Source organism: Bradyrhizobium sp. USDA 241 (assembly GCF_049739505.1).
GTDB classification, from domain to species: domain Bacteria; phylum Pseudomonadota; class Alphaproteobacteria; order Rhizobiales; family Xanthobacteraceae; genus Bradyrhizobium; species Bradyrhizobium liaoningense.
This window is the reverse complement of record NZ_JBMGPZ010000002.1, coordinates 1641982-1683889: the sequence shown is the minus strand read 5'-3', so window position 1 is coordinate 1683889 and position 41908 is coordinate 1641982. Positions and strand designations below refer to the sequence as shown.

At 61.5% G+C, this 41908-nt stretch carries 31 protein-coding genes and 8 pseudogenes (1 of these 39 cut by a window edge); 25 read left to right on the top strand and 14 right to left on the bottom strand.

The annotated features are described in order from the left end of the window. Positions 1-15 precede the first annotated feature (15 nt). The 3 genes from tnpC (at position 16) to ABIF91_RS09300 (ending at position 2194) form a co-directional block, all read left to right on the top strand. On the top strand, positions 16-918 hold the full coding sequence (gene tnpC, locus ABIF91_RS09310; protein WP_424579098.1) for an IS66 family transposase: 903 nt from the start codon (positions 16-18) through the stop codon (positions 916-918). Then, entirely contained in the window at positions 915-1565 is a 651-nt protein-coding gene (locus tag ABIF91_RS09305) for a UPF0149 family protein (RefSeq protein WP_063712394.1), read from the top strand. The genes tnpC and ABIF91_RS09305 overlap by 4 nt, the downstream gene beginning before the upstream one ends. A gap of 74 nt (positions 1566-1639) precedes the next feature. Next, positions 1640-2194, top strand: a complete 555-nt coding sequence (locus tag ABIF91_RS09300; protein ID WP_424579069.1) for a hypothetical protein — start codon at positions 1640-1642, stop codon at positions 2192-2194. On the opposite strand, the gene istB (ABIF91_RS09295) is transcribed toward ABIF91_RS09300, so the two are convergent. Together istB (ABIF91_RS09295) and istA (ABIF91_RS09290) are read right to left on the bottom strand one after the other, a co-directional pair. Beyond that, positions 2148-2915, bottom strand: coding sequence for an IS21-like element IS1631 family helper ATPase IstB (istB, locus tag ABIF91_RS09295; RefSeq protein WP_038952109.1), 768 nt, complete (start codon positions 2913-2915; stop codon positions 2148-2150). The two genes, ABIF91_RS09300 and istB (ABIF91_RS09295), sit on opposite strands and share 47 nt — an antisense overlap. Before the next feature lie 4 nt (positions 2916-2919). Further along, positions 2920-4677: an IS21-like element IS1631 family transposase gene (gene istA, locus ABIF91_RS09290; protein WP_100214066.1), complete on the bottom strand. Its 1758-nt coding sequence runs from the start codon at positions 4675-4677 to the stop codon at positions 2920-2922. Positions 4678-4792: 115 nt separating this feature from the next. On the opposite strand from istA (ABIF91_RS09290), the gene ABIF91_RS09285 reads away from it, so the two are divergent. The 3 genes and pseudogenes from ABIF91_RS09285 to ABIF91_RS09275 form a co-directional block, all read left to right on the top strand. Next, positions 4793-5731 carry a Mu transposase domain-containing protein gene (locus tag ABIF91_RS09285; protein WP_424579068.1) on the top strand — a complete coding sequence of 313 codons (939 nt, stop codon included), beginning with the start codon at positions 4793-4795 and terminating at the stop codon, positions 5729-5731. Between the two features lie 14 nt (positions 5732-5745). Then, the gene (gene istB, locus ABIF91_RS09280; protein WP_038943657.1) at positions 5746-6498 is read left to right on the top strand and encodes an IS21-like element helper ATPase IstB; all 753 of its coding nucleotides are present in this window, start codon (positions 5746-5748) and stop codon (positions 6496-6498) included. 127 nt (positions 6499-6625) lie between these two features. Beyond that, positions 6626-7063: pseudogene (locus ABIF91_RS09275) on the top strand (transposase); the annotation flags it as partial. A gap of 146 nt (positions 7064-7209) precedes the next feature. On the opposite strand, the pseudogene ABIF91_RS09270 reads toward ABIF91_RS09275, so the two are convergent. Next, a pseudogene (locus ABIF91_RS09270) lies at positions 7210-7311 on the bottom strand (Dabb family protein); the annotation flags it as partial. 135 nt (positions 7312-7446) lie between these two features. Continuing rightward, entirely contained in the window at positions 7447-8082 is a 636-nt protein-coding gene (locus ABIF91_RS09265) for a GntR family transcriptional regulator (protein ID WP_028181999.1), read from the bottom strand. Between the two features lie 114 nt (positions 8083-8196). Between ABIF91_RS09265 and bioB the strand changes: the two genes are divergently transcribed. From bioB to ABIF91_RS09220, 9 genes and pseudogenes are all read left to right on the top strand, one after another. Then, on the top strand, positions 8197-9192 hold the full coding sequence (gene bioB, locus ABIF91_RS09260) for a biotin synthase BioB (RefSeq protein ID WP_424579067.1): 996 nt from the start codon (positions 8197-8199) through the stop codon (positions 9190-9192). A 49-nt stretch (positions 9193-9241) separates the two neighbouring features. After that, the gene (panD, locus tag ABIF91_RS09255; protein ID WP_028153343.1) at positions 9242-9595 is read left to right on the top strand and encodes an aspartate 1-decarboxylase; all 354 of its coding nucleotides are present in this window, start codon (positions 9242-9244) and stop codon (positions 9593-9595) included. Between the two features lie 76 nt (positions 9596-9671). Next, the gene (locus ABIF91_RS09250) at positions 9672-10826 is read left to right on the top strand and encodes an 8-amino-7-oxononanoate synthase (protein WP_035680777.1); all 1155 of its coding nucleotides are present in this window, start codon (positions 9672-9674) and stop codon (positions 10824-10826) included. Beyond that, on the top strand, positions 10823-11458 hold the full coding sequence (gene bioD, locus ABIF91_RS09245) for a dethiobiotin synthase (protein WP_011084893.1): 636 nt from the start codon (positions 10823-10825) through the stop codon (positions 11456-11458). The genes ABIF91_RS09250 and bioD overlap by 4 nt, the downstream gene beginning before the upstream one ends. Then, positions 11455-12720 (top strand): adenosylmethionine--8-amino-7-oxononanoate transaminase, encoded by a 1266-nt coding sequence (locus ABIF91_RS09240; RefSeq protein WP_011084894.1) that lies wholly within the window; start codon positions 11455-11457, stop codon positions 12718-12720. The genes bioD and ABIF91_RS09240 overlap by 4 nt, the downstream gene beginning before the upstream one ends. A gap of 668 nt (positions 12721-13388) precedes the next feature. Next, positions 13389-14657 (top strand): IS256 family transposase, encoded by a 1269-nt coding sequence (locus tag ABIF91_RS09235; protein ID WP_038952271.1) that lies wholly within the window; start codon positions 13389-13391, stop codon positions 14655-14657. 714 nt (positions 14658-15371) lie between these two features. Further along, complete coding sequence (gene panB / locus ABIF91_RS09230; protein WP_026312929.1) at positions 15372-16250, top strand: 3-methyl-2-oxobutanoate hydroxymethyltransferase; 879 nt, start codon at positions 15372-15374, stop codon at positions 16248-16250. Positions 16251-16253: 3 nt separating this feature from the next. Then, a pseudogene (gene panC, locus ABIF91_RS09225) lies at positions 16254-17104 on the top strand (pantoate--beta-alanine ligase). 12 nt (positions 17105-17116) lie between these two features. Then, positions 17117-17476 (top strand): hypothetical protein, encoded by a 360-nt coding sequence (locus ABIF91_RS09220; protein WP_011084898.1) that lies wholly within the window; start codon positions 17117-17119, stop codon positions 17474-17476. A 201-nt stretch (positions 17477-17677) separates the two neighbouring features. On the opposite strand, the gene ABIF91_RS09215 is transcribed toward ABIF91_RS09220, so the two are convergent. Together ABIF91_RS09215 and ABIF91_RS09210 are read right to left on the bottom strand one after the other, a co-directional pair. Then, complete coding sequence (locus tag ABIF91_RS09215) at positions 17678-18946, bottom strand: IS256 family transposase (RefSeq protein WP_038952271.1); 1269 nt, start codon at positions 18944-18946, stop codon at positions 17678-17680. A 429-nt stretch (positions 18947-19375) separates the two neighbouring features. Then, positions 19376-20719, bottom strand: a complete 1344-nt coding sequence (locus ABIF91_RS09210; RefSeq protein WP_208086440.1) for an IS1380-like element ISBdi2 family transposase — start codon at positions 20717-20719, stop codon at positions 19376-19378. An 803-nt stretch (positions 20720-21522) separates the two neighbouring features. Here ABIF91_RS09210 and ABIF91_RS09205 point away from each other — a divergent pair. After that, entirely contained in the window at positions 21523-21723 is a 201-nt protein-coding gene (locus ABIF91_RS09205) for a hypothetical protein (RefSeq protein ID WP_014497761.1), read from the top strand. 345 nt (positions 21724-22068) lie between these two features. Here the strand turns inward: ABIF91_RS09205 and ABIF91_RS09200 are convergent, their stop codons facing one another. Next, the gene (locus tag ABIF91_RS09200) at positions 22069-22272 is read right to left on the bottom strand and encodes a hypothetical protein (protein ID WP_014497760.1); all 204 of its coding nucleotides are present in this window, start codon (positions 22270-22272) and stop codon (positions 22069-22071) included. Between the two features lie 396 nt (positions 22273-22668). Between ABIF91_RS09200 and ABIF91_RS09195 the strand changes: the two genes are divergently transcribed. The 3 genes from ABIF91_RS09195 (at position 22669) to ABIF91_RS09185 (ending at position 24685) form a co-directional block, all read left to right on the top strand. Further along, the gene (locus tag ABIF91_RS09195) at positions 22669-22905 is read left to right on the top strand and encodes a hypothetical protein (protein ID WP_424579066.1); all 237 of its coding nucleotides are present in this window, start codon (positions 22669-22671) and stop codon (positions 22903-22905) included. Positions 22906-23099: 194 nt separating this feature from the next. Continuing rightward, positions 23100-24229 (top strand): IS3-like element ISRj2 family transposase gene (locus ABIF91_RS09190; RefSeq protein ID WP_129557670.1). Its coding sequence is split into 2 segments (ribosomal slippage): positions 23100-23352 and positions 23352-24229, totalling 1131 coding nucleotides; the frame shifts between segments, so codons are not numbered across the junction. A gap of 270 nt (positions 24230-24499) precedes the next feature. Continuing rightward, entirely contained in the window at positions 24500-24685 is a 186-nt protein-coding gene (locus ABIF91_RS09185; RefSeq protein WP_028181468.1) for a hypothetical protein, read from the top strand. A gap of 405 nt (positions 24686-25090) precedes the next feature. Here the strand turns inward: ABIF91_RS09185 and ABIF91_RS09180 are convergent, their stop codons facing one another. The 3 genes from ABIF91_RS09180 to ABIF91_RS09170 form a co-directional block, all read right to left on the bottom strand. Next, positions 25091-25339 carry a hypothetical protein gene (locus ABIF91_RS09180; RefSeq protein WP_028181469.1) on the bottom strand — a complete coding sequence of 83 codons (249 nt, stop codon included), beginning with the start codon at positions 25337-25339 and terminating at the stop codon, positions 25091-25093. Between the two features lie 11 nt (positions 25340-25350). Next, positions 25351-25563 carry a hypothetical protein gene (locus ABIF91_RS09175; protein WP_028181470.1) on the bottom strand — a complete coding sequence of 71 codons (213 nt, stop codon included), beginning with the start codon at positions 25561-25563 and terminating at the stop codon, positions 25351-25353. A 197-nt stretch (positions 25564-25760) separates the two neighbouring features. Then, positions 25761-27557, bottom strand: coding sequence for a recombinase family protein (locus ABIF91_RS09170; protein WP_011084515.1), 1797 nt, complete (start codon positions 27555-27557; stop codon positions 25761-25763). On the opposite strand from ABIF91_RS09170, the pseudogene ABIF91_RS09165 reads away from it, so the two are divergent. The 4 genes and pseudogenes from ABIF91_RS09165 to ABIF91_RS09150 all read left to right on the top strand — a co-directional run. Next, positions 27444-27795 (top strand): annotated as a pseudogene (locus tag ABIF91_RS09165) (DDE-type integrase/transposase/recombinase); the annotation flags it as partial. The gene ABIF91_RS09170 and the pseudogene ABIF91_RS09165 overlap by 114 nt on opposite strands. Positions 27796-27976: 181 nt before the next feature. Further along, complete coding sequence (locus ABIF91_RS09160) at positions 27977-30229, top strand: hypothetical protein (RefSeq protein ID WP_424579065.1); 2253 nt, start codon at positions 27977-27979, stop codon at positions 30227-30229. 318 nt (positions 30230-30547) lie between these two features. Further along, positions 30548-34936 (top strand): Ulp1 family isopeptidase, encoded by a 4389-nt coding sequence (locus ABIF91_RS09155; RefSeq protein ID WP_424579064.1) that lies wholly within the window; start codon positions 30548-30550, stop codon positions 34934-34936. Positions 34937-35501: 565 nt separating this feature from the next. Beyond that, positions 35502-35972, top strand: a complete 471-nt coding sequence (locus tag ABIF91_RS09150) for a hypothetical protein (protein WP_424579063.1) — start codon at positions 35502-35504, stop codon at positions 35970-35972. Positions 35973-36002: 30 nt separating this feature from the next. On the opposite strand, the gene istB (ABIF91_RS09145) is transcribed toward ABIF91_RS09150, so the two are convergent. Both istB (ABIF91_RS09145) and istA (ABIF91_RS09140) read right to left on the bottom strand, forming a co-directional pair. After that, positions 36003-36713, bottom strand: a complete 711-nt coding sequence (gene istB / locus ABIF91_RS09145; protein ID WP_424579062.1) for an IS21-like element ISFK1 family helper ATPase IstB — start codon at positions 36711-36713, stop codon at positions 36003-36005. 8 nt (positions 36714-36721) lie between these two features. Then, positions 36722-37843, bottom strand: a pseudogene (istA, locus tag ABIF91_RS09140) (IS21-like element ISFK1 family transposase); the annotation flags it as partial. 108 nt (positions 37844-37951) lie between these two features. Between istA (ABIF91_RS09140) and ABIF91_RS09135 the strand changes: the two are divergent. Beyond that, positions 37952-38131: pseudogene (locus tag ABIF91_RS09135) on the top strand (IS21 family transposase); the annotation flags it as partial. A gap of 28 nt (positions 38132-38159) precedes the next feature. Here the strand turns inward: ABIF91_RS09135 and ABIF91_RS09130 are convergent. Further along, entirely contained in the window at positions 38160-39428 is a 1269-nt protein-coding gene (locus ABIF91_RS09130; protein WP_038952271.1) for an IS256 family transposase, read from the bottom strand. An 87-nt stretch (positions 39429-39515) separates the two neighbouring features. On the opposite strand from ABIF91_RS09130, the pseudogene istA (ABIF91_RS09125) reads away from it, so the two are divergent. Then, positions 39516-40691: pseudogene (gene istA, locus ABIF91_RS09125) on the top strand (IS21-like element IS1631 family transposase); the annotation flags it as partial. Between the two features lie 146 nt (positions 40692-40837). Here the strand turns inward: istA (ABIF91_RS09125) and ABIF91_RS09120 are convergent. Continuing rightward, positions 40838-41908 (bottom strand): annotated as a pseudogene (locus tag ABIF91_RS09120) (IS3-like element ISRj2 family transposase); it runs 59 nt beyond the window's last position.

Sequence of the window (41908 nt, the reverse complement as noted above, 5' to 3'; positions counted from 1 at the left end):
GGGAGCGCGGCGTGACTGGTCAGGGGCCTCTACGATCTGCAACTGAAGACTATGCACGGCTTCGAGCGGCTGTTCTGCGACGAGACGCCGATGCCAGTGCTCGATCCGGGACGCGGCCGCACGAGGATCTGCCAGTTCTGGGCGCACGCGACGGACGATCGGGCGTGGAAGGGGCCGGCGCCGCCGGCGGTCGCCTACGTGTTCGCAGGTGGTCGCGGCAAAAAGGAGATCGTGGCGCAGTTAGCCGGCTTCGAAGGCGTGCTGCAAGTCGACGGCTATGCCGCCTACGCCTCGCTGGCGGGCGATGCGATGATGTCGGGCCAGATCCAGCTGGCGTATTGTCTCGTTCACGCGCGCCGCAACTTCGTGAGGGTGCACAAGACGACGAACTCACCCTTCGCCGCGGAGGTCATCGAGCGCATTGCGGCCGTCTACGCGATCGAGGAGAGGATCCGCGGTCTCGATGCTGGGGAACGCCGCGCGACGCGACAGGCCGAGACGAAGCCGCTGATGGAGGCGTTGAGGGCCCGTCTGATCGCGGTGAAGGACGGGATCTCCCGCCGCTCGACGCTCATCAAGGCGATCGACTACATGCTCGAACGCTGGCAGGGCCTGACGACGTTCCTGGATGACGGGCGGCTCGAGCCGGACACCAACACGGTCGAACGATCGATCAGGCCAATTGCGATCGGAAAAAAGAACTCGTTGTTCAGTGGTGACGAAGGCGGGGGCGAGACCTGGGCGATACTCGCTTCGCTTCTTAACACAGCGAAATTGAATGGCCTCGACCCCGAGGCGTATCTCGTCGACGTTCTCGATCGCATGGTGAGCGGCGCCACGAAGACCAACCAGCTTCACGAACTTCTGGCCTGGAACTGGAAGGCCGCACGCGAAGCCGAAAAGCGGGCCGTGGCATGACGAAGCCGAAGCAAGGGCGGGGAACGCGAAAAGCACGCAAGACGACGATGGCGGACTATGCCATGTCGTTCGAACGGCTCGGGCAATGGATCAGCAAGCGCGCCAGGTCGCCGACGCTTCGGCATCCGCGGGCGACGTCGCTCTCCATGCTCGATGGCGCGGTGGCCGCGGTCGTCGCCGGGCCGGTCTCGATGGCGTCCGAGGAATGGGTGTGCCCGCTCCTCGGCGTAGATCCCGACGCCTTCAATCACGACACCGAGGAGTTCTCGGCAATCGCCGCCACGCTGATGCGCCACAACGCTATCAGCGAGACGCTGTCGACGAGACCGGAGAGCTTCGAGCCGCTGTTCGTGCGATCACCGGACGGCGAAGTCGACCCGCAGCCCTGGTGCATGGGCTTCTACGCCGTCATGAAGCTTCGGCTTCTCGTCTGGTCGCGGCTTCTCCCCCCGAATGGAACCGAACACCTTATGCTGCGGCCGATCTTGGTCCATTGCATCGACGACGCCGGTCGACCCTTGCTACCCCCGGCCCGGCGCACGCTGGGAACGCAGCCCATCATCCAAAACGCCTGGCGCAACATTCCAGCAACCGTCGAGGCCCTCCGGCAGTTCTGGATGCCTATACGCTTCAAGCGCGGTGCGTAGGCCGTCCGCACCAAGTCCGTGGCTCCGTGGGCCTCTCGTACCGTTTACCCTCGACTGCCGGGCTGGCGTGGCCTTTGGCGGGCGATCTGACCGACGCCGTTCTTGAACAACGTCTGTTTGCCCATGCCGGCGTCAGGCGCGGCTTTCGCCGGCGCCGGGAGCCGGATTGGGCCTCGCTGGCCTGTGAGCTGAAGCGGCCTGGCGTCAATCTGATGGTGCTGTGGGAGGAGTACCGGGCGGTCCACCCGGAAGGTTATGGCTACAGCCGGTTCTGCGATTTATTCCGAGAATTCGACCGGCGGCTGTCTCCGACGATGCGGCAGGACCATCCGGCCGGCGACAAGGTCTTTGTCGATTACTCCGGCAAGAAGATCATGATCGTTGATCGCGAAACCGGGGTTGTACGCGATGCGGAGATCTTCGTCGCCGTGCTTGGCGCCTCGAATTACACCTACGCCGAGGCGACCTGGACGCAGACACTTCCGGACTGGATCGAGGCCCATGTCCCCCCGCGGGTCACTTCAAATTCCTCCGGGTGTGGTCAGTCAAATTCCTCCACCCGCGAGGCAGGACAAGGGACTGTTAGTTTGAGTTTGTTTCCCGGGCAAGAGCTTCAGCGGCTTCTTTGAGCCGATAGCTGCGTCCGTCGAACTCAAGCAGATGGCAATGATGCATAAGGCGATCGAGGATCGTCGTGCTCATAGTGTTGTCCCCAAGGTATGCCCCCCAATCCTGCACGACGCGATTGGAGGTGACGATGACGCTGCGGCGCAGTTTGTAACGCTGATGGATCAGGGTCTGCAGCAAAGTGCCGGCGTCGTCGGGGATGGCGCGTGCGAGGAATAGATCGTCCAGCACGAGGAGATCGCAGTCGATGATGGTTCGCAGCCGGACCTCGCGTTGTGCCGGAGAGTTCAGGGCGTAGCGGTGGAAGAAGTCGTCGGTCTCAAGATACTGGACCTTGTGGCTTTGCAGGATCGCCTGATAGGCAATCGCCTTGGCGATGTGCGACTTCCCGGTGCCAGGTTTGCCAACAAGCAGAGCGTTCTCGCCAGCGGCAATGAACGCCAGGGTGTGGAGCTGGAAGCAGGTCTGACGTGGCAGTTTGGGATTGAAGGACCAGTCGAACTCGGCGAGCGTCAGCTTTTCGTCGAGCCCGGATTGCTGGTATCGCCGCTCGATAAGACGGGACTGACGACGGTCCAGTTCATCCTGCAGGATAAGGGAGAAGGTCTCGAGGAAGGGCTGGTTGGCGCCCTGCGCCTGGAGCACGCGCGTCTGCAGCGTGTCGCGGACACCCGACAGGCGCAGCTGTCGTAGGCAACGCTCAATTTCCGGCATGGTCATCATGTGGCTAGGTCTCCAGTTTAAGGTGAGAAGGTGCAGCGGGAGCGCTCGTGGCGCCGGAGTTGGCCGGGGTTGCGCAGGCGACACGAGCGCGGATTGCCGTGGCGTGATCGTCGTGAGCCTCGGCCTGCCGACCATTGTCGTCGGCGTCGCGCCGCACAGCGCGGCTGAAGAGGTCGCCGTATTCCGCGGGGGTACGGATCAGCGGATGATCCTGGGTGAGCGGCGATGCCGGCTGTGGCGTCACTCCAACCTGCTCGATCGCCTGTTCGAACAACCGCTCGACGGTCGCACGCACGTGCTTGTAGCGGTAGATGCGGTTGTCGATGGCGTGCGCGCAGGCCTGCTCGACCAGCCGCGCCGGATACTTCCGGCCCAGCCCGACAATGCCCCACATCGCGCGCTGTCCGGGGCGCCCTTCGGTGTCGAACACCTGCTGGCACAAGGCCCTGGTCTGCGGTCCGATGCGCTCGGCGCTCGCCAGCAGCACGGCGGTTTGCCGCGACGGGTTGAACGGCCGTTCGCTGGTCGGCAGGACGACAGAACCGGGGTGCGCCATCCGGGAATGAACACGCAGCAGCGCACGGGTGTGGCGATCACGGATCTCGATCGTGGTGGTGTAGATGCGCACGACGACCTGGCTGCCGATCGGCGCGGGCCGCGCGGCGTAATAGCTGTTGTCGACGCGTACGGTGGTGTCGTCGCAGACAGTCCGGACGACTTCGGTGAAGATGCGGAAGGGAGCGACAGGCAGCGGCCGCAGGTGCGGCTTCTCTTCCTGGAACATCGCCTCGACCTGACGGCGCGTGCTGCCGTGGATGCGTTTGGAAGCCCAGTTCTCCTCCCAGTGCCTCAAGAACTCGTTTTGCGCCTCCAGCGTCTCGAAGCGCCGTCCGGCCAGCGCAGTGCCCTGGGTATGTTGAATCGCATTCTCGACGCATCCTTTCCGATTTGGATCGGCCACGCGCGCGGGATCGGCGACCACGGCGTAATGAGCCAGCATCGCGCTGTAAATCGGGTTGAGCTGGGGCTCGTACAAATCCGGCTTGAGGACGCCTTCCTTCAGGTTGTCGAGCACGACATAGCTGGGGACCCCGCCAAAATACCGGAACGCCTCTTCGTGGAGCTGCGCCCAGACTTGTTGGCTGGACTTCCAGACTACCCGCCGGAAGCTGCGCCGCGAGTAGCGTAGCGTCATCACGAACAGGCGGGGACGACGGTACCGCCCGCTCTTCGGATCAACCGTCGGCGCGCCCTCGCCATAGTCGACCTGAGCTTCCTCGCCGGGGAGGAACTCAAGACGATCAAACTGCTCAGGATCAGCGTGCCGCAACCGGCGCACAAACCGCTTGACACTCTGGTAGCTGGACGGAAAGCCAAATTGATCAACCAGGTCCTGGTAAATCGCCTGCGCGTTCCGCTTCAGCCGGACCTGTTCTTCGATCCACGTCCGATGCGCTTCGCAAGCCGAACGGGCCAGGCTGCTGGTGACCGTCGCTTCCGATGTCCCAAAAGCCGGTGGTCGGGGTGGAGGAATTTGGCCGTCCGCGCTCACCGAGCCGGTGGTCACTTCCCCGGGGGAATTTGCCTCCGCACCGGCCCGCAGCGCCTGATAACGCCGGATCGTCTTGCGATCGACACCCGTCAGCCGGTGAATCTCGCGCTGGCTGGTGTTGCGATCAAGTAATGTAAGTACGGTGCTTTGCAGATGTCGCTTCAAGACGTTCAACTCCCCGGCCCCTTGCTGGCTAAAGGGGTCGAACATAAACGTCCTGCCTGACCGGCTACTGCTGTTCAGCGGCGCTGACGGCGATCATCAGGTGGGGGAGTTTCAAGTGACCATACCCGGGGGATTTTGACCGACCCACGGGGATGTCCGGATGTTCCGGTTCTTTGGCGGGGTGCCGCGCCTCGTCGTCCCTGACAATCTGAAGTCCGGCGTGCACCGGGCTTCGTTCTACGACCCTGAAATCAATCGCAGCTACGGGATGATGGCGTCCCATTACGGCGTTGGCGTCCTTCCGGCACGGCCAAGAAAGCCGCGGGATAAGGCAAAAGTGGAGGCCGGGGTTCGGTTTGCCCAGACCTATATCCTCGGGCGGCTTCGTCGCCAGACCTTCTTCTCGTTGGCCGAGGCGAACGCAGCCATTGCCGCTGCGCTGGAGCGGATCAACGCGCACATCATGCGCCGGCTCGGTGTCAGTCGCCGTCAATTGTTCGAGACGGTCGAGATGTCGGTCCTGGCGTCGTTGCCGGACGCCGATTATCAGTTTGCGGAATGGCGCGTGGCCCGCGTCTCGCTCGATTATCATGTCGAGATCGACGGCTTCTTCTACTCAGTTCCACACGGCCTGATCCGGGAGCAGGTCGACGTCCGCGCCACCACCCGGACCATCGAGCTGTTCCATCGGGGTTCGCGTGTTGCGGCTCACCAGCGCCGCTACGGCGGCCGCCGGCACGGCACCGATCCCGACCACATGCCCAGCGCGCATCGGCGTTACGCCGAGTGGACTCCCGAGCGGTTCCGTCGCTGGGGACGATCGATCGGGCTAAACACTGAGGGTCTCGTCCTCGCCATTCTGGCCAATCGGCCTCATCCCGAACAAGGATTCCGGACCTGTCTGGGTGTGCTTCGGCTGTTCAAGGATCTCGATCCGGAACGCGCCGAGTTGATCGCGGCCCGCGCGGTTGCGGTCCGCGCGCTGACCTACAAGAGCATCGCCTCGATCATCGCCAACAAGCTCGACCGCAGCGCTCGCCCCACCGATGACGTCGTCGTCGACCATCCCAATCTGCGCGGCCCCGGCTACTTCCATTGAAAGGAAAATCCAGCATGCTGACCCATCCCACGCTCGACCTGCTGCAAAATCTCGGTCTCCACGGCATGGCCAAAGGCTTCAAGGAGCTTGATGCCCAGCCCGAAGCACGCAGCCTCGAACATGCCGAATGGCTGGCCCTGCTCCTGGAACAGGAGAAAACGCAGCGACAGCAAAAGCGGTTTGAGAGCAGAGCTCGCGCCGCCAAGCTACGTCATGCCGCTTGCGTCGAGGATGTCGACTACCGTGCCATCCGCGGGCTCGACCGCACGCTCTTTCTAAAACTCGCCGCCGGCGACTGGATCCGAGCGAGGCATAATCTCCTCGTCACTGGGCCATGCGGCGTCGGCAAGAGTTGGCTTGCTTGCGCCCTCGGCCACAAGGCCTGCCGGGACGACTTCGCCGTTGCCTACCATCGCGTCCCGCGTCTGTTCGCCGCTCTCGCACTGGGACGCGCCGACGGACGCTATACCAGGATGCTGCGGGCGATCGCACGACTTGATCTGCTGATCCTGGACGACTGGGGACCAGAACCTCTCGACGCCGACCAGCGCCGTGATTTGCTCGAAATCGTCGAGGATCGATACGAAGCCCGTTCGATCATCGTCACCAGCCAGCTGCCCGTCGATCGCTGGTACGAAATCATCGGAAACCCCACCATCGCCGACGCGATCCTCGATCGCCTCGTCCACAATGCCTACCGCATCGAACTCAAAGGAGAGAGCCTCAGGAAGCAGAAGCAACCCGCTCAAGATCAACCGGTCTCTTGACCTTCCCAGCCCTCGACGACATCATGAAATTGACCCATGCGAACGACGCCACGGGTGGCCGGCTTCAGATCGGAATACCCGGCCGGCTTCGAATTGGAATACATGGCCGGCTTCGTTGGAATCCACAGTCTATCTCGCGGCGGTCGTCGATGTGTTCAGCCGACGGGTCCTGGCCCATCGCGTCTCGATCACAATGGAGGCGGCCTTCTGCGTCGAAGCGGTCCAGGAGGCGTTGGCGAAGCACGGCAGGCCCGAGATTTTCAACACGGATCAGGGCAGCCAGTTCACCAGCCTCGAGTTCACCGATGTGCTGCTGGACGCGAAGATCGCCATCAGCATGGACGGCAAGGGCGCCTGGCGCGACAACGTGTTTGTCGAGCGGCTCTGGCGCACGGTCAAATACGAAGAAGTATATCTCCGCGCCTACGACAGCGTGTCCGAGGCGCGAGCGTCAATTGCCAAGTATCTGGCCTTCTACAATCAGGGACGCCCTCACTCGAGCCTTGACGGGCGCACGCCCGACGAGGCTTACTTCGGCACGCAAGCTATGGTGATGGCCGCATGACCGTCGCCGACGGTTTTGTCGTCGCTCTGGTCGGGCTACGCCCTCCCGACGCAACGACAAAACCGTAAAGCCCCGCGTTCAGCATAACCCGGCAGGAATCCACTTAAATCCAGCGGGGCGCTGTCCAAACAACCGGGGCCAGCTCTCCGGCGCGCATGCGGTATCGTGCTGAGAAGCGAAAGACCTTCGATGATCTGGTGGATATGCGCCTCGTCCTTGGCGCTGAAGAAAACGATGTGACGAATCATGGCCGTCCGTGGAGATGTCGCTGGCGGGTGCCATAACTATCTGGGAATAGATTCGGTTGCAATGAGGCTAGTCGCTTGCCGCATGATCGTCGCTTGCAACCGTCGGCGATCTGCAATGGAGCTTGCCAGATTTGCTCAGGACGCCGGAAGGGCAAGTCGCTCAATGGTTTGAATGTGCCGCGTGAGCAGGTTACAGGCGTGATCGACGTTGCGCGTTCGCAGGGCTTGCAGAATCAGGCGGTGATCTTGATTGGAGCGCGGTCGCCAGCCCACCGATCGCGCCATCGCGAACACCAATCGAGAATTGGCAAGCTGCAATCCATCGAGGCTCGCGAGCAGACGCGGCATTCCGCACGGCGCGACCAAGGCTTGGTGAAAGGCGCGGTTGGCCATCTCAAACTCCTCGATCGTCTTTGCATTGTCTCCTTCGATTAGGGCGAGCTCGATTTGAGCCAAATGAGCTGTTGTCAGTCTTGGCCCCGAATGGCGCAATGCCACCACCTCGAGCGCGGCGCGCATTTCGGCGATCTCCTTCACTGAATGGGTATCGAGCGGGGCAACCCGAACACCGCGACGCGGCACAGCGACAACAAGATGTTGTGCCTGCAGGTGCCGAAAGGCCTCGCGCACGGGGACGTGGCTGGAATTGAATTCTCGTGCAACGTGATCCTGACGGAGTGGTGCGCCTGGCGCTAAGGCGCCGCTGATAATGCGCTCAGCGATTGAGTCCGCGATGCGCGCGACCATCGTCATGTTGTCAGCAGTGATCATAGATTATCTACCGCAATAATCGGTGCATTTGCGAGGCAGCTCGATTAGCATCTCTTCGAGGGCGATGACTATAGATAATTTACGCGATTATCTACAATTGAGCGAGATTGGGTTATGGATGCTGCTGTGCAAGTCCAACGAAAGAAAGCTAGCAACGGGGCGCAGGTTCGTAATCATTGGAACGTCGAAGAGGCTAAGGCGCTCTACGACCTTCCTTTTGCCGACCTGATGCTTCAGGCGCAGCGCGCTCATCGCAAGAACTTCGATCCAAACTACGTCGAAACTGCGAGCCTGCTCAGCATCAAGACCGGCGGCTGTCCGGAGGACTGCGGCTACTGCTCGCAAAGCGCGCATTACGCGACCGGCCTGAAAGCGACCCGTCTGATGCGTTGCGCCGATGTGGTTGCGACCGCACAGCGCGCGAAGGATGCCGGCGCTACGCGCTTCTGCATGGCCGCGGCCTGGCGCACGCCAAAAGATCGCGATCTTGATTCCGTCTGCGACATGGTCAACGCGGTCAAAGGTCTCGGCATGGAAACGTGTGTCACGCTCGGCACGCTGACACCGAAGCATGCCGCGCGCCTCGCCGAGGCCGGCCTTGACTTCTACAATCACAACGTCGACACATCGCCCGAGTTTTACAGCAAGATCATCACCACCCGCAGCCTCCAGGACCGCATCGATACGCTGGCGCATGTGCGCGATGCCGGCATCAAGATCTGCTGCGGCGGGATTATCGGCATGGGCGAGCGCGTCGAGGACCGCCTAGGTATGCTCGTGTTGCTCGCCAATCTTCCCAACTATCCCGAAAGCGTGCCGATCAACCTGTGGAACAAGATTGAGGGCGTACCGGTGGAAGACACCGCGGAGCCTCCCGATCCGATCGCGCTGGTCCGGCTGCTGGCGACCGCGCGGGTCATGATGCCGAGGAGTGTGGTTCGCTTGTCCGCCGGGCGGCAATACATGACCGATGAATTGCAGGCGCTTTGCTTCTTGGCCGGCGCAAATTCAATCTTCGTCGGCGACGTGCTCTTGACCACCAATAACCCGAAAGTTGATCGCGACGCGGATCTGCTGGCCCGGCTCGGCATCACGTCCGGGCTCGCCTGACGGAAGCAGCGCGCCCAATATGTTGCCCCTACACCAGCCTAGGTGAGAAATGCAGATAACTTTGATGAAGGGCAAAATCCATCGCGCCTCAGTGACCGAAGCTGATCTGCACTATGAAGGCTCGATCTCGATAGATCGTACGCTCCTGGAGGCAGCAGGAATGGTGATCAACGAGCGCGTCGAAATCTACAATGTAGAAACAGGGACGCGCTTTGCCACCTACGTGATCGAGGCGCCGCCGATGTCTGGTACGATAAGCCTGAACGGTGCGGCTGCCCGACTGGTGATGCCCGGAGACAAGATCATTATCGTTGCATATGCCTCATTCGATGAGGCCGAAGCAAAGAAGTTCAAGCCACGCGTTGTGCGTGTGGACCGAGATAATCGCATCCTGGCAAGTTGAACCTAACGGGCCATCCTTCCTTCTTAAACGGCCAACGCATCTTTTGCGTGATTTGATGCGATCCTCGGAGTGATGAATGCGGTCGATCCAGACAGCTAGACTTAGTCCCTACGTCGCAGCGTTGAATGCCTTGAACGAAGATAAACGGCTGCGCTGCCTCAAGCCGCGCGTGGGGATCGATTTCGCATCGAACGACTATCTGGCGCTCGGGAACGCCTCGCGCATCAAAAAGGCGATGGTCGCCGCGCTCGAGGCGGGCACTCCGGTTGGAGCCGGCGGGTCGCGGCTTCTGCGCGGCAATTGCGAGGAGCATGAACGGCTCGAAACAGAAGCGGCTCAGTTCTTTGGCGCGGAGGCAGCGCTTTTCTTTGGAGGCGGCTACATCGCAAATTTTGCCCTCCTGACAACGCTCCCGCAGCGCGGCGATCTGCTCGTTCTCGATTCGCTCGTGCACGCCAGTATTCACGAGGGGGCGCGGGCCGGTCGCGCAGAGTGTCGAATTCACGCGCACAATGATCCCCAGTCAGTCGAAGACGCAATTCGCGCCTGGCGAAACAAAGGTGGAGCGGGCCGCGTGTGGATTGTGGCCGAAAGTCTCTACAGTATGGATGGCGACTTCGCTCCACTCGAAGAGCTAGTGGCAATCGCCGATCGCCAAGACGCGTTTCTGATCGTGGACGAGGCACATGCCACAGGCGCTTACGGGCATCAAGGACGAGGGCTCACGGCCCCTTATGACAAGCGCGAAAATCTCATCGTCGTTCATACCTGCGGCAAAGCGCTCGGTGCGGCGGGTGCACTTGTTACGGCCTCCGGCATCTTGCGCGATTTCATGGTCAACCGCTGCCGTCCGTTTATTTTTGCCACCGCCCCATCACCATTGATGGCCGTTGCCGTTCGAGAGGCACTCCTCACCCTGCAGAAAGAGCCGGAGCCGCAGCAACGGCTGGCCAAACTCGTTGCGTTCGCGCATCGGCAGATCACCTCGCTTGGTTTGCGCACACCATCGACCTCTCAGATCGTGCCCTACATCGTAGGTGACAATGCTCATGCAATGCGACTTGCCTCTGCTCTGCAGGCGCGCGGCTTCGATATCCGCGGAATTCGGCCGCCAACCGTCCCTGCAGGCACCGCCCGCTTGCGAATTTCGTTGACACTCAATGTTGGCGAAGCGGACGTGCGCGCGATGCTCGATGCGCTGGTTGAGGTGACGAGGGGCTCGTTTCGATGAATAAACGGATCGTCGTGACTGGTACGGACACCGGGGTCGGCAAAACGGTATTCTCCGCAGGGCTCGCCGGGCTTCTCGGCGCGAATTACTGGAAGCCGGTCCAGGCTGGACTCGAACAAGAGATCGACTCCGAGTGCATCCGCCGCCTCGGTGGCCTCTCGTCCGATCGGATTGTCCCGGAGCTCTATCGACTTCGGACGCCCGCGTCGCCCCATCACTCAGCGGAGATCGACGGCGTTCGCATAGATACAGAGACGCTTGGACTGCCGGACAGCGGCGAGCGGCGACTCGTGATCGAAGGCGCCGGCGGACTCATGGTGCCGCTGACAGCGCGCACGCTTTACATCGACATCTTCGAGCGCTGGCAGCTTCCCGTCGTGCTTTGCGCAAGGACGGGACTGGGCACAATCAATCACTCCCTGCTCTCCATAGAGGCTCTGCGGAAGCGTCAGATTCGAATCCTTGGGATTGCGTTCATTGGCGAAAGAAACGCCGAAACTGAAAGCGCGGTTTGCGAGATCGGGAGAGTGCGTTGGTTGGGACGGCTCCCGTGGCTTGTTCCCCTCACAAACGATAGGCTGCAGGCCGCTTTCAAAGACTCCTTTGTTAGCAGCGATTTCCTGAACCTATGAAGACAGCTAAGAGGTCGCCGATCTGGCATCCGTTCACGCAGCATGCTCTACAGCGGGACATGACGAAGGTGGTCCGGGGAGAAGGGGCCTATCTCTACACCGAAGATGGCCGACGCCTTATCGATGCAATCTCCTCCTGGTGGGTCGTGACCCACGGCCATTGCCATCCATGCATCGTGAACGCGATCCGAGAACAGGCAGGCAAGCTCAACCAGGTCATCTTCGCCGGATACACTCACGACCCGGCTGAGCAGGTTGCGACGGAACTATTGAAGGTCACCTCCCCAGCGCTCGAACATGTGTTCTTCTCCGATAGCGGGTCCACCAGCGTCGAAGTCGCGCTGAAAATGGCGCTCGGCTACTGGCGCAATACCGGAAGAGAGCGAACCAAAATTGTGGTGATGCAGCACTCGTACCATGGCGACACGATCGGGGCGATGTCGGTAGGTAGCCGAGGCATCTTCAATGCGGCCTACGGGGCGCTGATGTTCGAGGTGACCTCGATTCCGTTCCCGGCAAGAGATTGTGAGCAAAGAGCTCTCGATGCGCTTGAAAACGCGTGTCGAAACGAACATCCCGCAGCCTTTATCGTGGAGCCCCTGATATTGGGTGCCGGTGGAATGCTGATGTATTCGCCCTCGGTGCTAAGAGAGATGAAGCGGATTTGCGAAGCCTTTGACGTCCTGTTCATTGCGGACGAGGTCATGACAGGCTGGGGCCGGACGGGTACCTTGTTTGCGTGTGAGCAGGCCGATGTCACGCCCGATATTGCTTGCTATTCGAAAGGCCTCACGGCTGGGGCGCTGCCGCTCGCCGTCACACTGTGTCGTGCCGATATTTTCGATGCGCATTATTCTGAAGATCGCACGCGTACGTTTTTTCATTCGAGCTCATATACGGCCAATCCAGTGGCCTGTGCCGCCGCCAAGGCTAATCTGGACCTATGGCAGGATCAGGAGTATCGCTGGCGGCTGGCATCCTTGGCGAGGATGCAAGAACAGGCACTCGCGCCGTTCCGCCTCGATTCACGGTTCGCAAACGTGCGGCGCACAGGAACAGTCACAGCGGTTGAACTCAACACGCGCGATGCCGGCTATCTGGCGGACATCGGTCCGAGGCTTTTGGCTTTCTTCCAAGCGCGGGATCTGCTGTTACGCCCACTCGGTAACACGATCTACGTGATGCCGCCTTACTGCGTTACGGCGGCCGATCTTGATGAAATCTATACTGCCATCCGCGACGCTGCTGACTTGCTGATGTGAGATGCACGAGACTGTGCGATCGTCTGCAGTGACAGGATCTTGGAAGGGAAAGTGCCCGTATTGCTGCTTTTGATAGTGCAACGAGGATGCAGCCCCCAACTTAAGCGCTCCCGATCCAACTGCCGCAGTAATTCTGCGGGCTAGTCATGCAAGGCGCAGCATTTGACCGAAATGTCGAGCGAATTGCGTAAATCACGATAGAGAAATCAATTATCTTGACCAAATTCTCGGCGAGGCTATCTGCGGAAAGTACTGCTTCGCGAGGCAGCCGCACATCAGAGTCAAGGCTCTTGATGGCTGCAACAACCAGGAAGACGGACCGCCGGGCGGGCCGCACCTTCGGTGCGCGCGTGGTGCTGTGGTCAGAGGGCAGCGGGGCTTCCCAGGTAAATGTCTGACAGGAGGCGAGAATGCACATTGGCTTCCGTAATTCCCTCGACCATTCAGCCACTTGCTGCGCGATATGCGGCGGAAAGTTTGGGCTGATCCGCCATTACTGCTGGCGAACGGCTCTTTGCTCGAAGAGATGCGTCAACCGCTTCAAGGCGCGGCGGGAGGCCGATCAGAAATGGAGCTATGGCGGAATCTGGGTGATGACGGTGTGAGGAAGGCGGCGTATCGAGGCGGGTGACGAGCCTGCCAGAACCTCTCGAGGAGAGCGATACGCCATGACCGAGACTACCAATGTTCTTGCTTTCCGTCAGCCGTCCGCGGTTGATGATCCACTGACCGATATCGTTCGTGCCGGCGCGCGGGACCTGCTTGCCAGGGCGATCGAGATCGAGGTTGGCGCGTTTCTGGCCAGCACGGCCAATCTGACGCTGCCCGACGGTCGAGCGCGCCTGGTCCGACATGGGCACGGTCCGGTGCGCGAGATTGCGACCGGCATCGGTCCGGTGGAGGTCGCTCGTCCCAAGGTCCGCGACCGCGGAGCGAGCGGGCCAGGCGACCGCCTCCGCTTCAGTTCGGCAATCCTGCCGCTATGGGCGCGGCGGACGAAGAGCCTGGATGCCTTGATCCCGGTCCTCTATTTGCGCGGCATCTCGACCGGCGACTTCCAGGAGGCGCTCTCGGCGCTGCTCGGCAAGGATGCGCCGAACCTGTCGCCTTCGGTGATCGCCGGCCTGAAGGCCGATTGGCAGGTCGAGTACGAACGCTGGCAGAGACGCGATCTGTCGGCGCGTCGCTATGTCTACATCTGGGCCGATGGCGTGTACCTGCAGGCCCGCATGGAAGATCACAGCGAATGCATGCTGGTGCTGATTGGCACCACGCCGGAAGGCAAGAAGGAGCTGATCGGCTTCCAGGTCGGCGTGCGCGAGAGCGCGCAGAGCTGGCGCGAACTCCTGATCGACCTGCGGCAACGCGGGTTACGGATTGCCCCGCAACTCGCCATCGGCGACGGCGCCCTCGGCTTCTGGAAGGCACTGGACGAGGCCTTTCCCGGCACGCGGCACCAACGATGCTGGTGCCATAAAGTGAGCAACGTACTCGACAAGGTCGCCAAATCCGTGCAGGGCCCCATGAAGAACGACCTGCGGAACATCTATCTGGCCCCACACCGGGCCGAAGCTGAAACCGCGATCGACGTCTTCGTCGAGAAATACCACGTCAAATACGGACGTGCGGTGGAGTGCCTGATCAAGGATCGCCATGCGCTGCTCGCCTTCTTCGACTTCCCTGCTGAGCACTGGATCCACCTACGCAGCTCGAACCCGATCGAGAGCGTCTTCGCCACGGTGCGCCACCGAACGGTGCGGACCAAGGGATCGCTGTCGCAACAAACTGCGAAGCTGATGGTGTTCAAGCTCATCGACGCCGCATCGAAGACCTGGCGGCGATTGAAGAGCACGAACCAGTTGCCGAAAGTCATCGCCGGTGTAAAGTTCATCGACGGAATCGAAGTCATTCCGAACACTGAAAGCCACGCCGCCTGATCAGGCCGCGTCACCCAAAATCAGCCATAGCTCGAAATGGCTTCGTTGGCTTCGAGCGGCTTAGGAATGGACTGAGTTGTGCCGGTACGGCCCTGGTCAGAGAATTCGAGTGGCCCTCTAGAGCACGTGGAAATCAAGTGACAGAAACATCGGCAAAAATAATCGACTTCACGGCCTACAGGGCCAGCAGGCTGGCGCGGTCTGAGCGCGTTCGCGACGACATCTACTCGACCGCGACTCTCGCTGCGCTTACGGCGGCCTGTCACCTTTGGACGTTCCTGGCCTGCCATCCGTTTGCTTTGCTCGGTGCGCAGGCGCCGAAGCAGGAGTCTCACGAGTCCCCCTAGCGGGCAGACACGGAGATGTGCCCTAAAGACGAAGTCCCCACTGCGCGCATCTGCGCTCGGTCCGGTCGCCGTCACCGTTTGGAGAGACTGCAATCAGCCCAGAAACGCGTGCAGATGGTGACTCGTCGCGAGCGCCGCTCCTCGATTGAGGGCGCGGCTGGCATAGCCGCTGAAACTGCACGTGAAGACGAGCCATCGGGTGGTGAAATGGATGAGGAAGGTCTTGTCTCATGGTTGCGCGACCATTGGACTGTTTTTGCGCTGTTCCCCAGTTCTAGACAACTGGGATCTCCATCCTCCATGCCATTGACAGGTTTCTCCCGCGTTCTCTAGGAAGCGCCGACGGTGTGTGCGGAGCGGATTCAATATGAGCCACAGTTCAGAGCAGCCTCTAGAGCGTGTCACGATTCCGGCACTGCAGCAGTGGAAGGATAAAGGACGGCGTGTCGTGATGACCACCGCCTACGATGCGGTTGCGGCGCGCATCGCGGATCCCATTGTCGATATCATCCTGGTCGGCGATAGCGTTGGAAACGTCTGCCTGGGATTCGACAACACGCTGCCCGTCAGCGTGGCCATGATGAATCATCACCTGGAGGCTGTTGCGCGCACGAGGCCTCATGCCTTGCTTGTGGCCGACATGCCCTTTCTCAGCTTTCATGTCGGTTCTGAGGATACGATTCGCAATGCAGGAGGTTTTTTACAGCGTGGCGCCGATGCTGTGAAACTCGAGGGTGGTGCCAAACGCATCGAGATGGTACGCGCCTTGGTCGATTGCGACATTCCTGTGATGGGACATCTCGGTCTGACCCCGCAGAGCGTCAACGTCATGGGTGGATTCAAAGTGCAGGGAAGGACAACAGATACCGCCTTGCGGTTGCTCGATGACGCGCACCGTCTGCAGGAAGCCGGTTGCTTCGCGCTTGTCCTGGAGGGCATTCCTGCCGAGCTCGCGGCGCGAGCGACCGAATCTCTCACGATACCCACCATCGGGATCGGAGCAGGACCCGATTGCTCGGGCCAAGTGCTCGTGTTTCATGATGTCTTGGGGCTAACCGAAGGCCATCGCCCCAAATTCGTTCGTGCCTATACAAATGGATTCCAGTTGTTCCAGGAGGCGCTGTCGCGCTGGGCTGCCGATATCCGCAAAGGGGCGTTCCCGGGCTCAGAGGAGTGCTATCGGCTTCCTGATCAGCTTCGGCATGCCGTCGCCAACTGGGTGCCCTCCAGTTCAACCTCAAGGTAAGAAATGAAAGTAATTACGAAGGTGGCTGAGCTGCGTCGCGCCCTTGCAGACGTTCGCAATGCCGAAAAGCGCATCGGATTCGTTCCGACGATGGGATACTTGCACGACGGCCACCTGGCCTTGATCTCGGCCAGCCGGGAACACTGCGACGTCACTGTCGTTAGCATCTTCGTCAACCCCACTCAGTTCGGCCCAAATGAGGATCTCAGCAGGTACCCCCGCGACTTCGCGCGCGATGAAGCGTTATGCGGCAGTGCCGGGGTCTCCATCATCTTCGCGCCAAGTGCAGAGGAGATCTATCCGGCTCAATTTGAGAGCTTTGTCGAGCCGGGCGAACTCGCAAAGCCGCTCTGCGGAGCTTTCAGGCCTGGACATTTTCGTGGTGTAGCGACCGTCGTCTGCAAGCTATTCAACATGGTGCAGCCGGACGTCGCGTACTTTGGACAGAAGGATTTCAGCAATGCGCGGTAATACGCCGCATGACGGTTGATCTGAATCTTCCGATCGAGATTGTCACTGTGCCAACCGTGCGGGAGCCAGATGGGCTGGCAATGAGCAGTCGCAACCGTTATCTCTGCCCGGAAGAACGTGATCGGAGCTTGGCGATCAGCCGTGGTTTGTTCGCCGCAGCGCATGAGTTTGCCTCAGGGGAACGCGACGCCGCAACGCTGATTGCGCTTGCAAGAAGGCATTTGGAAAGGGTCGATCGACTACAGTACCTTGAGCTTGTCGACCCTGGGACTCTAAGGATTGCTGACAGCCCTCTGCGCTATCCGGCGGTGCTCTGTGTCGCAGCGTACGTCGGCTCCACGCGGTTGATCGACAATGTAGTCCTGTCCTGGTCGCCATCGTAGCGAGATCCGCAAGTGATTGCGCTCAGGAGCAGTCGAACCGGATGGGCTGGCCCTGAAATCCTCAACATCCTGGAAGAACTCTCGAAGACGATCCGGAACTGCCCTTTGCGTGCTGAACAACTCCCCCACGCTCGAGCTCATGATGTCGGTTGGAGATTGGCTCTGCCGCTGACGGGGTGGAGCGAGGCGGGGCCGCTCCACGCTGCCGAGATCATCCGCCTGCAAGCGGGCATCGCCAAAGGAGATTCGCTCAAAATCGTGTGCTGCCAATACGTGCGATTATGGATCAACAACCACGCGCCCATGACCATGAAATTACTTCACGATGGCGCAGACGACCTCGTCAAGCTGCAAAAAGCCGAAGCTCCCTAAGAGCGGCCAGGGGCGAGTCAAGGGGGCAGTGAAGCGCGGGCGCCGGATCCTGGCCCGATTTCGTCGCCAGACGTCGGGCGGGCGCTGGTTTTTGACGCAAAGATATGCTTCACCGCAAGAATTGGTCGCGATGTCCCTCTACAGTGTAGGATGCCAGGCGCTCGGGTTGAGCTATGGCTGATTTTGGGTGACGCGGCCTGATCAGGCGGCGTGGCTTTCAGTGTTCGGAATGACTTCGATTCCGTCGATGAACTTTACACCGGCGATGACTTTCGGCAACTGGTTCGTGCTCTTCAATCGCCGCCAGGTCTTCGATGCGGCGTCGATGAGCTTGAACACCATCAGCTTCGCAGTTTGTTGCGACAGCGATCCCTTGGTCCGCACCGTTCGGTGGCGCACCGTGGCGAAGACGCTCTCGATCGGGTTCGAGCTGCGTAGGTGGATCCAGTGCTCAGCAGGGAAGTCGAAGAAGGCGAGCAGCGCATGGCGATCCTTGATCAGGCACTCCACCGCACGTCCGTATTTGACGTGGTATTTCTCGACGAAGACGTCGATCGCGGTTTCAGCTTCGGCCCGGTGTGGGGCCAGATAGATGTTCCGCAGGTCGTTCTTCATGGGGCCCTGCACGGATTTGGCGACCTTGTCGAGTACGTTGCTCACTTTATGGCACCAGCATCGTTGGTGCCGCGTGCCGGGAAAGGCCTCGTCCAGTGCCTTCCAGAAGCCGAGGGCGCCGTCGCCGATGGCGAGTTGCGGGGCAATCCGTAACCCGCGTTGCCGCAGGTCGATCAGGAGTTCGCGCCAGCTCTGCGCGCTCTCGCGCACGCCGACCTGGAAGCCGATCAGCTCCTTCTTGCCTTCCGGCGTGGTGCCAATCAGCACCAGCATGCATTCGCTGTGATCTTCCATGCGGGCCTGCAGGTACACGCCATCGGCCCAGATGTAGACATAGCGACGCGCCGACAGATCGCGTCTCTGCCAGCGTTCGTACTCGACCTGCCAATCGGCCTTCAGGCCGGCGATCACCGAAGGCGACAGGTTCGGCGCATCCTTGCCGAGCAGCGCCGAGAGCGCCTCCTGGAAGTCGCCGGTCGAGATGCCGCGCAAATAGAGGACCGGGATCAAGGCATCCAGGCTCTTCGTCCGCCGCGCCCATAGCGGCAGGATTGCCGAACTGAAGCGGAGGCGGTCGCCTGGCCCGCTCGCTCCGCGGTCGCGGACCTTGGGACGAGCGACCTCCACCGGACCGATGCCGGTCGCAATCTCGCGCACCGGACCGTGCCCATGTCGGACCAGGCGCGCTCGACCGTCGGGCAGCGTCAGATTGGCCGTGCTGGCCAGAAACGCGCCAACCTCGATCTCGATCGCCCTGGCAAGCAGGTCCCGCGCGCCGGCACGAACGATATCGGTCAGTGGATCATCAACCGCGGACGGCTGACGGAAAGCAAGAACATTGGTAGTCTCGGTCATGGCGTATCGCTCTCCTCGAGAGGTTCTGGCAGGCTCGTCACCCGCCTCGATACGCCGCCTTCCTCACACCGTCATCACCCAGATTCCGCCATAGCTCGCTCGGGTTTGGAGCCGATAGGTGCCGTCTTGTGAAACGACATCGGAGCAGTGGCAAGCTATTTCTACCAACTCCATCGGGGCAGGTATGCCGAAGCGCAGCAGGCGCGATAAACGGCAAATCCTCTGGCCGCAATTGAACCTGATGAGGCTCGGCAACGAGCTAGCCCGTCCTATTCGTGAGAGTGCGGCTTTTGGGCCCGATTGATGCGGCCGCACATCTTGTCTGACGAGGCGCACAGGATTGCCTTCGGCTTTTCGCCGCCTGACGACCGGTACTTTGCAACGCGCTTGAGGGATGGGTTGGGCGAACGGGGGCGGACGCCCCGCCGGTCAAGGACCGAGCGGCAGCAGCGCGCCGGGCAAGCCGCAGATCAGGTCGGCTTCGGGACATGCCGCGGCAAACGCAAGGCGAATGCGGCTCGTGGTCTCGACGACACGGGCGGCGATTTTCAAGAGCCGAAGACGCAGCGTCGCGAACTCGGCAGCGGCCAATTCCCGGGCTTTGGGAATGGCGTCGCGCACGGTCAGCATCAGCCAATAAGCGGCCGTATGGAGCACGAGACGGACCTGGTTGGCGAGCGCCGAACGGCAGCTGGTGCGATCGGAGGCGAGCTGCGTCTTATGCAGCTTGATCAGATTCTCGGCTTGGCCGCGCGCGCAATACAGGCTGTCGTAGATCCACTCGGCCGAGCCGACATCGAGGCTGGTGACGACGAAGCGGATGTCGAGGCCGAGCATCGTCGCCTCAATACGGGCGACAGTGCGCCGTTCGCGATCCCAGGACTTTGCCTTGTGGCGCGTCTCGGTATAGCCACGCAGAACCGGCAGGTTCTCGATGGCGCGTCGCGTGCGGATGTCGTCGGCGACCTCGTCGACTTTTCTGGCGAGAGGCTTGGTGCCGGACAGACCGAAGATGTAGTCGATGCCGTTGGTCTCGCACCACGCCATTGCCTCCGGCCGGGCATAGTGCCCGTCGCCACGGAACGTAATTTGCGTGTTGTGCCATCGCGTCCGGATATGCCGTACCAGGCGGCGCAGATGGGCACGCACCTCGACGCCGCCCGGCGTCTTGCCGGGCCGCAGCACGACGGCCACGGGCCGGCTCTTCTCCGTGTCGTAGACGTGGATCGGCAGGAAGCAGCGTTCGTCATAATGAGCGTTGAACAGCGAGAGCTGCTGATGGCCGTGGACGACGTCGCAGGTATCATCGATGTCGAGCGTGACGGATGCCGGCTCGCGCGGGTAGCTATCCATCCATGCGTCGACCAAAGTGTAGGTCAGCCGGATCACGTCGCGCAGGCGCGGAGCATTCTCCAGCCGCGACAGCGTCGGCTGGGAACACAAATCCCGGCCCGTGTCCGGTAGGCGACCGCAGGCCAGCTTGAATGCCGGATCGGACCTCAGATGATCGAGGTCGTCGGCGTCCTCGTAGCCGCAGCAGATCGCGAACATGCGAGCGCGGAACATATCGACCAGGCTGTGCACGACCCGCGTCGGATCGCGCCGATCCGGGAACACCCGGGCCAGATTGTTGGCCAAACCGAGACGCCGCTCGGCCATCGCCAGAAGCATCACGCCCCCGTTCGAGGTTAGGCGCCCACCATCGAAGGCAGCTGTGACTTTCTTGGCGTGAACGGCTGGAAACGAGAAGGGCGGAATCGTATCGTCGGTCATGGCGGGCGTGGCGTTCGCGGTTGGAGGTGATGGGGTTGGCTTCGCAACCGAATCCTACGCCGCATCAGCGCTTTACCCCTCAGGCGCACTCTTACGAATAAGACGGGTTAAGTTGAAGAAAGATTGAGTGACTCCCGATCATTTCTGTGCCGAAACGTGGAGTCGCGGTCGTGCCGCGTCCAAAGAAACCGGCGCGAGCGGCCTATTAGACGCGGTAGGTGCTCAGCCTCCGAAACGAGACTATCAAGCATGAAGAGATCGAGCGCGAGGCAGAGGTTTTATTTGTGTTGAATTCTTGCTTCTCGATAGTGGTCTGAAATCGTATCATCGGTCATGGCGGGCGTGGCGTTCGCGGTTGAAGGTGATGGGGTGGCTTCGCAACCGAATCCTACGCCGCATCAGCGCTTTACACCACGCTCGCCAGCCTCTCAGGCGCCCTCTCGCGAATAAGACGGGCTAGCACCGTGCGAGCATTGGCCTGCGGCAGCCGCCCAGTCAGTCCGGCGCGCAATAGATGGCCGAGCATGCTGTACATCATCGCAGAGCATGATCGCAGGGAGCTCACATTGGCCTCTGAGCTCTAGCAAGCTTGTCTGCTAGGCCCAGACGGCCGACGAGAAGACAAACGCAGGCCGATCAAGCGAGCTGCCGCAATGGATCAGCGATCGCAGAGGTGCTGGACATTGCACCGCGCTGGAAATCGGCCGACCGGCAGTCGCGGAGGCTCATGCGATCCGATGTACTTGAGTTGCGGTCCAGCAAATGCCCATTATCTTCCCCGATGGTATGAGGGAGATCTCTCAATGCTGGACGTTGGCACGATCACGCTTCTGCGCACGATCCTGGATGAGGTTTGCGTGAGCGTCCCACCGTATGACGCCGGCGTCCGCGCCTACGTTGCCTCCAGAATCCTGGAGGCCGCCACCAGGGGTGAGACGCGCCCCGATCTGCTTAAACAGATCGGTCAGGAAGCTCTTTCCAGGGCACCAACGATGTGGCGATAGATCTAGGACATGGCTTGTCATTGAGGTGAATTTCCAAGTCACAGTGCTGAAGATCCAGCTCGCAGAGTGTATCGTGGTCGCAAATCGATGGTGGCCTAACGTCACCCAAGACGCGGCGTTATCTGATGTGAATCGGTTGGCGCGCTGCTCGGTGCCCGGCCGATCCTTGAAACGAGAGAGCAGCTCGCACAGCAGACACCGCATCCAAGCCTTGGCGCACGCACCCTTGCGCGCCACGATGCCGGTGAGGCGACGCTCCAATAACCTTCGTCCGGAAACGGGGGCGAAGTCAGTGTTCGGCGCCGGAGCGCCGTCAACTCACGCGAGCCGGTGCGCCGTTGCTGTTTACTCCTGTGTGAGCGCCGCAAGTGCCCTTTCGATCACTGTGATGTCTTGACTGACCTGAGCGATCGCTGGCTTCGGATCAATGCCGGTAACGCAGTTCAACTGCTGCAGCAACTCCCGCCGATGCGCCAGAAGGTTCTCCAGCGCGCTGCGGTTGTTTAGTTTCACATAGCCGTCGACAATCAGTCCAATCGAAAGAGACATCGAAACTCTCAAACAAAGCTGTTCTCAACGAAGATGCGTATAGCACATCGGCAAACGATGTTCAGCTCCTCGGAAGAGAATACTGACGGGCGAGCTTGTTAGCGACAAGCGTCCGGCGCCGGGAGCGTGACCGACTATTCCTTGCGCCTTCCAAGCGCCCAGCTCTGTTTGAGCGACTAGCCGAGCAGAAAGACGGCGTATGGTGAGCCAAGAACGCTGCGGGTCGTGGCGATGGAAATGCTACGCTAGCGGAAGGAGTGTTGTCACGAACTGCCATTGTCCTTATCTGCCCGCCGAACGGCTTCCGAGATGCGATGGCGGGTGGCGCGTTGATCGACGACATGCTCGCCTGAATATCTCTTCGTAGAGATTGCGACGACCTCAGGAGCGTCCAGGATGCTCGATGAATATTTGGCCCGCATTCGTGCTCACCGCAAAAACATCCACCGCTATCGTCGCCTGCTGAAGTCGAACCTGTCGGATGTCGAACGTCAGTTCATCGAAAAACGCCTCACCGAAGAGCAGACCGCGCTGGAGTTCCTTTCAGCCGAGACCTTCCCGCTCGCGTTTAGCCTCCGGAAGGGGCGGACATGCCGGCAAACTAGCCCGTCTTATTCGCGAGAGGGCGCCTGAGAGGCTGGCGAGCGTGGTGTAAAGCGCTGATGCGGCGTAGGATTCGGTTGCGAAGCCACCCCATCACCTTCAACCGCGAACGCCACGCCCGCCATGACCGATGATAAGAGCTGGCCCCGCAAATTCGGACAGTAGCTTGAGTGGATTTTCTGCCTGACAGCGGCGAGGATTCTTGCTGCGAATCAGGAGCGAAGATGACGAAGAAGAGCCGCCGGACGCATTCTCCGGCATTCAAGGCGAAGGTTGCTTTGGCTGCGGTCAAAGGCGACAAGACACTGGCGGAGCTGGCGCAACTGTTTGATGTTCATCCGAACCAGATCACGATCTGGAAAAACCAGCTCCTGGAAGGCGCCGCCGGCGTGTTTGGGCATGACAAGACATCGGCCGAGACGCCGGTCGATTTGAAGGCGTTACATGCCAAGATCGGCGAGCTGGCGTTGGAAAACGATTTTTTGTCCGGCGCGCTCACCAAGGCGGGCCTGCTGAGCGCAAAGCGATGATCGACCGCGATCATGATCTTTCTATCGTGCGCCAGGCGAAGGTCCTGAAGCTGGCTCGCAGCACGGTCTACTATGAACCTCGGCCAGTTTCGGCCGAGGACCTTGCCTTGATGCGTCGGCTCGATGAGCTGCATCTCGATTATCCCTTCGCGGGAGCGCGTATGCTGCGATCGTTGCTGCGGCGGGAGGGCGTATACGCCGGTCGCCGCCACATCGCGACGCTGATGAAGCGCATGGGGATCGAGGCGGTCTATCGTCGCCCGAACACGAGCAAGCCGGCTCCGGGGCACAAGATCTACCCGTACCTGTTGCGCGGATTGAAGATCGAGCGGCCCGACCATGCGTGGGCAATGGACATCACCTACATTCCGATGCGGCGTGGCTTCGTCTATCTCGCGGCGGTCGTCGATGTGTTCAGCCGACGGGTCCTGGCCCATCGCGTCTCGATCACAATGGAGGCGGCCTTCTGCGTCGAAGCGGTCCAGGAGGCGTTGGCGAAGCACGGCAGGCCCGAGATTTTCAACACGGATCAGGGCAGCCAGTTCACCAGCCTCGAGTTCACCGATGTGCTGCTGGACGCGAAGATCGCCATCAGCATGGACGGCAAGGGCGCCTGGCGCGACAACGTGTTTGTCGAGCGGCTCTGGCGCACGGTCAAATACGAAGAAGTATATCTCCGCGCCTACGACAGCGTGTCCGAGGCGCGAGCGTCAATTGCCAAGTATCTGGCCTTCTACAATCAGGGACGCCCTCACTCGAGCCTTGACGGGCGCACGCCCGACGAGGCTTACTTCGGCACGCAAGCTATGGTGATGGCCGCATGACCGTCGCCGACGGTTTTGTCGTCGCTCTGGTCGGGCTACGCCCTCCCGACGCAACGACAAAACCGTAAAGCCCCGCGTTCAGCATAACCCGGCAGGAATCCACTTAAATCCAGCGGGGCGCTGTCCAAACAACCGGGGCCAGCTCTGTTTCAATATCGTGATCGCGCCCGGCTTGGCCGTTTTGGGTAAAATCGTGCTGCGCGAACCGAAGCCCCAGGCCGACCAGGAGCCTGACTAGATGCCCGGTCGGTAGCCGAAGCGGCTAGGCTCGTGGACGCGTTTCGCGACCTTATCGACAAGACTTCTTGGCCACACTGGCGCAAGGATGAATTCGTTCGGGCCGTTGAGGCTCTGGCTGAAGCCCAGCTTGTCACTGAAGCGGCGATTGCGTTGCCGGGCGATGCTGGATTCCGGGAGCGCTTTGCCGCGGCCTTCATCGTGTTTGCGAAATGCTAAGGCTCTCCTGCGGGAGGGCCTTTTAAATACGGCGTGCCCCCGCGGGCCGGGCTTTAGGCTTAGCCCGGAGCCGCTGCGCCGTCTCCGCCATGCGGGTAACAATCCCTCACGCAAGGCATAATGCACTCCTCGCCGGAGGCACTCGGTCAAGCAGCTGCCTACGGCACCGCTATCACTGCTGCGTGCGCCGGGTGCCTTCTTAACCGGTCTCGTCGCCGCAGTCGGTCCCGCATCCCGCTTCGCGGTCGCTATGCTGATGCTCTTGCGGCTGCATTTCGCTCGGCTCCGCTTTGCTTCGCGGCAAAAAAAGGTCCATTCTGTCCTGATCGCGTCAAGGCCAAGCCCGATGGGCGCTACGCGGCTTTGACCCGCTCGCGCCAGCGTGGAGAGTGGCCTTCCGTCGCGCTAAAGCGCACTCAGGTCGGTTGGGACCTCACCGAACTTCCTGATCAGCTTGGCGTCGCTGAAATCGCCGGTGGCTGGATCGCCCGTTCGCGAAAACGCGACAGCGCCGATATGCCCGGGCTTTCGCGACAGAGCCTCGGCGCGCATGACCGCCGCATTAGGATTGAAGCACTCCGTCGGCTCTCCAGGCGCCATGCCGTCATCGGCGGCGACGAAGGGCAATGCGACGTAATAGGTTACTTCTGACATTTCCTCCGCTCCTAGCCGTTGTAGGGATGAAATCTTCCGCGCGCGTAGGCGTGAGAGACTGACTTCATCAGTTCGGCGACCTCGGATTCCAGATACTGGTTTGCAACTATCAAAGCCTTGATCGTAGCGCGAACGTCCCCACCGCACGCGGCAAGGGCTTGATCGACAGACTCCTCAAGCGGGTCCTCGTCGCCTTGCGGAATAGGCATAGGACTTTGAGACATCAGCCGTTTCCGCAATAAATGAGACTGCAAAAGGTTCTCATTTTGCTCCTTTGGAGTCAAGCGCCGCCGTTTGCCAGAGCTGCTATCTTTTCCCGGGAGCGCGGCGATCAGTGTCGTGGAATTTCAAGCGGGAACGCCCCTGGGCGCGAGATGCTTAAGCTAGGTTCGATAACCTGTTTTGTTGAGTAGCGTGATGGTCAAGGTTGCCAAGCCCCGAGCCATGGCTCGATCGCGTCCTCGGCGGGCTTGAACACCGGGATGTGGTAGTTCGAGCGCATTGATGTGACGCGCTCGCGGGTCCAGCGATTGCCGTTGCCGGTCTTGAGGCCGTTGCGATTGAGGAGGCCGGCAATCAGATCGTCGCTGGCGATCAGCACCAGTTGACGCACGGCCTGGACGATATCGGCAGAGGTGCTGTTGCGCTGTCCGCGCCGGCGCTTCGGCAAGCGCAACTCGCTGTGGGCGCCCCCCACCCAATGGACGATGAGAACGATCTCCGAGGCCGCGTCGTCGATATCGGCCACGACCTCATGGATGAGGGTGCGCACAATGCGCTTCTTGAGGCGAGCATCCGTCGTCGGCGCATCCCAGACCGTTTTGAGGTTCGAGGCCAGAACGCCGAGCGAGACTGGATCGGCAAGGGGTGCGGGCGTGGCCGCATCATGCATGGCGATCTTGGCCTCAACCTCCGCCGCGTGAGCGAGCGCCCTGTTCCAGCGCGCTTCCAGCTCACTGGCCACCAGCCGGTTCGCGGGATCAGCGGCATCGTATTGCCGGAAAGCCCTGTCGGCGGCATAGCGCGCCGCTTCGAGGTCGCGACTGAGAGCATCGCGTACCTGATCGCGCCGTTCCCTGGCTCCCTTGGCGGCAGCGGTTGCGGCGGCGACAGCGCCCGGACCGACGACTCCAAGCAGCGATTCTTCGATGGCGTCATCGACGCGCAGTCCGCCGAAGGCGATGCAGTGGGCCCAGCCATTATCCATCCAGGCACGGTTGCAGCTGTAGCGCGGGATATGGTTCTCCATGCCGGAGTACCGGAGTGTGAGCTTGCGACCGCAGCGCTTGCAGCGGATCAGACCGGCCAGCAACGCGTCACCATGGTTGGGCGCGCCGTGATGCCGACTGGTGGGAACATTGCTGCTGACCATGGTGCGAATCGCCTCGAACTTCTCCCAGCTCACATACCCTTCGTGAGTGTTGGGCTTCAGCGTCAGCCATTCGTTCCGCGCCTTGCGGCGGATCTTCAGGCTCACGCCAGCGGTGCTGTATCCCGCCGCCACAGCTGTCTTACCATAGGCATAGGCGCCGCCGTAGACCGGGTTCTCAATGATCCGGTGGATGGCAGAGTAGTTTGGTCGCCGCCAGGCCGTGTCGCCGTTGGTCTGCTTCACCGGCAGATCGAGATTGTACTCATGGAGCCAGCAGAGCGCCTGTCGCGCGCTGCCCAGTTCCTCGACCTTGTCGAACACCAGCTTGATCGCCTCCTGGACACGCCGATCCGGGTCTTTCTCATAACGGTCGCCGGCCTTCACGAAGCCGACGGGCGCTGTCACAACCAACTCGCCCCGGCGCGCCTTCTCGTAGCGGGCCGAGAGCGAGCGCTGGCGCAACAGATCCAGCTCGTACTCGTTGAGGCTGCCCTTGAGCCCGAGCAGCAGGCGGTCGTTGCCGTGCCTTGGCGCATAGATGGTCTCTTGATCGACCAGAACGGTATCGACCACGCGGCACATCTCGATGAGTTGCTGCCAATCCCGGCTGTTGCGGGCGAAGCGCGAGACCTCGCGGGCGCAAACCGCACCAACCCTGCCGAGGCAAACCTCCGCCACCATTCGCTCGAATCCGGCGCGTTGTATGCCGCCGGCGGCTGAACGACCATCTGACGACGGACAATCACGGACAAGCTCCGTTCGTACGGCGCTGCGAGGGCGAAGATGGGCTTTCACGTCGAACATCGCCAGCACAAAGCTCTCAACAATTGGGCCGAGAATTCTCATCAGCCGACGCGGCGGCGCGAGCGGATCATGGAGCGTTTCAAATCGTCCCGTCAGGCTCAACGGTTTCTGTCAGTTCACGATCAGGTCGCGAACCTTTTCCACATCCCCTATTCTGGAGCCGTCACTGCCGACTTCCGTCGTGCTTCGCGCGGGCGAGCCTTTGCGACTTGGCGCGAGATCTCCGCGACAAGCGCTATCGCCGAATCTCGAACCTTTGAGAAGCGCCTCCTTCGGCTCGCGGTCGATTAAGTTGACGATGCCCCGCTGCCTCCAGCAGCACGCCAGGCGCGATGGAATTGCACCCCACGGTGATCCGGGTTTTCCTGTGAATCGGGGAGAAGCGCCCTACGTCAGCTACTCGTCAGCCAGCCAGTCTATGCAGACTGGCTGCGCACTCTCGACTTTATCGGAGGTGGAATATGACAGGCATTGGCCGAGCTGGTAAATCGCACGTTGGGCCCGCAGGAGCCGACAGCGCATGGGGATCGAGTAGTTCGAGCCCGGAGCTCGGTCCCGCCCCCGGGGAGGGCGGGCAATCTTTCGACTCTGTCGTGGAGCGGATGCGCTCCGGGCCTCGAGATGGAACGGCTCCGCTCGTGAGCCTGCCACCAGCTTCGGCGGTGGCAGTCCAGATTTCCTCAAGTGGCGACGGAATCAAGGCAGCGAAGCAAAAAATGCGCAGCCTGCTTGCGGGGCTTGATGCTTCTAAAAATGCAGCCACACGAGCCCGGAACCCGAACCCGTCGGAGGCGCAAGAGCTGATCGATCAAGTCGTCAAGGCAGGCTCGGAAGTTCTGGGCTATTACGCGAGCCTCCCCCCGGACATGGCGCGCGGGCTTCTTTCCGACGGTCGGGCTCGCCGACTCCGCGAGGAAACTATCGCTGCGGGAAACGAATGCGACATCGTGGCCACCTGGATTATCGGCGACCTGGAGAAGAGCAGGAAGAAAGCAACAGCCTTGCTCAAGAATATGCGAGTTGCCAACGCTCAGCCTGACCAGCTGAGCCGGGCGGTATCCAGCGTGGCGAAGCACTACGAGGCCTGCATGGAGGGGTGGGGAAAGAAGGCATTGCGCATGGAACGGATGCAGTCCGTCTGCGCGGCCACCGCCAACTTGCCGAGCACCACGCCCGAGATGCGGCAGGCCGAAGAGGCCGCACTACGCCTGCAGACCGGCTGGGCACTTTATACGAAGTGCGTGTATCTGCAATCGCAGGTTGCTCTTGCTCAGCTTCTAATTGAGTCGCGGGCGAGCACGTTCGAACCAGCTGTAAGCGACGCCCTCATGGGTGAGGATGGGCGGGTGCGTCTGCTCGGGACCTTTATCGAGGATGTTTTTCCGGCATTTAACTCGGCGTCCGAAGCCGTTCTGAGCAGCAACGGAGCGGCACTCGACGCAGACCACTGCACCGTTCTGGAAGGAGTCATGGAGCGGCTTTCGGAATTTGCCTTAGGGGTGCACGGAATCGTTACCAGGCTAAGGGACGCCGGAACGGATGCCGACCTTCCATTAAAACTGTTGGGCCAGATCGCGGATGGTGCATGGGTCACCGCGGACGACGTCACGCGTCTTTTGGACGTGCAGCCAAAGACGCCCGCCGTGATTGAGCCGACGGCCCGGACTGCCGTAGTGGTTGAGGGGGGCGCGGCCCGCAGGGAGGGGAAGGGCAAGCGCGCACCGGCCGCAGGCGAGCGAAGTTCGGCGGCCGGGCCGCGCGAGCCGCAGCTCGCCACGCCCGACGCTGCCACGGCCCCGACAGTCAAGGTGATCGTACTCTCGGATCTGGGTACGAAGAAACTCGCGAGCGCGGAGGAGGCGGCACTCGCGAGGGCGTCATCGTCGGCGACCGGGCACCTGGAGATATTGCAGGCTCCGCCCTCCAGGAACGCACTGACCGGATTACTCAAGCGATTGGACGAACTTTTGCAGTTCGATCTGCCGGCTCAGCAAAGCGCGGTCTCGCAAGCGCGCCACGGGAAGCCTGAGGACGCCGATCACGCCGTGGATCTCGTCGTTAAGCGCCTGCAGACACAGGCCTCCGAGATTGAGGCCAGTGTAGCCGCGCTGGAGGAGCCTCGCCGACGTGTCCTACTCACGCCTGCGCAAGTGCCGGAAGTGCACGACAAAATAGCCCGGCTCAAGGCGATGTTGTCCGAGGTGCAGGGACACGCAAACTCTTTCACGGCGCGAAAGGCGGTGATCACGATCGATTGCATGAAGACCTACGCGTTTCCGTCCCAGAAGTATCTTGAACAGTTGCGAGCGGCCGGGGAGTTGGCGGCTGTGAATTCACCGCGCGCCTTGAAGGATGATCCGGGGACACTGTTCGAGATCAAGCTGCAGCCCAAGGCCCTGCGCAATGGCGCGACGCCAAGCCCGATGTGGGTGCACATCCATACCAAGCGGCCGGTACATGCCAGGCAGTTGGCAACGCTGAGCGATGCCGGGTTCGCCGCTTGCCACGTGAAGTCCAATGACCAGCGCGGCTACAATCAGGACTGGCAGAGCGCTCGAGCTGCGACGGGGCGCGAGAACGTCGTGATCCACCGCGGCAAGCTCACGCCGGCGTTCTGTAGGTCCTTGTTGCGCACCGCAGCTGGCGGCCAGCCGTGGCATCCCCTTCCCGAGGCGGAGCACGCGTCGATGCAGTTCGCGCGCCTCGGGATGTAGTTACCTGGGTGTCCCGCGCCAGAGCGTCGCTGTGGTGACACGATCAAGTGGACCGTTTCTCACCGAGAGGAAATCCTCGATGAGCTCGAAGCCGGCGCGGGCTTCCTCGAACAGATCGACAACAGGGTCCGATTGAAATTCGATCGGGAGCGTCGTGACCCCAACTTCCTTTCGCTTGGCAGCTGAACCGTCAAATGCCGGCGATGTGTCGTCTCAAGTCCAGGCGCATGCGATCAGCGCTCCAGGCTCTTCATCTTCGAAAGTGAGTACACATGAAATTCGTCTCAATGAATCGGGGGGGGGCAACAAACGGATAGCGTGGACGCGCAAGATGCCTCTCCAGCCGACTCGTCGGCAGAGGCGGCGGCCTTTCAGCGGCAGCTGAGCGAGGTCGCTGTCCTGTCCGCTCCCGTGCTCATGCAGGTCCGCGCCTATCAAGCGGATGCATCGCGATCTGAGGCGCGACCCATCGTGCGGGCGAGCGGGCAACCATATACGCCGGCTCCGCACGGTGAAGGCGGTGGAACGACGCTGAATGCGTCGGCGCTGCCGCTCGGCCATGCAAATTTGGTTTTCGCAGGAAGCGGCATGGATCCTGTTTATTCCGACGATGCGTCTCTTATTGAGGGGCTCGGGCCGGCACTCTTCAAGGCTGGGGCCTCCGAGCGCACCGTCAGGCGCAATGTACGTTGTCTTCTCGGATTGGGGCATTGGCTCGTAAAGAACGGAAAGCCGGGCATTGCTGCCCGGCTTTCCGAAGAGTCGCTGGTCGAGGATGCCCTGGAGTTCGGCAAGCAGGAGGGGCAGGCCATCGCTACGCCACTGGTTCATCTTCGAGCCTCCCAATCGCCGGGCGGCATCGCGCCGATTGCAAGCCGGGTTGAGCTGAATCCCTATTCCCAAGATGCGGATCTCATCAAAGGGTACAAGGAAGATGCAGCGTCAGGCACCGCCAACACCGTCAGGAAGTATGCAACTCTTCTTATCGATTTCAGTGATTACCTCCGTGAGAACGATAAGCCCGGCATTGCTGCTCGACTTGGCGACGGCTCGCTGGATAATGATGTCAGCCAGTATAAGGAGGCGGACCCCCGTGGCCGCAGAAAAGCCGGGGCCGCACTGGCTCATCTCCTGAGGTCGCCGGCGGGTGCTAGAGCGATCGAGCTCCGGCCTCATATTCGCCCCGTTCCTGATTTCGAAGGCGCGGTTCGCGCTGAGCCGAGCCGGACCCGGGCCGCGACTGCACAGCACAGCTCGAGCGGAGCTATCAGCTGGCCGGAGACTCTGCCTGCGAACCAGCAGGATCTGCTTTTGGAGACGATGGACGGACCCAGCTCCTCGCCGCCTATCGAGACAATTGCGCACCATCAACAAGCAGCGGATGCAGGAGGGTCTTTTCGTGACTTGAACTTGCCCCGCGCCGACCATGGGGTTTCACCGCCGCATGGCCTGGCATTGAATGCTGCAGGGTCCCTGAACTGGCGCCACCATGACGACGAACTGACGGATAAACGTCACAGGAACCCGCTCGGGCCAGGCGAGCAGGTTCTCGTCATCAATGAGCATGATATAGGGGAGTTGAGATCAGCGAAGAGGCAGAAGACGCTAAGCAATCCGCAGGGCGTCGCCGTTGAGCGGCAGCTGATGCAGACGCCATCCCATCAACTGGCGGCGTCCCCATCGCAGATGCAGGCTCCGATGCTGTCGCAAAACGAGCTGATCGGCGAGCCGCTCCCGGGGGAAGACGCGGAGCTCTTGGCGAGGTTTCGTGTAGACGCCAAGCGGCGCAAGCTCACCCCAGGCGCCATCAATAACAGTGTTTCCGGGCTTGGGAGATTTGTTCGCTGGGTCAACGCAGAGCATGGGGGGTCCGTAGCTTCTCGGCTACGAAAAGGTACACCGCTGGATGAGGAAATTGCGGCGTACCGGAGATTGGGCCGTGACCCCCAGCACCGCATTACATCGGCCCTGGATGTTCTCCGGCGGCTCTTGCGTGGGGGTGAAGAAGCCGAAGCTCCCGAACCCCGCGTCCTCGGTGCCCCACGTCGCCTGGTTCCTCATCCAGAAGATGCGCCCCTCATCGAGGGCGCGCTGAGCCAAGCTCTGAAACATGTTAAAACTGCGAAGGATAAGGGGTCTGCGCAAAAGCGGGCGACACGTCTTCGCGCGCTGAGTGCGTGGCTTAAAGGGAATCGCAAAGGGAGCATCATCGGGCGACTTAACGGCTCTAGCAAGGAGCAGTTAACGCTGGACAACGATGTGCTGGCGTTCCAACGGACCGGAGGCGCAAGATACCGTCCCGATTTGTCGCATCTTCGCAGCTACTTAAAACTCATCGAGGCGAACCGAGAGCTGGGGCTGCCAGGCCCTGAGCAGCCGAGCTCGCCGGCCGCGTGGGGCGATCGGCATCCCGGCTCGGCGCAGGATCTTCCCTCAACGCCGGCAAGCCCAAGCGCGGGAGCTTGGGTTTGGTTGGGTGAACAGCTGCACGAACCAGCATCACCATCCAGGCCCCCGTCACATGCTAAGGGCAGGCTTGAGCCATCTGTTGATCTGAATGCGCCGACGCCGTCCGAGTTGCGCGACGATGCTCATTTTGCGCCAGCGCATCCTGCCAGGGCCCGTTCAGACACCTACGCTGGTCTTGAGCCATTTGTTGATCTGAATGCGCCGACGCCGTCCGAGTTGCGCGACGATGCTCACTTTGCGCCGGCGCATCCTGCCAGGGCTCGTTCAGACACCTACGCTGGTCTTGAGCCATTTGTTGATTTGAATGCGCCGACGCCGTCCGAGTTGCGCGACGATGCTCACTTTGCGCCGGCGCATCCTGCCGGGGCTCGTTCAGACACCTACGCTGGTCTTGAGCCATTTGTTGATCTGAATGCGCCGACGCCGTCCGAGTTGCGCGACGATGCTCACTTTGCGCCGGCGCATCCTGCCAGGGCTCGTTCAGACACCTACGCTGGTCTTGAGCCATTTGTTGATCTGAATGCGCCGACGCCGTCCGAGTTGCGCGACGATGCTCACTTTGCGCCGGCGCATCCTGCCAGGGCTCGTTCAGACACCTACGCTGGTCTTGAGCCATTTGTTGATCTGAATGCGCCGACGCCGTCCGAGTTGCGCGACGATGCTCACTTTGCGCCGGCGCATCCTGCCAGGGCTCGTTCAGACACCTACGCTGGTCTTGAGCCATTTGTTGATCTGAATGCGCCGACGCCGTCCGAGTTGCGCGACGATGCTCACTTTGCGCCGGCGCATCCTGCCAGGGCTCGTTCAGACACCTACGCTGGTCTTGAGCCATTTGTTGATCTGAATGCGCCGACGCCGTCCGAGTTGCGCGACGATGCTCATTTTGCGCCAGCGCATCCTGCCAGGGCTCGTTCAGACACCTACGCTGGTCTTGAGCCATTTGTTGATCTGAATGCGCCGACGCCGTCCGAGTTGCGCGACGATGCTCATTTTGCGCCAGCGCATCCTGCCAGGGCCCGTTCAGACACCTACGCTGGTCTTGAGCCATTTGTTGATCTGAATGCGCCGACGCCGTCCGAGTTGCGCGACGATGCTCATTTTGCGCCAGCGCATCCTGCCAGGGCTCGCTCAGACACCTACGCCGGTCTTGAGGCAGCGGTTAATCCGAATCCGCGCACACCATTCGAGTTGCGTGACAATGCTTGGGCCCCGGCGCCTGACTTTCGGCCGCTGTTTGCCGGGCCAGTACCGGGGCATCACCAGGGCGCTCGACAGCCCGGCTCGCCGCAGGGGCTTTCTCCGGCGCCAGCCTTCTCGGATGATGAAGCTTTGGCGTGGTTGCGCGAGGAGCTGGCGCGACGGCAGATGCAAGAACCGGCCTCACCATCAACCGGCAGGGCTCCCTCAGACATCTACGGCGGCCTTGAGTCATTGGTGCATCTGGATGCGCCCACGCCGTGGGAATTGCGCGACGATGCTCACTTTGCGCCGGCGCCCGCTGCCAGGGCGCGCTCGGACACCTACCGCGGTTTTCCATTGGTTGATCTGACTGCGCCCACGCCGTCCGAATCACGCGACGATGCTAATTCTGTACGGCCGTTTCCGATCACCTCCGCCAACGCTCAGATCGGGGCTTTAGATCCGACAGTCTCGTCTCACGGCCACGGGCTGGTGCTCGAGGACACGGAATGGCTGGGCGACGAGCATATCGACAGGGATTACCGGCTCCAGGAGCAGGATTTGCAGAGGAACGATCCGGATCTCGCCGCCCGGACGCGGTTCGTGAATCCCCTCATCGTCCTAAATTATCTGGGCTCTAACGACGATGGCGTCGTGCAAACCGAGTTCCAGCGCATCGTCGATGATGATGAATTTAATGATACAGCCGACTTCCTGTTCCTGCCCGTGATTAATGCCAACCCTGAAGATCCTAATAACCTCGGCAACCATTGGTCGCTGCTGTTCGTTGATCGCAGTGACCGGGGGCAGCCGGTCGCCTACCACTACGATTCCTACAGGGGACTCAACAAAAAGCATGCAGAGCATCTCGCAAGTAGGCTGCACCTCCGCCTGGAGCCAGCCGGCATGGCCCAGCAGCAGAACACTTATGATTGCGGCGTCTTTGTCGTGGACGGGACGCGGGCGCTGGTTAGGCAATTGGAGCAAGGAGGGCAGACAGTCCACCTGGACCAGCTCGTCGTCGATCGGCAGGCACTGCAAAACCGACTCAGGGGCTGATGTCGCCGTGGGCGAGATAGAGTTGGCTGTGAATCGACGCTGAACATTGACCCCCGTACGCGCGAAGTCAATCAAGTACTTGGGACGCCGATCGGCGTCCGGACCCCACACGATGACATAATTGCGGTCGGCGCCCGCGGGACGAAAGGTCCGCTATCTTCAAGCCTGCACGCAATCACACGAATCGGAGGGGCTATGAAGCAATATGTTGGGCTTGACGTCTCACAAAAGGAGAGAATCAGGAACAGCAGAAGCCCGTTCCCGAAGATCATACGTCCGTCAGCAAGGACGAGGAATCGGGCGCACGAGGGTTGCAGCGCGATTTGCAGGATCGGTTGCAGCCGGCGCACGACGAGCCGGTGAGCGAGCCCGTCAGCGATAGTGCTTCCCATCCCGAAGTACCTGCAGGCTCGCGCCGGTTCGCCGCCTGCTCAAGGTCGGCATTGGCCTTGCGATTGTGGCCGTCTTCGGATGGTTGCCGCTGAAGGCCGTGCTGCAGACCTCGAGCGTTGCGGCCGTGGTCAATGCCAGGATCGTGACGTTGCGCTCGCCGATTGACGGCACCGTGAGCGCGAAGCCGCCGCAAGGCTCGACGCAACTCAGCGTGGTCCATGAGGGCGACGCGATCCTTCATGTCGTCAACGCGCGTGGCGATCGCGTGCGGCTCGACGATCTTCGGCGGCAGATGTCCCGGATGGAAAATGAGCGCCCGAGTTTCGCCGCCAAGCTTGCGGCCGCCGAGACGGCGCAACAGGACCTCGCCCGCCAGGCGGCCCAGTTCCGCGACGGTCGCATCCTCCAGCTCCAGGCGCGCATTGCCGAAATCCAGTCGGCGATCGAGGCCGCGGCCGCGCGACGGGAGAAGGCAGTGGCCGCCGTCGAGCGGGCCTCGTCACTGATCAAATCGGGCAGCGTCTCGACGGTCGAAATGGCCCGCCTGACGCGCGAGCAGGCGATCGCCCAGCAGACTGCGGATTTCACGGATCGTGAGCATCGATTTCGCGCGATCGTGAGCACTGAATTCAGACGATCGTGAGCAGCCCGCTACGGCCGATGGGAGATAGAGTCAGTGTTCTGGTTGGCCGTCAAGGGTGATGGTTTTGGCGCTGCGTTTTCGCATGCTTTCTCCGGTGAGCTGGAGGCGGTGGGCGTTGTGGACGAGGCGATCGAGAATGGCGTCGGCGACCGTGGGGTCCCCAATGGCTCCATGCCAGGTGTCCACGGGGAGCTGACTTGTGACGATGGTGGATGCGCGGCCATGTCGGTCCTCGAGGATTTCGAGCAGATCGCGGCGTTCCGCGGCGGTGAGCACCGATAGTCCCCAATCATCCAAAATCAGAAGCTGAGCGCGGCCGAGGCTTTTGAGGAGCCGGGCGTAGCGTCCGTCTCCGCGCGCGAGCGCGAGCGCCTCGAACAGCCTTGGAACGCGATGATAGAGGACTGATCGGTTGTCGCGGCAGGCCTTGTGGCCGAGCGCGCAGGCTAACCAACTTTTGCCCAGGCCGGTTGCCCCGGTGACGAGCAAATTCTCGTGGCGATCGATCCAGCGACCTTCGACGATTTTGGCGAAAACGGCGCGGTCGATGCCCCGCGGGGGGCGCAGATCGACGTCCTCGACGCAAGCAGTCTGGCGCAGTGCGGCGATCTTGAGGCGCGTGGTGAGCCGCCTGGTGTCGCGTTCGGCGGCTTCGCGGTCGACCAACAGGCCGATGCGATCTTCGAACGGCAGGGCTTCGAGATCGGGCGATCGGCGCTGCTCCTCGAAGGCCTTGGCCATTCCGGTCAGTCGGCGCCGTAGCTTTTGACGAGCGCCAGAATGCCAAGGCAGGTTCGAAAGCCTTGTTCTGGATGGGGGCGGGCGTCGATCACGGCCTGGAAAAACGCTGCTGTCGAAGGACCGATCCGCTCGCCGGCGGCGATCACCGCGGCGGGGGTCCATTTGCCGTAGCGGCGATGGGCGCTGGGCATGTGGTCGGCGATGGTGGTGTGTCCGCGTCGGTTGGGCGCGCGGGCATGGCTGGCGATCCGCTGGCCCTTGTGGAAGATCTCGACCGTCCGATCGTCGATACGGGCATCGACCAGCTCGCCAATCAGACGATACGGCGCGGAGTACCAATGGCCGTCGACCTCGACATGATAATCGGGAGCGAGGCGGCAGCGCTTCCAGCGTGCGAAGGCATAAGGCTGATCTGGCAGCGGGGTTAGCTTGGGTTTGTCGAGTTCGGCAAACAGTTCGGCGCGGCTTGAGCCGAAGCCACGCATTTGACGAGCATTGAGTTCGTCGACGAGTGTCTTGATGGCGGCGTTGAGCTCGGCCCGGGAAAAGAAGCGCTGATTGCGCAGCCGGGCCAGAATCCAGCGCTGGGCGATTTGCACCGCGACCTCGACCTTCGCCTTGTCTTTTGGGCGCCGCGGCCGTGCGGCGAGAATGGCCGTGCCGTAATGGCTCGCCATCTCGGCATAAGTGCGATTGAGGCCGGGATCGTAGCGGTCGGGGTTGCTGACGGCGGCTTTGAGGTTGTCGCAGACCACGAACGTCGGCGTTCCGCTCAAAAACGTGAACAAGTTGACGTGGGCCCGGATCCAGTCGGCCAAGCTCTCGCTGGGGCAGGCCTCGGCGTAGGTGTAGTTCGAAGCGCCCATCGCCGCGACGAACAGCTTCATCGGCTGCACTTCCCCGGTCAGGGGATCGACGATGTCGATGGTGTCGCCGGCGAAATCCACGAACACCTTCTCGCCGCCCAGATGAATCTGCCGCATCGAAGGTCGGACCCGCCCCTTCCAGGCCTCGTAGGTAGTGCAGAACCACGTGTACCCGAAACCGTCGGGATTAACGGCGCGATACTCCTCCCAGAGCAGGCGACGGGTTACGTTGCGCCGGCGGAGCTCTTTATCGATGTAGCTCCAGCCCCGTGGGTCGGTCAAAATCCCCCGGGTATGGTCACTTGAAACTCCCCCACCTGATGATCGCCGTCAGCGCCGCTGAACAGCAGTAGCCGGTCAGGCAGGACGTTTATGTTCGACCCCTTTAGCCAGCAAGGGGCCGGGGAGTTGAACGTCTTGAAGCGACATCTGCAAAGCACCGTACTTACATTACTTGATCGCAACACCAGCCAGCGCGAGATTCACCGGCTGACGGGTGTCGATCGCAAGACGATCCGGCGTTATCAGGCGCTGCGGGCCGGTGCGGGAGCTATGGCTGATTTTGGGTGACGCGGCCTGATCAGGCGGCGTGGCTTTCAGTGTTCGGAATGACTTCGATTCCGTCGATGAACTTTACACCGGCGATGACTTTCGGCAACTGGTTCGTGCTCTTCAATCGCCGCCAGGTCTTCGATGCGGCGTCGATGAGCTTGAACACCATCAGCTTCGCAGTTTGTTGCGACAGCGATCCCTTGGTCCGCACCGTTCGGTGGCGCACCGTGGCGAAGACGCTCTCGATCGGGTTCGAGCTGCGTAGGTGGATCCAGTGCTCAGCAGGGAAGTCGAAGAAGGCGAGCAGCGCATGGCGATCCTTGATCAGGCACTCCACCGCACGTCCGTATTTGACGTGGTATTTCTCGACGAAGACGTCGATCGCGGTTTCAGCTTCGGCCCGGTGTGGGGCCAGATAGATGTTCCGCAGGTCGTTCTTCATGGGGCCCTGCACGGATTTGGCGACCTTGTCGAGTACGTTGCTCACTTTATGGCACCAGCATCGTTGGTGCCGCGTGCCGGGAAAGGCCTCGTCCAGTGCCTTCCAGAAGCCGAGGGCGCCGTCGCCGATGGCGAGTTGCGGGGCAATCCGTAACCCGCGTTGCCGCAGGTCGATCAGGAGTTCGCGCCAGCTCTGCGCGCTCTCGCGCACGCCGACCTGGAAGCCGATCAGCTCCTTCTTGCCTTCCGGCGTGGTGCCAATCAGCACCAGCATGCATTCGCTGTGATCTTCCATGCGGGCCTGCAGGTACACGCCATCGGCCCAGATGTAGACATAGCGACGCGCCGACAGATCGCGTCTCTGCCAGCGTTCGTACTCGACCTGCCAATCGGCCTTCAGGCCGGCGATCACCGAAGGCGACAGGTTCGGCGCATCCTTGCCGAGCAGCGCCGAGAGCGCCTCCTGGAAGTCGCCGGTCGAGATGCCGCGCAAATAGAGGACCGGGATCAAGGCATCCAGGCTCTTCGTCCGCCGCGCCCATAGCGGCAGGATTGCCGAACTGAAGCGGAGGCGGTCGCCTGGCCCGCTCGCTCCGCGGTCGCGGACCTTGGGACGAGCGACCTCCACCGGACCGATGCCGGTCGCAATCTCGCGCACCGGACCGTGCCCATGTCGGACCAGGCGCGCTCGACCGTCGGGCAGCGTCAGATTGGCCGTGCTGGCCAGAAACGCGCCAACCTCGATCTCGATCGCCCTGGCAAGCAGGTCCCGCGCGCCGGCACGAACGATATCGGTCAGTGGATCATCAACCGCGGACGGCTGACGGAAAGCAAGAACATTGGTAGTCTCGGTCATGGCGTATCGCTCTCCTCGAGAGGTTCTGGCAGGCTCGTCACCCGCCTCGATACGCCGCCTTCCTCACACCGTCATCACCCAGATTCCGCCATAGCTCCCGGTGCGGAGGCAAATTCCCCCGGGGAAGTGACCACCGGCTCGGTGAGCGCGGACGGCCAAATTCCTCCACCCCGACCACCGGCTTTTGGGACATCGGAAGCGACGGTCACCAGCAGCCTGGCCCGTTCGGCTTGCGAAGCGCATCGGACGTGGATCGAAGAACAGGTCCGGCTGAAGCGGAACGCGCAGGCGATTTACCAGGACCTGGTTGATCAATTTGGCTTTCCGTCCAGCTACCAGAGTGTCAAGCGGTTTGTGCGCCGGTTGCGGCACGCTGATCCTGAGCAGTTTGATCGTCTTGAGTTCCTCCCCGGCGAGGAAGCTCAGGTCGACTATGGCGAGGGCGCGCCGACGGTTGATCCGAAGAGCGGGCGGTACCGTCGTCCCCGCCTGTTCGTGATGACGCTACGCTACTCGCGGCGCAGCTTCCGGCGGGTAGTCTGGAAGTCCAGCCAACAAGTCTGGGCGCAGCTCCACGAAGAGGCGTTCCGGTATTTTGGCGGGGTCCCCAGCTATGTCGTGCTCGACAACCTGAAGGAAGGCGTCCTCAAGCCGGATTTGTACGAGCCCCAGCTCAACCCGATTTACAGCGCGATGCTGGCTCATTACGCCGTGGTCGCCGATCCCGCGCGCGTGGCCGATCCAAATCGGAAAGGATGCGTCGAGAATGCGATTCAACATACCCAGGGCACTGCGCTGGCCGGACGGCGCTTCGAGACGCTGGAGGCGCAAAACGAGTTCTTGAGGCACTGGGAGGAGAACTGGGCTTCCAAACGCATCCACGGCAGCACGCGCCGTCAGGTCGAGGCGATGTTCCAGGAAGAGAAGCCGCACCTGCGGCCGCTGCCTGTCGCTCCCTTCCGCATCTTCACCGAAGTCGTCCGGACTGTCTGCGACGACACCACCGTACGCGTCGACAACAGCTATTACGCCGCGCGGCCCGCGCCGATCGGCAGCCAGGTCGTCGTGCGCATCTACACCACCACGATCGAGATCCGTGATCGCCACACCCGTGCGCTGCTGCGTGTTCATTCCCGGATGGCGCACCCCGGTTCTGTCGTCCTGCCGACCAGCGAACGGCCGTTCAACCCGTCGCGGCAAACCGCCGTGCTGCTGGCGAGCGCCGAGCGCATCGGACCGCAGACCAGGGCCTTGTGCCAGCAGAGAGCTGGCCCCGGTTGTTTGGACAGCGCCCCGCTGGATTTAAGTGGATTCCTGCCGGGTTATGCTGAACGCGGGGCTTTACGGTTTTGTCGTTGCGTCGGGAGGGCGTAGCCCGACCAGAGCGACGACAAAACCGTCGGCGACGGTCATGCGGCCATCACCATAGCTTGCGTGCCGAAGTAAGCCTCGTCGGGCGTGCGCCCGTCAAGGCTCGAGTGAGGGCGTCCCTGATTGTAGAAGGCCAGATACTTGGCAATTGACGCTCGCGCCTCGGACACGCTGTCGTAGGCGCGGAGATATACTTCTTCGTATTTGACCGTGCGCCAGAGCCGCTCGACAAACACGTTGTCGCGCCAGGCGCCCTTGCCGTCCATGCTGATGGCGATCTTCGCGTCCAGCAGCACATCGGTGAACTCGAGGCTGGTGAACTGGCTGCCCTGATCCGTGTTGAAAATCTCGGGCCTGCCGTGCTTCGCCAACGCCTCCTGGACCGCTTCGACGCAGAAGGCCGCCTCCATTGTGATCGAGACGCGATGGGCCAGGACCCGTCGGCTGAACACATCGACGACCGCCGCGAGATAGACGAAGCCACGCCGCATCGGAATTTAGGTGATGTCCATTGCCCACGCATGGTCGGGCCGCTCGATCTTCAATCCGCGCAACAGGTACGGGTAGATCTTGTGACCCGGAGCCGGCTTGCTCGTGTTCGGGCGACGATAGACCGCCTCGATCCCCATGCGCTTCATCAGCGTCGCGATGTGGCGGCGACCGGCGTATACGCCCTCCCGCCGCAGCAACGATCGCAGCATACGCGCTCCCGCGAAGGGATAATCGAGATGCAGCTCATCGAGCCGACGCATCAAGGCAAGGTCCTCGGCCGAAACTGGCCGAGGTTCATAGTAGACCGTGCTGCGAGCCAGCTTCAGGACCTTCGCCTGGCGCACGATAGAAAGATCATGACCGCGGTCGATCATCGCTTTGCGCTCAGCAGGCCCGCCTTGGTGAGCGCGCCGGACAAAAAATCGTTTTCCAACGCCAGCTCGCCGATCTTGGCATGTAACGCCTTCAAATCGACCGGCGTCTCGGCCGATGTCTTGTCATGCCCAAACACGCCGGCGGCGCCTTCCAGGAGCTGGTTTTTCCAGATCGTGATCTGGTTCGGATGAACATCAAACAGTTGCGCCAGCTCCGCCAGTGTCTTGTCGCCTTTGACCGCA

Bases quoted from the DNA above. Each gene is read 5' to 3' on its own strand.
- panD (WP_028153343.1), top strand. From the start codon at position 9,242: ATGCAGATAACTTTGATGAAGGGCAAAATCCATCGCGCCTCAGTGACC.
- ABIF91_RS09200 (WP_014497760.1), bottom strand. From the start codon at position 22,272: ATGTCTCTTTCGATTGGACTGATTGTCGACGGCTATGTGAAACTAAAC.
- ABIF91_RS09170 (WP_011084515.1), bottom strand. From the start codon at position 27,557: ATGAGAATTCTCGGCCCAATTGTTGAGAGCTTTGTGCTGGCGATGTTC.
- ABIF91_RS09240 (WP_011084894.1), top strand. From the start codon at position 11,455: ATGAAGACAGCTAAGAGGTCGCCGATCTGGCATCCGTTCACGCAGCAT.
- istB (WP_038943657.1), top strand. From the start codon at position 5,746: ATGCTGACCCATCCCACGCTCGACCTGCTGCAAAATCTCGGTCTCCAC.
- ABIF91_RS09250 (WP_035680777.1), top strand. From the start codon at position 9,672: ATGCGGTCGATCCAGACAGCTAGACTTAGTCCCTACGTCGCAGCGTTG.
- ABIF91_RS09210 (WP_208086440.1), bottom strand. From the start codon at position 20,719: ATGACCGACGATACGATTCCGCCCTTCTCGTTTCCAGCCGTTCACGCC.
- panB (WP_026312929.1), top strand. From the start codon at position 15,372: ATGAGCCACAGTTCAGAGCAGCCTCTAGAGCGTGTCACGATTCCGGCA.
- istB (WP_038952109.1), bottom strand. From the start codon at position 2,915: ATGATGACCATGCCGGAAATTGAGCGTTGCCTACGACAGCTGCGCCTG.
- ABIF91_RS09235 (WP_038952271.1), top strand. From the start codon at position 13,389: ATGACCGAGACTACCAATGTTCTTGCTTTCCGTCAGCCGTCCGCGGTT.
- ABIF91_RS09265 (WP_028181999.1), bottom strand. From the start codon at position 8,082: ATGATCACTGCTGACAACATGACGATGGTCGCGCGCATCGCGGACTCA.
- bioD (WP_011084893.1), top strand. From the start codon at position 10,823: ATGAATAAACGGATCGTCGTGACTGGTACGGACACCGGGGTCGGCAAA.
- ABIF91_RS09160 (WP_424579065.1), top strand. From the start codon at position 27,977: ATGACAGGCATTGGCCGAGCTGGTAAATCGCACGTTGGGCCCGCAGGA.
- istB (WP_424579062.1), bottom strand. From the start codon at position 36,713: ATGGCCAAGGCCTTCGAGGAGCAGCGCCGATCGCCCGATCTCGAAGCC.
- ABIF91_RS09195 (WP_424579066.1), top strand. From the start codon at position 22,669: ATGCTCGATGAATATTTGGCCCGCATTCGTGCTCACCGCAAAAACATC.
- ABIF91_RS09285 (WP_424579068.1), top strand. From the start codon at position 4,793: ATGTTCCGGTTCTTTGGCGGGGTGCCGCGCCTCGTCGTCCCTGACAAT.
- istA (WP_100214066.1), bottom strand. From the start codon at position 4,677: ATGTTCGACCCCTTTAGCCAGCAAGGGGCCGGGGAGTTGAACGTCTTG.
- bioB (WP_424579067.1), top strand. From the start codon at position 8,197: ATGGATGCTGCTGTGCAAGTCCAACGAAAGAAAGCTAGCAACGGGGCG.
- ABIF91_RS09205 (WP_014497761.1), top strand. From the start codon at position 21,523: ATGCTGGACGTTGGCACGATCACGCTTCTGCGCACGATCCTGGATGAG.
- ABIF91_RS09130 (WP_038952271.1), bottom strand. From the start codon at position 39,428: ATGACCGAGACTACCAATGTTCTTGCTTTCCGTCAGCCGTCCGCGGTT.
- ABIF91_RS09180 (WP_028181469.1), bottom strand. From the start codon at position 25,339: ATGTCAGAAGTAACCTATTACGTCGCATTGCCCTTCGTCGCCGCCGAT.
- ABIF91_RS09305 (WP_063712394.1), top strand. From the start codon at position 915: ATGACGAAGCCGAAGCAAGGGCGGGGAACGCGAAAAGCACGCAAGACG.
- ABIF91_RS09175 (WP_028181470.1), bottom strand. From the start codon at position 25,563: ATGTCTCAAAGTCCTATGCCTATTCCGCAAGGCGACGAGGACCCGCTT.
- ABIF91_RS09215 (WP_038952271.1), bottom strand. From the start codon at position 18,946: ATGACCGAGACTACCAATGTTCTTGCTTTCCGTCAGCCGTCCGCGGTT.